At 75.1% G+C, this 54,753-nt stretch carries 55 protein-coding genes and 1 pseudogene (2 of these 56 cut by a window edge); 26 read left to right on the forward strand and 30 right to left on the reverse strand.

Translation table 11 applies throughout. The features are described from left to right. Window positions 1-2,784 carry the 5' portion of a sigma-70 family RNA polymerase sigma factor gene (locus ABZ493_RS03960; RefSeq protein ID WP_430580876.1) on the reverse strand. It extends 1,188 nt beyond the left edge of the window, so the window shows 2,784 of its 3,972 coding nt (coding positions 1-2,784); the start codon lies at window positions 2,782-2,784; the stop codon falls past the left edge of the window. 214 nt (window positions 2,785-2,998) lie between these two features. Here ABZ493_RS03960 and ABZ493_RS03965 point away from each other — a divergent pair, with 214 nt between their 5' ends. After that, window positions 2,999-3,775 carry a hypothetical protein gene (locus ABZ493_RS03965; protein ID WP_430580877.1) on the forward strand — a complete coding sequence of 259 codons (777 nt, stop codon included), beginning with the start codon at window positions 2,999-3,001 and terminating at the stop codon, window positions 3,773-3,775. Window positions 3,776-3,793: 18 nt separating this feature from the next. Here the strand turns inward: ABZ493_RS03965 and ABZ493_RS03970 are convergent, their stop codons facing one another. From ABZ493_RS03970 to ABZ493_RS03995, 6 genes are all read right to left on the reverse strand, one after another. After that, on the reverse strand, window positions 3,794-4,102 hold the full coding sequence (locus ABZ493_RS03970) for a DUF1540 domain-containing protein (protein ID WP_430580878.1): 309 nt from the start codon (window positions 4,100-4,102) through the stop codon (window positions 3,794-3,796). A 158-nt stretch (window positions 4,103-4,260) separates the two neighbouring features. Then, window positions 4,261-4,686, reverse strand: a complete 426-nt coding sequence (locus tag ABZ493_RS03975) for a helix-turn-helix transcriptional regulator (protein WP_430580879.1) — start codon at window positions 4,684-4,686, stop codon at window positions 4,261-4,263. A gap of 34 nt (window positions 4,687-4,720) precedes the next feature. Continuing rightward, window positions 4,721-5,725, reverse strand: a complete 1,005-nt coding sequence (locus ABZ493_RS03980) for a DnaJ C-terminal domain-containing protein (protein ID WP_430580880.1) — start codon at window positions 5,723-5,725, stop codon at window positions 4,721-4,723. 104 nt (window positions 5,726-5,829) lie between these two features. After that, window positions 5,830-6,465 (reverse strand): nucleotide exchange factor GrpE, encoded by a 636-nt coding sequence (gene grpE, locus ABZ493_RS03985; protein WP_430580881.1) that lies wholly within the window; start codon window positions 6,463-6,465, stop codon window positions 5,830-5,832. Then, complete coding sequence (gene dnaK, locus ABZ493_RS03990) at window positions 6,462-8,345, reverse strand: molecular chaperone DnaK (protein ID WP_430580882.1); 1,884 nt, start codon at window positions 8,343-8,345, stop codon at window positions 6,462-6,464. The genes grpE and dnaK overlap by 4 nt, the downstream gene beginning before the upstream one ends. A 217-nt stretch (window positions 8,346-8,562) precedes the next feature. After that, complete coding sequence (locus ABZ493_RS03995) at window positions 8,563-9,510, reverse strand: cold shock domain-containing protein (RefSeq protein WP_430580883.1); 948 nt, start codon at window positions 9,508-9,510, stop codon at window positions 8,563-8,565. A gap of 75 nt (window positions 9,511-9,585) precedes the next feature. On the opposite strand from ABZ493_RS03995, the gene ABZ493_RS04000 reads away from it, so the two are divergent. Continuing rightward, window positions 9,586-9,765 (forward strand): hypothetical protein, encoded by a 180-nt coding sequence (locus tag ABZ493_RS04000; RefSeq protein WP_430580884.1) that lies wholly within the window; start codon window positions 9,586-9,588, stop codon window positions 9,763-9,765. Window positions 9,766-9,796: 31 nt separating this feature from the next. On the opposite strand, the gene ABZ493_RS04005 is transcribed toward ABZ493_RS04000, so the two are convergent. Then, window positions 9,797-10,282: a GNAT family N-acetyltransferase gene (locus ABZ493_RS04005; protein ID WP_430580885.1), complete on the reverse strand. Its 486-nt coding sequence runs from the start codon at window positions 10,280-10,282 to the stop codon at window positions 9,797-9,799. A 51-nt stretch (window positions 10,283-10,333) separates the two neighbouring features. On the opposite strand from ABZ493_RS04005, the gene ABZ493_RS04010 reads away from it, so the two are divergent. The 3 genes from ABZ493_RS04010 to ABZ493_RS04020 all read left to right on the forward strand — a co-directional run bounded on the left by ABZ493_RS04010 (window position 10,334) and on the right by ABZ493_RS04020 (window position 12,895). Further along, on the forward strand, window positions 10,334-11,272 hold the full coding sequence (locus ABZ493_RS04010; RefSeq protein ID WP_430580886.1) for an alpha/beta fold hydrolase: 939 nt from the start codon (window positions 10,334-10,336) through the stop codon (window positions 11,270-11,272). Between the two features lie 102 nt (window positions 11,273-11,374). Then, window positions 11,375-12,175, forward strand: coding sequence for an AraC family transcriptional regulator (locus tag ABZ493_RS04015; protein ID WP_430580887.1), 801 nt, complete (start codon window positions 11,375-11,377; stop codon window positions 12,173-12,175). 102 nt (window positions 12,176-12,277) lie between these two features. Further along, window positions 12,278-12,895 carry a LysE family transporter gene (locus ABZ493_RS04020; protein WP_430580888.1) on the forward strand — a complete coding sequence of 206 codons (618 nt, stop codon included), beginning with the start codon at window positions 12,278-12,280 and terminating at the stop codon, window positions 12,893-12,895. Between the two features lie 9 nt (window positions 12,896-12,904). On the opposite strand, the gene ABZ493_RS04025 is transcribed toward ABZ493_RS04020, so the two are convergent. After that, window positions 12,905-13,567 (reverse strand): histidine phosphatase family protein, encoded by a 663-nt coding sequence (locus ABZ493_RS04025; RefSeq protein WP_430580889.1) that lies wholly within the window; start codon window positions 13,565-13,567, stop codon window positions 12,905-12,907. A gap of 34 nt (window positions 13,568-13,601) precedes the next feature. Continuing rightward, window positions 13,602-14,012: a Rid family hydrolase gene (locus ABZ493_RS04030; RefSeq protein WP_430580890.1), complete on the reverse strand. Its 411-nt coding sequence runs from the start codon at window positions 14,010-14,012 to the stop codon at window positions 13,602-13,604. A gap of 79 nt (window positions 14,013-14,091) precedes the next feature. Here ABZ493_RS04030 and ABZ493_RS04035 point away from each other — a divergent pair, with 79 nt between their 5' ends. Continuing rightward, window positions 14,092-14,475, forward strand: a complete 384-nt coding sequence (locus ABZ493_RS04035; protein ID WP_430580891.1) for a helix-turn-helix domain-containing protein — start codon at window positions 14,092-14,094, stop codon at window positions 14,473-14,475. Here the strand turns inward: ABZ493_RS04035 and ABZ493_RS04040 are convergent. Next, entirely contained in the window at window positions 14,465-15,721 is a 1,257-nt protein-coding gene (locus ABZ493_RS04040; protein ID WP_430580892.1) for an MFS transporter, read from the reverse strand. The two genes, ABZ493_RS04035 and ABZ493_RS04040, sit on opposite strands and share 11 nt — an antisense overlap. A gap of 72 nt (window positions 15,722-15,793) precedes the next feature. Here ABZ493_RS04040 and ABZ493_RS04045 point away from each other — a divergent pair, with 72 nt between their 5' ends. From ABZ493_RS04045 to ABZ493_RS04055, 3 genes are read left to right on the forward strand one after another with little or no spacing between them, the layout of a single operon-like run. Next, window positions 15,794-16,684: a LysR family transcriptional regulator gene (locus tag ABZ493_RS04045; protein ID WP_430580893.1), complete on the forward strand. Its 891-nt coding sequence runs from the start codon at window positions 15,794-15,796 to the stop codon at window positions 16,682-16,684. 52 nt (window positions 16,685-16,736) lie between these two features. Beyond that, window positions 16,737-17,357, forward strand: a complete 621-nt coding sequence (locus ABZ493_RS04050; RefSeq protein ID WP_430580894.1) for an RNA polymerase sigma factor — start codon at window positions 16,737-16,739, stop codon at window positions 17,355-17,357. Then, window positions 17,357-18,364 carry a hypothetical protein gene (locus ABZ493_RS04055; RefSeq protein ID WP_430580895.1) on the forward strand — a complete coding sequence of 336 codons (1,008 nt, stop codon included), beginning with the start codon at window positions 17,357-17,359 and terminating at the stop codon, window positions 18,362-18,364. Before ABZ493_RS04050 ends, ABZ493_RS04055 begins: the two co-directional genes overlap by 1 nt. Window positions 18,365-18,397: 33 nt before the next feature. On the opposite strand, the gene ABZ493_RS04060 is transcribed toward ABZ493_RS04055, so the two are convergent. Both ABZ493_RS04060 and ABZ493_RS04065 read right to left on the reverse strand, forming a co-directional pair. After that, window positions 18,398-19,093 (reverse strand): response regulator, encoded by a 696-nt coding sequence (locus tag ABZ493_RS04060; protein WP_430580896.1) that lies wholly within the window; start codon window positions 19,091-19,093, stop codon window positions 18,398-18,400. Further along, entirely contained in the window at window positions 19,090-20,793 is a 1,704-nt protein-coding gene (locus ABZ493_RS04065; protein WP_430580897.1) for an ATP-binding protein, read from the reverse strand. Before ABZ493_RS04065 ends, ABZ493_RS04060 begins: the two co-directional genes overlap by 4 nt. Before the next feature lie 51 nt (window positions 20,794-20,844). Here ABZ493_RS04065 and ABZ493_RS04070 point away from each other — a divergent pair, with 51 nt between their 5' ends. The 8 genes from ABZ493_RS04070 (at window position 20,845) to ABZ493_RS04105 (ending at window position 33,692) form a co-directional block, all read left to right on the forward strand. Then, window positions 20,845-21,912, forward strand: a complete 1,068-nt coding sequence (locus tag ABZ493_RS04070) for a tripartite tricarboxylate transporter substrate-binding protein (RefSeq protein ID WP_430580898.1) — start codon at window positions 20,845-20,847, stop codon at window positions 21,910-21,912. Continuing rightward, entirely contained in the window at window positions 21,909-22,454 is a 546-nt protein-coding gene (locus ABZ493_RS04075; protein WP_430580899.1) for a tripartite tricarboxylate transporter TctB family protein, read from the forward strand. Before ABZ493_RS04070 ends, ABZ493_RS04075 begins: the two co-directional genes overlap by 4 nt. A 7-nt stretch (window positions 22,455-22,461) precedes the next feature. Continuing rightward, window positions 22,462-24,024: a tripartite tricarboxylate transporter permease gene (locus ABZ493_RS04080; RefSeq protein ID WP_430580900.1), complete on the forward strand. Its 1,563-nt coding sequence runs from the start codon at window positions 22,462-22,464 to the stop codon at window positions 24,022-24,024. Then, complete coding sequence (locus ABZ493_RS04085) at window positions 24,021-24,470, forward strand: universal stress protein (protein ID WP_430580901.1); 450 nt, start codon at window positions 24,021-24,023, stop codon at window positions 24,468-24,470. Before ABZ493_RS04080 ends, ABZ493_RS04085 begins: the two co-directional genes overlap by 4 nt. Before the next feature lie 99 nt (window positions 24,471-24,569). Continuing rightward, window positions 24,570-27,104, forward strand: coding sequence for a S8 family serine peptidase (locus tag ABZ493_RS04090; RefSeq protein ID WP_430580902.1), 2,535 nt, complete (start codon window positions 24,570-24,572; stop codon window positions 27,102-27,104). A gap of 2 nt (window positions 27,105-27,106) precedes the next feature. Beyond that, the gene (locus ABZ493_RS04095) at window positions 27,107-30,004 is read left to right on the forward strand and encodes a VCBS repeat-containing protein (RefSeq protein WP_430580903.1); all 2,898 of its coding nucleotides are present in this window, start codon (window positions 27,107-27,109) and stop codon (window positions 30,002-30,004) included. An 85-nt stretch (window positions 30,005-30,089) separates the two neighbouring features. Then, a complete protein-coding gene (locus ABZ493_RS04100) occupies window positions 30,090-33,425 on the forward strand; it encodes an AAA family ATPase (RefSeq protein WP_430580904.1) in 3,336 nt (1,111 codons plus the stop codon). A 9-nt stretch (window positions 33,426-33,434) separates the two neighbouring features. Further along, window positions 33,435-33,692: a hypothetical protein gene (locus ABZ493_RS04105; RefSeq protein WP_430580905.1), complete on the forward strand. Its 258-nt coding sequence runs from the start codon at window positions 33,435-33,437 to the stop codon at window positions 33,690-33,692. A gap of 143 nt (window positions 33,693-33,835) precedes the next feature. Here the strand turns inward: ABZ493_RS04105 and ABZ493_RS04110 are convergent, their stop codons facing one another. Further along, complete coding sequence (locus ABZ493_RS04110; protein ID WP_430580906.1) at window positions 33,836-34,420, reverse strand: hypothetical protein; 585 nt, start codon at window positions 34,418-34,420, stop codon at window positions 33,836-33,838. 68 nt (window positions 34,421-34,488) lie between these two features. Here ABZ493_RS04110 and ABZ493_RS04115 point away from each other — a divergent pair, with 68 nt between their 5' ends. Beyond that, the gene (locus ABZ493_RS04115; RefSeq protein ID WP_430580907.1) at window positions 34,489-35,667 is read left to right on the forward strand and encodes an SLC13 family permease; all 1,179 of its coding nucleotides are present in this window, start codon (window positions 34,489-34,491) and stop codon (window positions 35,665-35,667) included. A gap of 37 nt (window positions 35,668-35,704) precedes the next feature. Here the strand turns inward: ABZ493_RS04115 and ABZ493_RS04120 are convergent, their stop codons facing one another. Genes ABZ493_RS04120 through ABZ493_RS04135 form a run of 4 tightly spaced genes read right to left on the reverse strand, consistent with a single transcriptional unit; the run spans window position 35,705 to window position 37,693 of the window. Continuing rightward, window positions 35,705-36,160: a formyltransferase family protein gene (locus tag ABZ493_RS04120; protein WP_430580908.1), complete on the reverse strand. Its 456-nt coding sequence runs from the start codon at window positions 36,158-36,160 to the stop codon at window positions 35,705-35,707. Next, on the reverse strand, window positions 36,145-36,525 hold the full coding sequence (locus tag ABZ493_RS04125; RefSeq protein ID WP_430580909.1) for a VOC family protein: 381 nt from the start codon (window positions 36,523-36,525) through the stop codon (window positions 36,145-36,147). Before ABZ493_RS04125 ends, ABZ493_RS04120 begins: the two co-directional genes overlap by 16 nt. Continuing rightward, on the reverse strand, window positions 36,522-37,046 hold the full coding sequence (locus tag ABZ493_RS04130; RefSeq protein ID WP_430580910.1) for a hypothetical protein: 525 nt from the start codon (window positions 37,044-37,046) through the stop codon (window positions 36,522-36,524). Before ABZ493_RS04130 ends, ABZ493_RS04125 begins: the two co-directional genes overlap by 4 nt. Beyond that, on the reverse strand, window positions 37,043-37,693 hold the full coding sequence (locus tag ABZ493_RS04135; RefSeq protein WP_430580911.1) for a TetR family transcriptional regulator: 651 nt from the start codon (window positions 37,691-37,693) through the stop codon (window positions 37,043-37,045). Before ABZ493_RS04135 ends, ABZ493_RS04130 begins: the two co-directional genes overlap by 4 nt. Window positions 37,694-37,776: 83 nt before the next feature. Between ABZ493_RS04135 and ABZ493_RS04140 the strand changes: the two genes are divergently transcribed. Beyond that, window positions 37,777-38,358 (forward strand): 1-acyl-sn-glycerol-3-phosphate acyltransferase, encoded by a 582-nt coding sequence (locus ABZ493_RS04140; protein ID WP_430580912.1) that lies wholly within the window; start codon window positions 37,777-37,779, stop codon window positions 38,356-38,358. Between the two features lie 10 nt (window positions 38,359-38,368). On the opposite strand, the gene ABZ493_RS04145 is transcribed toward ABZ493_RS04140, so the two are convergent. Then, entirely contained in the window at window positions 38,369-39,271 is a 903-nt protein-coding gene (locus tag ABZ493_RS04145; RefSeq protein ID WP_430580913.1) for an SDR family oxidoreductase, read from the reverse strand. Between the two features lie 103 nt (window positions 39,272-39,374). On the opposite strand from ABZ493_RS04145, the gene ABZ493_RS04150 reads away from it, so the two are divergent. Both ABZ493_RS04150 and ABZ493_RS04155 read left to right on the forward strand, forming a co-directional pair. Then, a complete protein-coding gene (locus ABZ493_RS04150) occupies window positions 39,375-39,938 on the forward strand; it encodes a helix-turn-helix domain-containing protein (protein ID WP_430580914.1) in 564 nt (187 codons plus the stop codon). Window positions 39,939-39,948: 10 nt separating this feature from the next. Further along, window positions 39,949-40,506: a GNAT family N-acetyltransferase gene (locus tag ABZ493_RS04155; RefSeq protein WP_430580915.1), complete on the forward strand. Its 558-nt coding sequence runs from the start codon at window positions 39,949-39,951 to the stop codon at window positions 40,504-40,506. Here ABZ493_RS04155 and ABZ493_RS04160 read toward each other — a convergent pair. After that, window positions 40,387-42,450: a hypothetical protein gene (locus ABZ493_RS04160; RefSeq protein ID WP_430580916.1), complete on the reverse strand. Its 2,064-nt coding sequence runs from the start codon at window positions 42,448-42,450 to the stop codon at window positions 40,387-40,389. The genes ABZ493_RS04155 and ABZ493_RS04160 overlap by 120 nt on opposite strands. Window positions 42,451-42,557: 107 nt before the next feature. On the opposite strand from ABZ493_RS04160, the gene ABZ493_RS04165 reads away from it, so the two are divergent. Continuing rightward, a complete protein-coding gene (locus tag ABZ493_RS04165; RefSeq protein WP_430580917.1) occupies window positions 42,558-42,845 on the forward strand; it encodes a hypothetical protein in 288 nt (95 codons plus the stop codon). Window positions 42,846-42,897: 52 nt separating this feature from the next. Here the strand turns inward: ABZ493_RS04165 and ABZ493_RS04170 are convergent, their stop codons facing one another. Further along, complete coding sequence (locus ABZ493_RS04170) at window positions 42,898-43,794, reverse strand: universal stress protein (RefSeq protein ID WP_430580918.1); 897 nt, start codon at window positions 43,792-43,794, stop codon at window positions 42,898-42,900. Between the two features lie 144 nt (window positions 43,795-43,938). On the opposite strand from ABZ493_RS04170, the gene ABZ493_RS04175 reads away from it, so the two are divergent. Continuing rightward, on the forward strand, window positions 43,939-45,684 hold the full coding sequence (locus ABZ493_RS04175) for a GAF domain-containing protein (protein WP_430580919.1): 1,746 nt from the start codon (window positions 43,939-43,941) through the stop codon (window positions 45,682-45,684). Here ABZ493_RS04175 and ABZ493_RS04180 read toward each other — a convergent pair. From ABZ493_RS04180 to ABZ493_RS04210, 7 genes are all read right to left on the reverse strand, one after another. Continuing rightward, entirely contained in the window at window positions 45,639-46,316 is a 678-nt protein-coding gene (locus tag ABZ493_RS04180; RefSeq protein WP_430580920.1) for a response regulator transcription factor, read from the reverse strand. The genes ABZ493_RS04175 and ABZ493_RS04180 overlap by 46 nt on opposite strands. Window positions 46,317-46,372: 56 nt before the next feature. Then, window positions 46,373-47,599 (reverse strand): dipeptidase, encoded by a 1,227-nt coding sequence (locus ABZ493_RS04185; protein ID WP_430580921.1) that lies wholly within the window; start codon window positions 47,597-47,599, stop codon window positions 46,373-46,375. 146 nt (window positions 47,600-47,745) lie between these two features. Beyond that, window positions 47,746-48,105 carry an RNA-binding S4 domain-containing protein gene (locus ABZ493_RS04190; RefSeq protein WP_430570832.1) on the reverse strand — a complete coding sequence of 120 codons (360 nt, stop codon included), beginning with the start codon at window positions 48,103-48,105 and terminating at the stop codon, window positions 47,746-47,748. 68 nt (window positions 48,106-48,173) lie between these two features. Further along, the gene (locus ABZ493_RS04195; RefSeq protein WP_430580922.1) at window positions 48,174-48,467 is read right to left on the reverse strand and encodes a hypothetical protein; all 294 of its coding nucleotides are present in this window, start codon (window positions 48,465-48,467) and stop codon (window positions 48,174-48,176) included. A 12-nt stretch (window positions 48,468-48,479) separates the two neighbouring features. Further along, the gene (locus ABZ493_RS04200) at window positions 48,480-48,743 is read right to left on the reverse strand and encodes a hypothetical protein (RefSeq protein ID WP_430580923.1); all 264 of its coding nucleotides are present in this window, start codon (window positions 48,741-48,743) and stop codon (window positions 48,480-48,482) included. Next, entirely contained in the window at window positions 48,740-48,928 is a 189-nt protein-coding gene (locus ABZ493_RS04205) for a hypothetical protein (protein ID WP_430580924.1), read from the reverse strand. Before ABZ493_RS04205 ends, ABZ493_RS04200 begins: the two co-directional genes overlap by 4 nt. 16 nt (window positions 48,929-48,944) lie before the next feature. Beyond that, window positions 48,945-49,871 carry a Rho termination factor N-terminal domain-containing protein gene (locus ABZ493_RS04210; protein WP_430580925.1) on the reverse strand — a complete coding sequence of 309 codons (927 nt, stop codon included), beginning with the start codon at window positions 49,869-49,871 and terminating at the stop codon, window positions 48,945-48,947. A 147-nt stretch (window positions 49,872-50,018) separates the two neighbouring features. Between ABZ493_RS04210 and aspA the strand changes: the two are divergent. The 3 genes and pseudogenes from aspA to ABZ493_RS04225 all read left to right on the forward strand — a co-directional run. Then, window positions 50,019-51,428, forward strand: a pseudogene (gene aspA / locus ABZ493_RS04215) (aspartate ammonia-lyase); the annotation flags it as partial. A gap of 158 nt (window positions 51,429-51,586) precedes the next feature. Continuing rightward, window positions 51,587-52,894, forward strand: a complete 1,308-nt coding sequence (locus ABZ493_RS04220) for an anaerobic C4-dicarboxylate transporter (protein ID WP_430580926.1) — start codon at window positions 51,587-51,589, stop codon at window positions 52,892-52,894. Between the two features lie 74 nt (window positions 52,895-52,968). Beyond that, complete coding sequence (locus ABZ493_RS04225; protein WP_430580927.1) at window positions 52,969-53,889, forward strand: aminoglycoside phosphotransferase family protein; 921 nt, start codon at window positions 52,969-52,971, stop codon at window positions 53,887-53,889. A 19-nt stretch (window positions 53,890-53,908) separates the two neighbouring features. Here ABZ493_RS04225 and ABZ493_RS04230 read toward each other — a convergent pair whose 3' ends face one another. Continuing rightward, on the reverse strand, window positions 53,909-54,325 hold the full coding sequence (locus tag ABZ493_RS04230) for a cupin domain-containing protein (protein ID WP_430580928.1): 417 nt from the start codon (window positions 54,323-54,325) through the stop codon (window positions 53,909-53,911). An 18-nt stretch (window positions 54,326-54,343) separates the two neighbouring features. Further along, window positions 54,344-54,753, reverse strand: the 3' portion of a protein-coding gene (locus tag ABZ493_RS04235; RefSeq protein WP_430580929.1) for an SDR family oxidoreductase. 316 nt of this gene lie beyond the right edge of the window; 410 of the gene's 726 nt are visible here — the last part of the coding sequence; the start codon falls outside the window, past its right edge; it ends in the stop codon at window positions 54,344-54,346.

Below are 54,753 nucleotides of genomic sequence, written 5' to 3' on the forward strand. Positions count from 1 at the left end.
GGCACCCGCGGTGAGCGACCTGCGGTCCGTGGCGGCGACGAAGGTCGCGCTCTCGCCCGGCGCGAGCCGCTTCGGGTCGGTGCTGACGCCGGCGGCGGTCATCCCGACCCGCATCGCCTCGTCGCTGGTGTTGGTCAGCGTGCCGCGCACCTGCAGGCGGCCGTCGACGTTCACGGTCTCGGCGGACCTCGTCACGGACCAGCTCGGGTCGTAGCAGTCCGTGGAGGCGTGCGCCCCGGCGGGCACGCTGGTGCGGTACGTCTCGCCGCCGAGCGTCGTCGCGACCGTCCACGTCGCACCGCCCGCGGGGACCCGGAGCCCGTCGGGCACCTGCACGGTGACCGCCTCCCCGGGCGCGACCTCCTGCGCCGCCGCGGCGGAGTCGCCGGCGGCCTCGAGGCGCACCGCCAGCGTCTGGTCGGTGAGGTTGACGTAGGTGCCCTCGACCACCGCGGAGGCGGTGCCCACCCCACCGACGGCGACGCACCGCGCCTGGACGGCGTGCGCACCCGACGCGGCCCCCGCCCACGACCTCGCGACCGTCACGGCCGCGCTGCCGCCCACCGTGTGCGGGGAACCGGGCAGCTGCGGGACGGCGGCGACCGCCACCGCGCCCGGCGCGGCCGAGCCGTCCGCCACGACGCGCAGCCGGACCGACCGCTGCTCCCCCGGGGCCAGCGGGGCCGCCTCGGGGCGGGCCACGCAGGTCCAGACCGCTCCGGCGTCGCCCGCGCCGCCCGACACGCACACGAGGTCGCCGTCGGACGCCACCGGCCGCAGCCCCGCGGGCACCTCGAGCTGCACCGACCAGGCGGCGGCGGGCTGGTCGCCCGTGTTCCGCACGGCGACGGGCACCCAGGCGGCGCCCGGGTTGGAGACCGGGACGGTGTCGCCCGCGGAGGCCGTGAGCTCGGCCCCGAAGGGCCGCACCGTCGTGGGCGGCAGCGCGACGTCCTCCCGGCCGACGCCGTCCGCCCAGACCGCCGCCCCGATCGCATAGCTGCCGCCGGCGTGCGCGCGCACCGGCACCGAGACGTCACGGGACTCGCCCGGCTCGAGCGTTCCCACCGTGCAGCGGGCCGTGCGACCGGTGGCGTCGCCAGGGGCGCACGACAGTGCGGCGGGGACGGCGAGGGCGTCGGCCGCCGGCGGGTCACCGGCGACCAGGGGGTCGCCTGCCGCCAGGGGGTCGCCTGCCGCCAGGGGATCGCCGGCGGCGGCGCCTGCCGGCGCCTGCGGGAACGCGAGGTCGACGCCGTCCGGCAGCGCGACCTCGACGACGGTCGAGCTCGCCGCCGCCTGCCCCGTGTTGCCGACCGTGAGCACCAGGGGCTGCGCCGTGCGGGGCTCCAGCGGTGCCGCGGCGGCCGTGACCGTGAGATCCGCGACGGGCGCGAACGGCGTGGTGCCGAGCAGGTTGGCCGGGCTCGTCGGGTCGGCGGAGGGCTCGACGGGATCGTCGTCGGCCGGCCGGACCACACCGTCGCCGGGCTGCTCCCCGGGCGGCACCCACGGGGCGCCCTGGACGGTCACCGGCGCCGGCGTGAGCACCGGCGGCTCCTCGCCGCCGCCGAGCGCGTTGAGCACCGTGACGACCCCGACGGTGGCGACGGCGACGGCGCTCGCCGCCGCGGCGACGCCCGCCGTGCCGACCGCCGCACCCGCGGCAGCCGCGGTGCCCGCCGTCGCCACCGCGGTGGTCCCGGCCGTCGCCGCGGTGGCCGCGGTGGCCGTGGCGGCTCCCGCCGCCGTCGTGCCCGCCGTCGCGGCCGCCGTCGTCCCGGCCGCGGCGCCCGTGACGCCCGCGCCGCCGGTGATGCTCGCTCCGCCGACCGTGGCGGCCCCGACGCTGCTGCCCGCGGCGGTGCTCGTGCCCGCGACCGTGCCGACGCTCCCGGCGCCCGCGGCGCTGCCGACCCCCACGGCGCCGCCGGTCGCCGCCGCGCCGCCGAGAGCACCGCCGAGCGCGCCACCGATGGGCAGCGCTCCCAGGACCGCCAGCCCCGCGAGCCCGACGACCAGCGGCGCCACGACCGCCCGCATCCCGTGGGCGATGTCGCCCAGCTCGAGCACGAGCGACCGGCACTCCGCGCACGCCTCGAGGTGCGCGTCGACCTTGGCGACCTCGCGCCGGGCGAGGCCCCCGCGCACGTACGCGCCGAGCAGCGGGTTCACCACGCGGCAGCCGCCGGTGGGCGCGTGCGTGAGGTGCTCCTGCAGGTAGCCCACCCGCAGCCCCTCGCGGGCCCGGTAGGCGAGGGCGGACACCCCGTTGGGCGTGAGCCCGAGGATCGGCGCCACCTCCGCCGGCGCGCGCCCCTCGATCTCCGTGTACCAGAGCACGGCCTGCCAGCGCTCCGGCAGCGCCTGGTAGGCGTTCTTCACCACGGAGTGCTCGAAGCCCTCGAACGTGGCGACGTCGGTGGGGTCCACCAGGCCGAGCGCGGCCTCGAACGTGCCGTCGTCGGACGTCGGGCGGGTCCGCTTCACGCCCCGCGCGAGGTCGGCGGCGAGGCGCCGCACCACGGTGAGCAGGTAGGCCCGGAAGGTCGCGTCGGGGCCGCCGCCGTGCTGCAGCACGTCGAGCACGCGGTGGAACGCCTCGGACACCAGGTCGTCCGCGTCGGCCGACGACCGGACGTACTGCCGGGCCACGGCCCGCGCCGCCGGGACGTGCCGGGTGTACAGGGCCCCGAACGCCTCGAGGTCTCCGCCACGCACGTCGAGGATCAGCTCGGCGTCACTACGCGCCGAGTCGTCCGACCCCACGTAGACGTCCGTCATGGCCGACCTCGCTCCGCACCTGATGCTGCGCGACAAGGGGCACACGCAGACCCCCGTACTTTACGCGCCCGGAGCACCCCCCTGGGGGTGAATTTCGGCGCGAGATCCGCGAGATTCCGTGCCTCAGGCAGCGGAGAGGGCTATCCCGGGGCATCTGCCGGTGAAAGTGCCCCACAACTGCGTCATGATGGCTGCCCATGGCGGTCCCATCATCATGAACCGGTCCACGAGCGGCCCCCCGGACGCGCCCGAGGACGTCTCGGGCGTGATCGACCGCTGGCGCGCGACGAGCCTCGCCGAGGTGTGGCTACGCCCTGACGACTGGTACCACCCTGCCGTGGACGCGCTCGTCGAGGCCTTCGACGACGGCCGCTCCCCCCACGCGGCCGCCCACCGCCTCGGCGCGGCGCGCGGACGGGCCGGCGTCGGCCTCGGCGAGACGCTGGACGACGTCGAGTGCCTGTACCGCTCCGCCCACCTCCCGCCGGACCCGGACGCGATCCGCGCCGTGGCCGTCGGGTGGGTGCGCGGCCGGGACTCCGAGCCGGCGCTCGGCACGCTGCGCGACCCCAGCTCCGGCCTGCCCACCCGCGAGTACCTGGCTGAGCGGCTGCGCGAGACCTACGGCGCTGCCGTCGGCGCGGAGCTGGGCGTGCCGGACACCCACTGCCTCGTCGTCGTCGACGTCGCCGTCGACGGGCTCGCCCCCTGGGACCGTGCGGCGCGCTCCGCGACCGTGGGCCGCGCCCTCGAGCAGGTCTTCGGGGAGGGCCACCCGATGGCCGCGCTCACCGACGGCGTGTTCACCGTGCTGGCCCGCCGTGACACGGGGGTGCCCGACCTGGCCAAGGCCACCCGCGGCGTGGTCGAGCGCAACGCCTCGCTCATGGGCCTCGGGGACGCGCTGAGGCGCCCCACCCGGGTGTGGGTGGAGCGCCTCCCGACGTCGCACGCCGCGGCCGTCGAGCTGCTCACGCAGCTGGCCCGCTGACTCCCGTCGAACGCGAGGTCAGTGCGTCGCGTACGTGAGGCAGTCGGCGTGGCCCTCGTCGTCCGGGCCGGGCCCGACGCGGATGGCCGACGCCGCGCACTCGAGGTCGGAGTTGTGGACGCAGTCCCCGCGCTGGCAGGCGCCCACGTGGGCGACGACCTTCTCGAGCCCGCCCTTGGAGCTCAGCGGGATGAACGTGGCGCACGACGCGTCACCGGTGTGCCCGGCGATCGTGACCGCGCCGGCGTGACAGCCGTGGTCGTGGTTGTAGCCGCAGCCATCGACGGTGCACTCGGTGACCTCGGGCATCTCCATCAGCGTGCTCATCGCGTGCTCCTCCGTCGCTCGACGCCGGCTCTCGCCGCCTACGAACCACGATATTCCTTTCGTAGGAATATGCACAGCGAATTCGCCGTCGAATTCAGTGAGGAAAGCCTTGCCAATTGATTCTCGAATAAGAGAAGAATTGCGTTGCGAAAATCCGCTCAGCCGCGGCGGTGCGGGCGCCACAGCACCAGCGCGCCCTCCTCGGGCTCGAGGTCGGCCCGCTCCACCCGGCGCACGCGCTGACCGCGGCGCACCACCACGACGTCACCCGTCGTCCCGGCCGTGAACACCCGGCCGCCGGGCTGCATCGCGAGCGCGGCGAGCCGCCCCTCGAGCTGGGCGACGTGCTCCTGCAGGTCGAGGATGCGCCGGATCCCGGCGAGGTTGATGCCCTCGACCTGCGCGAGGCGCTGCACCTCGAGCAGGCGTGCGACGTCGCGCTGGGAGTAGCGGCGGCCGCGCCCGGCGGTGCGGCGCGGCGTGACCAGCCCGAGGCGGTCGTACTGGCGGAGCGTCTGCGGGTGCATGCCCGCGAGCCGGGCCGCCTGCGACACGGTCAGCACCGGCGCGTCCTCGGTGACCATCGCTACCTCCCTCGCCGCCGCACCACAGGCCGCGTCATTCGGCCGCGCGCTGCGCGAGCCCCGCCCGGACGTCCTCGTGGTCGCTCTCGGCGGCGAACGCCTCGAGCGCCTCCTTCGCCTTCTTGCTGAGCTTCTGCGGCACGGCCACCTGGACCGTGACCAGCAGGTCGCCCTGCGACTTCGCGGTCCTGACGCCGCGGCCCTTGACCCGCAGCACGCGCCCGGTGGGCGTGCCCGCCGGCACCTTGAGCCTCACGGTGTGCCCGTCGAGCGTCGGCACCTCGACCGTCGTGCCCAGCGCGGCCTCCGCGAACGTCACGGGGACCGTCATGCGCAGGTTCGCGCCGTCGAGCGTGAACACCGGGTGCGGCGCGACGTGCACGGTGACCACGAGGTCGCCGGCGTCGCCGCCGCCCGAGCCCGGGCGCCCCTTGCCGCGGATGCGCAGCTTGCGGCCGTCGTTCACCCCGGCGGGGATCTTCGTCTTGACCTTGCGACCGTCCACCGTGAACTCCACGGTGGCGCCCTCCACCGCCGTGCGGAACGGCAGCGTGGTCTCGGCCGCGACGTCCGGGCCCTTCTGCGGCGTCGTGAAGCCGGCGCGCTGCCGGCCGCCGCGGAAGCCGCCCTGGCCGCCGAGCATGGAGCTGAGGATGTCCTCGAAGCCCCCGCCACCCGCGCCGCCCTGCGGGTACTGCTGGTACCGCACGTTCGGGCCGGCGCCGCCGCCGAACATCGAGCCGAAGACGTCCTCGAAGCCGTTGCCGCCGCCGCCCGGGCCCGCCGCGAAGCGGGCGCCGCCGCCGGCCATGGCGCGCACGGCGTCGTACTGCTGGCGCTGCTCGGAGTCGGACAGCACGGCGTACGCCTCGCCGATCTCCTTGAACTTCGCCTCCGCCGACGCGTCGCCCGGGTTCTGGTCCGGGTGGTACTGGCGCGCGAGCTTGCGGTACGCCTTCTTGATGGCCGCGTCGTCCGCGTCCTTGGGGACGCCGAGAGCGGAGTAGAAGTCCTTCTCGATCCAGTCCTGACCTGTCACGACGCCCTCCTTCCTGTCATTGTCCGCGAGATCGACCCACCCGTCGTGAGATCGACCCTCGGTGGGTCGGTCTCACGACGGGCAGGTCGATCTCGCGGGTGGTGTCACTCGGGGCCGACGACGCCCACGCGGGCGGCGCGGACGACCCGCTCGCCGATCCGGTAGCCGGGCTCGACCACCATCGCGACGGTGGTCGCCGTCGCCTCGGGGTCCACGTTGTGCATGAGCGCCTCGTGGACGTTCGGGTCGAACTCCTCCCCGACGGTGCCGAACCGCTCGACGCCGAACCTCGCCAGCGACGCGTCGAGCTTCTCCGCGATGGCCGCCATGGGCCCGGACAGCTCGGCGTGCTGCTTGGCGCGCTCGATGTCGTCGAGCACCGGCAGCAGCGCCGCGAGCACGTCCTGCGTGCCCTGGGTGCGCGCCGCCTCCTGGTCGCGCAGCGACCGGTTGCGGTAGTTCGTGAACGACGCCCGCTCGCGCTGCAGCGCGTCCAGGTGCTGCGCCGCCTCCGCCTTGGCCTGGAGGACCTCGGCGCTCTCGGCGGCCTCGCCCTCGGGCTCGAAGTCGAGCGCCGCGAGCGGGTCGGAGCTGTCGGGCGTGCCCTGGTCGCCGGCGGCGCCGGACGCATCCCGGGCCTCCCCGGACGTCGGGTCGACCTTCCGCTTGTCCGTGAACTGGAACGGGGTCTCCCCCGAGCCCTCGGGCTCGGGGGTCCCCTGCGTGTTCTCGTCCGTCACTTCTTGTCGTCCTCGTCGTCGACGATCTCGGCGTCGACCACGTCCTCGTCCGGGGCGGACGTCGCGCCCGCCGCGGAGGCGGCGTCGTCGTCGGCGGCCTCGGTGCTGCCCGCGGCCTGCTCCTGCTCGGCCGTGGCGTAGAGCGCCTGGCCGATCTTCTGCGAGGACGCGCCGAGCTTCTCGTACGCGGTCTTCACGGCGTCGGCGTCCTCGCCCTCCAGGGCGGTCTTGACGCCGGCGATGTCGGCCTCCACCTCGGTCACGACCTCGGCGGGGAGCTTGTCGCGGTTGTCCGCGATCTGCTTCTCCATCGAGTACGCGAACGCCTCGGCCTGGTTGCGGGTCTCCGCCTCCTCGCGACGCTTCTTGTCCTCGGCCGCGTGCTCCTCGGCGTCCTTCACCATGCGGTCGATGTCCTCCTTGGGGAGGGCCGACCCGCCGGTGATCTTCATCGACTGCTCGGTGCCCGTGCCGCGGTCCTTGGCGGACACGTGCACGATGCCGTTCGCATCGATGTCGAAGGTGACCTCGATCTGCGGGACGCCGCGCGGCGCCGGGGCGATGCCGGTGAGCTCGAACGTGCCCAGCGGCTTGTTGTCGCGGGTGAACTCGCGCTCGCCCTGGAAGACCTGGATCGCCACGGACGGCTGGTTGTCCTCCGCCGTGGAGAAGATCTCGCTGCGCTTGGTCGGGATGGCCGTGTTGCGCTCGATGAGCTTGGTCATCACGCCGCCCTTGGTCTCGATGCCGAGGGAGAGCGGGGTGACGTCGATGAGCAGCACGTCCTTGCGCTCGCCGCCGATGACGCCGGCCTGCAGGGCCGCGCCCACGGCGACGACCTCGTCCGGGTTGACGCCCTTGTTGGGCTCGCGGCCGCCGGTGAGCTCCTTGACGACCTCGGTCACGGCCGGCATGCGGGTGGAACCACCCACGAGCACGACGTGGTCGATGTCGGAGACCGAGATGCCGGCGTCGCGGATGACCGCGTGGAACGGCGCCTTGGTGCGGTCGATCAGGTCCTGCGTCATCTGCTGGAACTGCGCCCGCGTGAGCTTCTCGTCCAGGTGGACGGGGCCGTTCTCGCTCATCGACAGGTACTGCATCGACACGTTGGTGCTCGTCGCGGACGAGAGCTCCTTCTTGGCCTGCTCGGCCGCCTCACGCAGACGCTGCAGGGCGATCTTGTCCTTGGACAGGTCGACGCCCGCGCTGTTCTTCACCTGCTTGATGAGGTGGTCCACGATGCGCTGGTCCCAGTCGTCGCCGCCGAGGCGGTTGTCGCCGGACGTGGCGCGCACCTGGATGGTGGAGAAGTCGTCCTCGTCCTTGCCGACCTCGAGGAGCGAGACGTCGAACGTGCCGCCGCCCAGGTCGAAGACCAGGATGAGCTCGTCCTCCTTGCCCTTCTCCAGGCCGTAGGCGAGGGCCGCCGCGGTGGGCTCGTTGACGATGCGCGTCACGTTGAGGCCCGCGATCTGGCCGGCGTCCTTGGTCGCCTGGCGCTCGGCGTCGTTGAAGTACGCCGGGACGGTGATGACCGCGTCGGTGACGGGCTCGCCCAGGTACTCCTCGGCGTCACGCTTGAGCTTGCCGAGCACGCGCGCCGAGATCTCCTGCGCGGTGTACTTCTTGTCGTCGATCTCGACCGACCAGTCGGTGCCCATGTGGCGCTTGACCGACGAGATGGTGCGGTCGACGTTGGTGACCGCCTGGCGCTTGGCCACCTCACCGACGAGGACCTCGCCGGTCTTGGAGAACGCGACGACGGACGGCGTCGTGCGCGACCCCTCCGCGTTCGCGATGACGGTGGGCTCGCCGCCCTCCAGGACGGCGACCACCGAGTTGGTGGTACCCAGGTCGATACCGACTGCTCGAGCCATGTGTGCTGCCTCCATGCGTACGTCCGGGCGCCTGTGCGCCCGAGGTTGAGTCAACTGCACTCAACGTAAATCTCGGCGTCGCCGCCTCGCAAACCGCGGGCGCCAAAGTTGAGTCTGCATGGCTCAACCTTGCTCGGGGCGTCGATATTCCCCCAGGTGGCCCCGGCTGTTCGCCGTGAGCGAACAGCCGGGGCGGAGGCGCTGGGCGGACGGCCGCTCAGATCAGCTCGACGCGGTCGGCCTGCGGCCCGCGGTCGCTCTGGCGCACCTTGAAGCGGACCCGGTCGCCCTCCTCCAGGAACTCGCCGCCCTGCACGACCGACACGTGCACGAACAGGTCCGCGCCCCCGGCGTCGGGGGTGATGAAGCCGAAGCCGCGGTCCGCGTCGTAGCGCGCGACGGTGCCCTCGCCCCCGCGCACCGGACCGCCGGACGCCGCGGGGCGACCCGACCGGCCGCGGTCCCCCCGGTCACGGTCACGGTCACGGTCGCGGTCACGTCCCGAGCCGCGCACGAGGCGCACGTCGCGGGCGTTCGGGCCCTTGTCCCCGTCGACGACGTCGAACGTCACGCGGGCGCCCTCGGACAGGCCGGTGAGGCCCGGGCCCAGCGCGTTCACGTGGACGAAGACGTCCCCGCCGCCCGCGTCGGGCGCGATGAACCCGAAGCCCTTGACGTCGTCGAACCAGGACACGGTGCCGTCCCCGCCGTCGGACGACGGCGCCGCCGCCTCCGACGCGAGCGGCAGCAGGTGGTCCGCCTGCGGCCCCTTCTCGCCGTCGACGACGAGGAACGCCACGCGCTGTCCCTCGGAGATCACGCCGCCGGTGACGATGGCCGAGCTGTGCACGAAGACCTCGCCGCGGCCGCTGTCGGGCGTGACGAAGCCGTATCCCTTGGCCGGCTCGTACCAGTTCACGGTGCCGAGCACGCCCACGGGCGCGTCGGCGGCCCGCTCACCCGTGACGCGGACGCGGCGCGCCTGCGGGCCGCGGTCGCCCTCGCCCACCTCGAACTCGACGGCCTGTCCCTCGCGCAGCTGCTTCGGCCCGTCCTCGCCGAGGATCTCGGACGCATGCACGAACAGGTCCTCCGCATCGTTCCCGAGGTCGATGAAGCCGAACCCTCGGTCGGCGTCGAACCATCGGACTGTTCCCTGGGGCACCTGGTACTCCTCGTCTTGGCAGATAGTGCTCCCCCCAGTGTCGCGCGGAGTCGGGTCACGACGAGAATCAGGGGGTTGACCCGCGACGAGGCGGCGGCGTGGATCGCCTGGAACGAGCAGAGCTACGTCCACCCCGACAACGCCGCGTCGCTGCAGGTCGCGGAGAAGCTCGGCATGCGGCACGTCGCCGACGACACCACCGGAGCCGTCCCCGTCCGCACCGTCATGGGCATGGACCTGGGCCCGCTCGCCTGAGCACCTCCGCGCCCTCCCCGGCGGCCACCGCTCAGAGCGCCTTGCGCATCTGCTGCGTGACGACGGCGTACCCCGCCGAGTCGTAGAGCGCGACGGCCGCGGCGTTGCGCCCGAAGACGTTCAGCTCCAGAGCCGTGGCGCCCGCCTGCCGGGCGGCGTCCTCCGTCGCCTCCAGCAGGGCACGACCCAGGCCCTGGCCTCGCCGCGACTCGACGACCTCGATGTCGTAGAGGAACGCGATGCCCGGCAGGCCCTGCGGCGGGTCCAGCGCCACCCAGGAGCGGCCGACCGGTGCGCCGCCGGCGTCCACGGCCAGCCGGACGAGCATCCGCTCCGTGGCCGGCCCCTGCGGCAGGAGCCGCGCCGACTCGTCGCGGGCGCGCCGTACCGCTCCCTCGTACGGCCACCGGCCCGCGGCGACCTGCTCCGCCGCGTAGTCCGCGGCCAACCCGTCCTGCCACTCGTCGAACTCGGCCGGGGTCATCGGGCGCAGCGTCACCGTCGTCATGCGGAGCATGCTGGCACCGTTCGCCCGTCGACGTAGGTCGTCGACCGCTACGGTCAGGGCATGCCCTCCCCTGTCCCGGCCCGGAGCGGGCGTCTGCGCGTCGACGACGGCAACGAGCTGTACTACGAGGCAGTGGGGAACCCCGCCGGGCCGGCCGTGCTCTGGCTGCACGGCGGCCCGGGGAGCGGGGCGGGCGACGCGCACGGGCGACGGATCGACCCCCTCGTGCAGCAGTCGATCGCGTTCGACCAGCGGGGGTGCGGGCGCAGCCGACCGCTCGCCACGGAGCGCCTCGACCTGCTCGACCGCAACACCACCGCGGCCCAGATCGAGGACATCGAGGCGCTGCGCCGCCATCTCGGCGTCGAGCGGTGGACGGTGACGGGCGCCTCCTGGGGCGCCACCCTGGCGCTCGCCTACGCCCAGGCGCACCCGGACCACGTCACCGGGGTCGCGCTGTTCGCCGTGACGAACACCTCCACGGCCGAGGTCGAGTGGATCACCGAGGCCATGGGCCGCGTCTTCCCCGAGGAGTGGGAACGGTTCGCCGGTGCCGTCGACCGCGCTCCCGGGGAGCGCGTCGTGGACGCGTACGCCCGCGCGACGCGCGACCCGTCACCCGACGTCCGCGCCCGAGCGGCCGAGGCCTGGGGCCGGTGGGAGGACGTGCACGTCTCGCTCGGCCCGGGGTGGCGGCCCGACCCGCGCTGGCAGGACCCGCCCGTCCGCGACGTGCTGGCCACGCTCGTCACCCACTACTGGTCGCACTCCGGCTTCGGCGGGGACGAGATCCTGGGCCGCATGGACCGCATCGCCCACCTGCCGGGCGTGCTGATCCACGGCCGGCACGACGTCTCCAGCCCGCTCGTGACGGCGTGGCGCGTCCATCGCGCCTGGCCCGGCAGCGAGCTCGTCGTGCTCGGCGACGGGCACGGCGGCAGCGACTCGGTCCGGGAGCTCGAGCGCACGATCGCCCGGCTCGCCGTCGACCGGCCGTAGCCCGCTCGTCCGTCCGGTCGGTCGGTCGTCCACCGGTTCGCCGGTGGGGTCGCGGGCAGCGACGGCGCTGAGCCGCTCGACGATGCCGTACGGTCGGCGTCGATGACCGAGTTCTGGCGTGACGCGGCGCTGCCGCAGCTGGAGGCGCGGCGGTCCTGCCAGGACGCCGCGTGCTACCGCCCGCACTCGCACGACCGGTTCTCGGTCGGGCTGATCGACGCCGGCACGACGACGTTCACCGGCGCGGACGGCGGCCCTGTGCCGCTCGCGGCCGGCGACGTGATCCTCGTCCCCGCCGGGCACGTGCACTCCTGCAACCCGGACCGGGGCCGCTGGGAGTACGGGATGATCCACGCCGACCAGGACTGGGTCGCGGGACTGCTGCCCGCCGGGTCGGCCGCCCTCCTGACGGGAATCACCGTCCTGCGCGCCCCCGACGCCTACCACCGGGTGCGCGCCGTGGAGGACCTGCTGTTCGCGTCCGGCGACGGGAGCCCGGTCGACGGCGGGCGGGTCGCGGAGGCCTTCCGCCACGCCCTGCGGGCGTGCGCGACGACGTCGGCGCACCTCCGGATCGATCCCGTCACGGACGACGCGCTGCTGGAGCGCCTGGGCCCGGTTCTCGCCCGGCTGCACGAGGACGCGTCGAACCCGGCCCTCGACGAGCTGGCCGCCGTCGCGGGGATGGACCGGTACGCGCTGGTGCGGACGATGAAGCGGGCGACCGGGCTCACCCCGGTGGCATGGCGCCACAACGACCGGGTCACCGCCGCGCGGGCGATGCTGCGCGCAGGCAGACCGCTCGCCGAGACCGCCCACGCGCTCGGGTTCGCCGACCAGAGCCACTTCCACCGGGTGTTCCGGGCCCACGTGGCTGCCACGCCCGGCGCCTACCGGCGCTGACGCCGCGGCTGCCCCGCAGCCGCTCGGCCCCACCGCCGGCGATCCACACGTGCGCAATCTCGTTCAAGACCATCACGGTGCGCCTCGCCCAGCCTGGGGCGCATGGAGCAGTTCCTCGCCGTCGCCGTCGCGCACTTTCTCGCCCTGCTGATCCCCGGGGTCGACTTCTTCCTGATCGCCCGCACCACGATGACCAGCGGCTGGCGCAGCGCGAGCGGCGCGTGCGTCGGGATCGCCTGCGCGAACGGCGTCTTCGTCGCCGGGGCGTTCGCCGGGCTGTCGGTGGTCACGAGCCCCGCGGTGCTGCTGGCGGTCCAGGGGGCGGGCGGCGCGTTCCTCGTCGTCATGGGGGTCGCGTTCCTGCGCGCCCCGGTCGACGTCGACCTGGCCGCCGGGGCCTGGGGCGGTCCCGCCTCGTGGACGCGCAACCTCGGTCTCGGCCTCGCGTCCGGGCTCCTCAACCCGAAGAACGCGCTGTTCTACGTCAGCCTCGCGGCCACCCTCACCGCCGCGTCCGCCGGCGCCCGCGTGTTCTACGGCGCCTGGATGGTGGCCGTCGTGCTGGCGTGGGACCTGTTCGTCGCCGTCGCGCTGGGCTCCGAGCGGGCGCTCGCGCGCCTGGCCCGCCTCCTGCCGTGGCTGACCCGGGCGGCCGGCGGTGTCCTCGGGCTGCTGGGGCTCGGGATGATCGTCACCCTCGCCGCGAGCCTGGTGGGGTGAGCCGCCCCGTCAGTCGTCGACCGGTTCGCCGGTGGGGTCGTTGCCGACGACGGCGTCGAGCCGCTCGCCTCCGACGGGCTCCCGCCGCCAGTCCACCAGCCGCCAGCCGGACGCCGGGTCGCCCTCGACCTCGATGAGGCCGGTGTTGGCGAGCGGGGTGTGCGCCAGCTCCTCGACGTCGAGGCCGCGGACGCGCGCGCCGGACCACGAGCGGATGGCGGCGCCGTGCGAGACGGCGAGGACGACGTCGTGGTGGTCCGCCGCGAGCGCCGCGACGGCGTCGTCGAACCGGGCGAGGAACGCGTCGCCGTCGGGCCCGCCGGGCATGCGCCGCGACCGGTCGCCGCGCGACCAGGCGAACACGGTCTCGAGGTAGGTGTGGTGGTCGTCGAGGTCCGCCGACATCTCGAGGGAGCCGGCCTCGACCTCGCGCAGCCCGTCGAGCACGGTGGGGCGCAAGCCGCGGGCACCGGCCAGGGGGCCGGCGGTGAGCGACGTCCGCAGCAGCGACGACACGGCGAGCGCGTCGATCCGCCGCTCCTGCAGCGCGGCCGGCACGGCGGCCGCCTGCTGCTCGCCCAGCGGGGTCAGCCCGGGGCCGGGCGCCCCGGTGTCGAGCAGGCCCGCCACGTTGGAGGGGGTCTGGCCGTGTCGCAGCAGGAGGAGACGCATGACCCCAGGGTTTCATCCCGGGCGACCTCGGCCGTCAGTCGAGCACCGCGGTGGCCTCGACCTCGACGAGCACGTCGGGCTCGAAGAGACTCTCCACGCCGACGAGCGTCGCGGGCGGCCACGGCTGCGGGATGCCGAGCTCCTCGACGACCTCCTCGATCCCTGCCGCGAGATCGCCGTACTTCTCCGGCTGCCAGCCCACCACGAGGAAGCGCAGGCGGACGACGTCGTCGAACCCTGCGCCCGCACCGGCGAGACCGCGGGCGGTGTTGCGCAGGGCCTGCGCGACCTGCCCGGCCAGGTCGTCGGCGGCCACCGGCCGCCCCTCGGCGTCCCGGGCGACCTGCCCGGCCACGTGCACGTGGCGCGCGCCGGTACCGACGGCGACGTGGTGGTACGGGACGGGCTGGAACATGCCGGGCGGGGTGCGGAGGTCGACGGTCATGGCGGGTCCTTCCGGTGGTGCGGGCAGGTATCCGATGTCTACCTGGTCGCCTCAGGCCACTTCAACGAGACTAGGTGTCGTGCACGAGACCGCCCCCGCCGCCCTGACGCCCGCCCACCGTGAGCTCCTCGACCAGGTGCTCGACAAGTGGTCGCTGCAGGTGCTCGAGTCGCTCTGCGAGCGTCCGCAACGGTTCAACGAGCTGCGCCGCAGCGTCCCCGCCGTGACCCAGAAGTCGCTCACCGCGACGCTCCGGCGGCTCGAGCGCAACGGCATGGTCGAGCGGACGCTCCTCAGCTCGCGCCCGGTCGCCGTCGAGTACCGCGTCTCGGCGCTGGGCAGCACGCTCCAGGACCTCGTCGACGCCCTGCTGGCCTGGTCCACGTCCGTCCTGCCCGACGTCGAGACGGCTCGCGCCGCCTTCGACGAGCCCGAGCCGGACGCGGCGCCCCTCAGCCGCTGACGGCGGCGACCGGCATCTCGGCCGTCGCCCGCGCGCGGACACCGAGGGTCCGGGCAGCCAGCAGCCCGACGACGGCGGCCGCGACCTGCACGACGCCGGTCGCGACCAGCGCGGGCCCCGCCCCGACCCATCCGATGACCGCACCGCCGACGAGCAGCCCCAGCGACGCGCCGCCCGAGTGCAGCACGGTCTCCGCCGTGAACGCGGCCCGCCGCTCGGGCCCGGAGGTCCGCTCGCTGATCAACGCGTTGAGCGCGGCGATCCCGAACGGCGTCGCCAGGCCGCCGACGGCGGACACGAGCGCGACGCCCGCCAGGCTCGGCACCACCGCCGGGAGCGCCGCGAACGCCAGGCCGAGCACCGCCCACGTCCCGACCGCCGTCGCGAGGCGCGGCAGCCGGTCGACGACCAGCGGCGCCACCAGCGACGCCAGGACCGACGTCGCGCCGTAGCCGCTCATCCCGGCCGCGACGAGCGCGCCCGGCATCCCGTGCTCCACGCCGAGCACGGCCAGCCCGAGGGTGAAGCCGAACCAGCACAGGCCGCCGACGCCGGCCGCGACGACGCCCACCGCGACCTGCGGGTGGGCGCGCAGGACGGCGAGCACCGGCGTCGGCCCCGCCTCGCTCCGGCCGGTCGTGCGCGCGCCCGCCCGCGGGACACCCAGCATCGCCGCGGCCCCGACGAGGACGACGGCGGCCTGGCACCACAGCAGGGGTTCCGCGCCCCACGCCACGACCAGCCAGGCGCCAAGCGGGGGCGCGAAGATCATCGACACCCGGTGGGCGAGGTCCTGCCACGCGAGCCAGCGGGCGGCCGTGCCGCCCGTCCCGTCGGCGTCGTCGTGCCCGGCGTCGTCGTGCCCGGCGTCGGCGAGGTCGGCGACGAGGGCGCGCTCCGCGGGCCCGAGCAGCGCGCCGGCGACGCCGGTCACCAGGCCCGATGCGCACAGGCTCACCGCGCCCACGTGGCCGACGAGGGCCGCGACCGGCACGATCGCGAGGCCGGCGGCCTGCACCAGCATGACGACGGCGAGGGCGCGCCCGGACACCAGCCGCTCGCGCAGGCCGCGTCCCCACCAGCCGACCGTCAGCAGCGGCAGCCCGGACATGCCGCCCACGAGGCCGGTGGCCCACGCCTCCCCCGTCTCGGCGAGGGCGACGAGCGGCAGCGCGACGGCGGTGACCCGCGCACCCACCCAGGTGAGGAAGGTGATCGCGGTGAGGATGAGGAGGGGACGACGCATGCCTCGATCTTCGGCGGCCAGCAGCGGCGTCGGTAGACGGCGACCCGGGCGTCTCGCTCATACGCTGGAGGCATGACCTCTCGTCTGACCGTGGAAGACCTGCAGCTCGCCGAGGCGGTCGCACGGCACGGCTCCGTGGGCGCCGCTGCGCGCGAGCTGCTCGTCGCGCAGCCGTCCGCGAGCCGCCGTCTGGCCACGCTGGAGCGGCGCCTCGGCACGCCCCTGTTCGACCGCGACACCACCGGGGCCCGACCCACCCCGGCGGGCCGGGAGCTCGCGCGCCTGGCCGCGCGGTTCCTCGCGGAGCTGGACGCCCTGCCCGACCAGGTGCTCGCCGCCGTCGCCGCGCCCACCCTGTCGGTCGGCACCATCCAGGCGCTCAGCCCGATGGTGCTGACCGCCGTCGAGCTCGAGCTGCCCGAGGTCACGATCCTGCCGGAGGTGGACCACGGACCGAACCTCGTGCGGCAGGTGCACGAGGGCACCCTGGACGCCGCGATCGTCACCGTCGCGGAGCAGATCGTGGTGCCGCGCGGCCTGCAGCGCACACCGCTGGGCGAGTCGCCGCGCGTCGTCGTGCTGCCCGACGGCGCGGCCCCGCTCGCCGAGGGCAGCCGGCCGTTCGCGGGCCGCACGGTCGTGTACAGCCTCATCGACCTGGCGGGCGAGGCCACGCACCGGCGGCTGTCCGCGCTGGGCGCCGTCCCGCGCCGCGGCCCCACCACCGAGGCCACCCTCCGCATCGCGCGCGAGCTGGGCTGCCCCGCGCTCATGCCCGAGCTCACCGCCCGCTGGTACGCCGCGCCGGGCGACCGGGTCGTGCCGTCGCCGGTCCCCGGGACGGTGCGGGTCACGCTCGTCACCCGCACCCCGCGGCCCGCGGCCCTGACCGACGCGCTGCCCCGCATCACGGCGCGCGTGCTGGGCGACGACCGGTCACCGAAAGAGCCCGCAACGCTCTGACCCGAGCCGGACATGACCCCGTCGTCACCGTCTCCCTGCCGAAGGGCCACCGATGCCAGCCCCCGAACCGCCCGACCACGAGGCGCGCTTCACCGCGCTCTTCGAGGCCACCCACCGCGCGCTGCTCGCCTATGCGGTGCGGCGCGTCGCCGATCCCGCGGACGCCGCCGACGTCGTCGCCGAGGCCTTCCTCGTCGCCTGGCGGCGCATCGAGGACGTTCCCTCCGGGACCGACGCGCGCCCATGGATGTTCGGCGTGGCGCGCCGCGTCCTGGCGAACCACCACCGGGGCACGAGGCGCCGCCTCGCCCTCGCGGACCGCCTGCGGGCCGAGGTCGTCGAGGCGGTGGCGCCGCCCGGTGACGGCGACGTCACCGACGTCGAGCGGGCGCTCGCGCGCCTCGGCGACGAGGACCAGGAGCTGCTGCGGCTGGTCGCCTGGGAGGAGCTGGCACGGGACGAGATCGCCCTCGTGCTCGGCGTCTCCCGCGCCACGGTGCGCGTCCGGCTGCACCGCGCCCGGCGGCGGCTGGCCGACCAGCTCGCCGCCCTCGCCGCGTCGGACGACGTCCCCCGCGTGCGGCGCACCGAGCCGGCAGAGCAACGCACCGACGCGGCCGGACAGGTGATCAGCAGGTGGGCACCAGCCCGCCCCGGAACCGAGGAGGCCTGATGAGCGACCTGATGAAGCGGCTGGGCGCCGCGGACCCCGCCCGCCGGGCGGACCTCGAGGCCGTCGACGAGGCGGCGTTCGCCGCCCTGCGCGAGGAGATCACCATGACGAGCACCGACGGCGCGACGGCGCCGACCCTCCCCACCGCCGACGGACCGCTCCCCCGGCGCCGGCGGCTCGGGCGCCGCGGCGCGGTGGCGATCGGTCTGGCCGCCGTCCTCACCGGCGGCGGCGTCGCGTACGCGGCGATCCAGGCGTTCCAGGGCTCCAGCGGCGAGGGCGTCACCTGCGTGCACGTCTGGGACGAGGACACGGCCGAGGGGCTGAACCTCGACGCCGCCGGCTCGTGGATCACCGGCGACCCGTACGCCGACTGCACCACGCTTCTCGCCGCGGAGGGGCTGCCACCGATCGACGACCCCGTCGCCTTCGCGTGGGACGGCCAGACGATCGTCGCGCCCGCCGACCAGGTGCCCGAGGGCGTACAGCGCCTGGAGGGCACGCGGGCGGTCGAGGGCGGCGTCGTCGAGCTGCAGCGGAGCGTGGCCGACACGGTCGACGGCGGCCGGAGCGGGTGCCGCACGGTCCCCGAGGCCGTCGCCTGGGCGGAGGGCGAGATCGACCGGCTGGGCCTGCAGGACTGGACGGTGGTCACGCCGGAGTCCGACCCGGCGCCCGACGCCGAGCCCGGCGCCGTGCCGTCGTGCTCCGACGGCGAGGTGCACGCCGGGGACCGGCAGATCGTCCTCTTCGCGTCCGACGACCCGTTCGAGCAGCTCCACGGCCCCGGTGACGACCCGACGATCGACGCCCTGCGCGAACGGATCGTGGACGAGTGCGTCCCGCTCGACGAGGCCCGTGCCGTCGTCGACGAGGTGTACGCGGACGAGGAGTACGAGGTGCCGACGACCGAGGTGGTCGACGACGGCGCCGCGTGCGCCCGCGTGGACCTCGTCGAGGGCGGCATGACCGAGGCGTTCGTGTATGGGCCGGGCTCGGTCTCCTGAGCGACCCGATCGCCCGGTGGCGCCGCTGCCGGCTCAGCGCAGCCGGTAGCGGCGCTCGGGGCGCCCCGCGGTGCCGTAGTTGAGGCGCACCGCGGCGCGCCCCGCCGTCGCGAAGTGCTCCAGGTAGCGGCGGGCGCTGACCCGGCTGACGCCGACGGCGTCGGCGCACTCGGTGGCGCTGAGCTCCGCGCCGTCCGCGAGCGCGGCGAGCACGGCGTCCGCCGTCTCCTGGCTGAGGCCCTTGGGCAGGGGCTCGCGCGGCGTCGCCTGCGGCGGGCGGGCGAAGACCGCGTCGATGTCGGCCTGGATGTCGGCCGGGCTGCCCGCGACGCCGTCGTCGTCCAGCCCCTCCAGCGCGGCGCGGGCGCGGCGGAACTCCTGGAGGCGCGCCGTGAGGTCCTCGGACGCGAACGGCTTGACGAGGTAGTGCGCCGCCCCGCCGGCCGCGGCGGCGCGCACCGTGTCGGCCTCGCGGGCGGCGGTGATGACGATGACGCCGAGGTCGTGGCCCGCGGCGCGCAGGCGGCGCAGCACCTCGATGCCGCTCATGTCGGGCAGGTGCACGTCGAGCAGCACGAGGTCGGGGCGCAGGGCCTCGACGGCGGCGAGGGCGTCGGCGCCCGAGTGCGCCTCCCCCACCACCCGGAACCCCGGGACCCGTTCCACGAAGCGGCGGTGGATGGACGCGACCATGAAGTCGTCCTCCACCACCAGCACGTCGAGGCTCACGCCTGCTGCACCCCCTGCTCGGTCCGTCCGGTGCCCGTGACGGCCTGCGGCAGGCGTGCGATGAACACGGCCCCCTGGCGGTCGCCGCCGCCCTCACGAGCGCCGCCATTGTGCACCGTCACCTGCCCGCCGCGGCGCTGGGCCAGCACGTGCACCAGCGCGAGGCCCACGCCCCGGCCGGTCGCGCCGTGCGGCTTCGTGCTCCAGCCGCGCCGGAAGATCGCGTCCGCCTCCTCGGGCGGCACGCCGCGACCGGTGTCCGCGACCTCGACGAGGACGTCGTGCGCGGGCCCGTCCAGCGCCAGGCGCACCCGCACCATGGCCGGCCCCGTGACTCCGTGCGCGTCCGGGCCCGCGGCCCACGCCGCGGCGTCGACGGCGTTGTCCACGAGGTTGCCGAGCACGGTGCCCACGTCCGCGGACAGGTCCGGGTCGAGGCGCGGCAGCGCGCTGCCCGGGTCGACGACGAGCTCCACGTGCCGCTCGTCCGCGAGCGCCGCCTTGGCGATGAGCAGCGCCGCCACCGCCGGGTCGGCGACCCGCGTCGTCACGACGTCGCTGAGGTCGGCCCGGCGCCGCGTGATCCGCTCGACGAACCGCCCCACCTCGTCGTACTCCCCCAGCTCGATCAGCCCGGAGACGGTGTGCAGCTGGTTGCTGAACTCGTGCGTCTGCGCGCGCAGCGTCTCCGTGACGCTCTCGCGCGCGTGCAGCTCGCTCTGCAGCGCGAGCAGCTCGGTGCGGTCGCGCAGCGTGGTCACCGTGCCGGCCGGGCGGCCGTCGTGCAGCACGCGGCGGCGGTTGAGCACCAGCACGGTGTCGCCCGCGACGAGGACGGCGTCGTGCACCTCGTCGGTGCCGCGCAGCAGGTCCAGGACGGCGGCGTCGAGGCCCAGGTCCTCCAGGCGGCGCCCGGTCGGGTCGGGCGCGCCGGCGGGGATCCCCAGCAGCTCGCGCGCACTGTCGCTCATGAGGCTCACGGCGCCGTCGTCGCCCACGACGACGACCCCCTCGCGGATCGAGCGCAGCACGCCCTCGCGGTGGTCCGCCAGCGCCGCGATCTGCGCGGGCTCCAGGCCGCGCGTGCGCCGCTTGACCAGGCGCGCCAGCAGCCACGACCCGGCCGCCGCGAGCGCGGTGCCGATGCCGAGCACGACGAGCACGTCACCGCCGGCGTCCGAGAGCCGCTCCGTCAGCGGCGGGTACGGGTCGGCCAGCACGACGACGGCCACGGGGTGCGGCGTCTCGCCCCCGTAGACCGGCACCCACGCGGCGATCGACCGGCCGTCGACGTCGTCCACGTCGCCACTCCCCGCGACCTGGCCGGCGTCGGCCGGCAGCGGGAGGTGCTCCCCGGCGCGCGTGGGGTCCGTCGCCACGACGATGCGGCCGTCCAGGTCGGTGACGTAGGCGTTGCGGGCGTCGACGAAGGCCGCGCGGGTCTGCAGGTAGAACGCCAGCGCCTGCATGTCGGGCGCGTCGGCGGCGAGCGTCGCCTGCACCGCCGGGATGCCGGCCAGTCCCTCCGCGGCCACCTCGAGGCGGTCCGCGCGGTCGTCCCGGTACGCGGCGTCCGCCTGCCCGAGGAAGACGACGGCGGCCGCGGCGACCACCACGAGCAGCACGGCGAGCTGCAGCGCCAGCACCTGACCGCCGAGCGTCAGGTGCCGCCGGGTGCCCCGCGAACCTCGTGACCGCAAGTTCCACAACCTCCTTTGGTTGCCCAATGATGACGCGCCCCACGGTCGCCTGTGACGATCTCACCCGGGGCACAGCCGCCCCGCAGCACCGACAGTCTGGAGTACCCGGTGTCGACGACGACATCCCGCCGACGACGCGGCCTGCGCACCGCCGTCGCCGCCGCCCTCGCCACGACCCTCGTGGCGGCCTCCGCCGCCTGCGGCGTCACGCGCGGCGACGACTCGACCGACCTCGACATGTGGATCCCCAACAGCCCCGGTGGCGGCTACGACCAGACCGGCCGAGCCGCCGTCGGCGTGCTGGACCGCGACGACATCACCGGCGGCGACATCCAGGTCACGAACATCCTGGGCGCGGGCGGCTCGGTCGCCATGTCGCGGCTCATGGGCGAGGCCGGCAACGAGCGGCTCATGATGACGCTCGGGCTCGGCGTGGTCGGCTCGACGTACTCGTTCGGCGTGGACGCCCGCCCGCACGACGCGACCCCCATCGCCCAGCTCATCGAGGAGCAGGAGGGGGTGCTGGTCCCCGCGGACTCGCCGTTCGAGACCGTCGACGACCTGGTCGCCGCGTGGGAGGAGGACCCCGGGTCGGTCGTGGTGGGCGGCGGGTCGTCACCCGGCGGCCCCGACCACCTGTTCCCCATGCAGCTCGCCAAGGCGACCGGCGTCGACCCGAAGGACGTGCGGTACGTGTCCTACGACGGCGGCGGCCCGCTGACCAGCGCCCTGCTGGGGCACAAGATCCAGGTCGGGTTCTCCGGCCTCGCCGAGTTCGAGGGGCAGATCGAGGCGGGCGAGCTGCGCGTGCTCGCCGTCTCCGGCGAGGAGCGCGTCGCCGGCGACGCCTTCGCCGACGTCCCGACCCTCACCGAGTCCGGCATCGACCTCGTCTTCACCAACTGGCGCGGCGTCGTCGCCCCGCCCGGCATCAGCGACGAGGCGCGCGACCGGCTCATCGACTACCTCACCCGCATGCACGACTCGCCCGAGTGGGAGCAGGCCCTGGCCGACAACGGCTGGACCGACGCCTTCGCCACCGGCGACGACTTCGAGCAGTTCCTGCGCGAGCAGGACGAGCGGGTGTCGACCACCCTGAAGGAGCTGAACCTGCTGTGAGCACCGAGGTGGAGACCCCCGGCACGGGGCCGGCCGGCGAGGAGCCACGAGGCCCGGGCGCCCCGCGCGTCGACGCCGCCCAGTACGGGCTGGCGGCCGTGCTGCTCGCGGTCGGCGCGTACACCGTCTACGACGCCGCGACCCTCGAGGTCGGGTTCGCCGACCCCGTGGGCCCGCGCATCTTCCCGTTCGTCATCGGCGCCGGGCTGGCGGTGACCAGCGTGCTGCTGGCGGTCGCGACGGCACGCGGCTCGCGCCCCGAGCCGGAGGCGGGCGAGGACGTCGACGTCACCACCCCCGCCGACTGGCCCACGGTGCTGAAGCTGGTCGGCGTCATCCTGCTGACCGTCGCCACCGTGAGCTGGCTGGGCTGGGCCCTCGCCGGCGCGATCCTGTTCGCCGGCTCCGCGTGGGCGCTCGGTAGCCGCACGGTGATCCGCGACGTGCTGGTGGGCCTCGTGCTCGCCGTCGCCAGCTGGTACGGCTTCGTCGTCGGGCTGGGCATCCCGCTCACCCCCGGCGTCCTCGACGGGATCCTGTGAGGCTCTGATGGACAACCTCGGACTGCTGGCGGACGGCCTCGCCGCCGCCCTCACCCCCATGAACCTGCTGTACGCCGCGGTGGGCGTGCTGCTCGGCACGTTCGTCGGCGTGCTGCCCGGCATCGGGCCGGCGATGGCGATCGCGCTGCTGCTGCCCGTGACGTTCGGGCTGGAGCCCACGCAGGCGTTCATCATGTTCGCCGGGCTGTACTACGGCGGCATGTACGGCGGGTCGACGACGTCGATCCTGCTCAACACGCCCGGCGAGTCCGCGTCGGTGATGACCGCGCTGGAGGGCAACCTCATGGCGCGGGCCGGGCGGGGCGCGCAGGCGCTGGCGACGGCCGCCGTCGGGTCGTTCGTCGCCGGCACGATCGGCACGCTGCTGGTCGCGATGTTCGCGCCCGCGCTGGCCGACGTCGCCGTCGAGATCGGCGCGCCGTCGTACTTCGCCCTCATGGTGCTGGCGCTGGTCATGACCGCGACCGTGCTGGGGGCCAGCCCGCTGCGCGGCCTCATGTCGCTGTTCGTCGGCCTGACGATCGGCCTGGTGGGGCTGGACCTCAACACCGGGCAGCCGCGCCTCACGTTCGGCGTCCCCCAGCTCGTGGACCGCCTCGACATCGTGGTCGTGGCCGTCGGCATCTTCGCCCTCGGCGAGGCCCTGTGGGTCGCGGCGCACCTACGCCGCAAGCCCGCGCGGGTCGTGCCGGTCGGGCAGCCGTGGCTGGGCCGCGCGGACCTGAAGCGCTCCTGGAAGCCGTGGCTGCGCGGCACGGCGTACGGGTTCCCGTTCGGCGCGCTGCCCGCCGGCGGCGCCGAGCTGCCGACGTTCCTGTCGTTCGTCACCGAGCGCAGCCTGGCGAAGCGCGGCGTGGCCAAGCGGCGGGCGGACGCGAAGGACGAGTTCGGCCGGGGCGCCATCGAGGGCGTCGCCGGCCCGGAGGCCGCGAACAACGCATCGGCCGCGGGCATGCTCGTGCCGATGCTGGCGCTCGGCCTGCCCGTGACGGCGACCGCGTCCGTGATGCTGTCCGCGCTGCAGGGGTACGGCATCCAGCCCGGCCCGCAGCTCATGACCGAGCACGCGGACATGGTGTGGACGCTGCTCGCCAGCCTGCTCATCGGCAACCTGCTGCTGCTGGTGCTCAACCTGCCGCTCGCGCCGCTGTGGGCGCGGCTGCTGCGCATCCCGCGGCCCCAGCTGTACGCGGGCATCCTGTTCTTCGCCTGCCTCGGCGCCTACGCCACCAACCTCGACCCGTTCGACATCGCCCTGCTGCTGGTGTTCGGCCTGCTCGGGATGGCGATGCGGCGGTTCGGGCTGCCCGTGCTGCCGCTGATCCTCGGCGTCATCCTCGGGCCGCTCATGGAGACCAAGCTGCGCGAGGCGCTCACCATCTCCGGCGGCGACCCCGCCATCTTGTGGAGCGAACCCCTGGCCATCGCCATCTACGCGGTGCTGGCGCTGGTGCTGCTGACGCGGCCGCTGCTGTCGCGGTGGCGGAACAGGACCGAGTCGCGGATCGTCGCGGAGGCCGAGACCGAGCTGGAAGGGAGCACGCGATGAGCGAGCAGGAGCAGACCCCGCCCCCGGCCGGCGGCTGGGTCGTGGTGGCGTGGACGCCCGACGAGTTCGGCGACGCCGCGCTGGAGCACGCGATCGCCTGGGCCGCCGAGGGTGCCGCCGCGGGCGGGCGCGGAGTCGCCGTGGTCAACGGCACCCGCGGCGACGCCCTCGTGGACGAGCGGTTCGCCGCCCCCGCCGGGCTCGCCGACCTCGCCGAGCGCCTGCGGGGCACCGGGCTGCCGCACGTCGTGCGGCAGGAGATGGGGCGCGACGTCGCGGAGCAGGTGCTCGACGTCGCCGCGGAGCTGTCCGCGCGCCTCGTCGTCGTGGGCCTGCGGCACCGCAGCCCCGTCGGCAAGCTGCTCATGGGCTCCGTCGCGCAGCGCATCCTGCTCACCGCCGCGTGCCCCGTGCTCGCCGTGAAGCCCGGGGAGCAGCCCGCCTGATCCCCGTCGCGCGCGAGCCGCGGCACCGGTAATGGCTCAGTAACGGCGCCTCCTTAGCGTGCAGGACACCCTGCACCTGCCCTCGAGGAGCGCACACCGATGCCCCTGCCCCGACCGCCCCGGCGCCGACGCGCCACCTGGGTGGCGGCCACGCTCGCCGCGGCCGCCCTGCTGACCAGCCCCCTGACCGCCGTGGCCACCACGACCACGGACACCGACGGCCCGAAGGTCGACGCCGCGCTCTCGAGCGCCCTGAAGGGTGGCAAGGACGCCACCTTCTTCGTCGTCCTCAAGGACCAGGCCACCCTGTCCGCCCCGCGCGCGAAGCGGTCGCACGCCGCCCGTGCGAAGGCCACCTACACGGAGCTGCGCGCGCACGCCGCGGCGAGCCAGAAGTCCCTCACGGCCTACCTGGACTCCCAGAAGGTCGGGCACGAGGACTTCTGGATCGCGAACACCGTCCAGGTCACCGGCGACGCGGACCTCGTCGCCGCGCTGGCGAAGCGCTCCGACGTCGCGACGGTCGTCAAGGAGCAGACGTACCACCTCGACGAGACCGAGGCGACGCCCGCGGGCGAGGTCACGACGGCGCTCGCCGAGGACGGCACCCCCGAGTGGGGCGTCGCCGACATCAACGCCGACGACGTGTGGGCGGACTACGACGACCGCGGCGAGGGCATCGTCATCGCCAACGTCGACTCCGGCGTCCAGTACGACCACCCGGACCTCGTGGCGAACTACCGCGGCAACAACGGCGACGGCACGTTCACGCACGACTACAACTTCTACGACCCGACGGGCACCTGCACCGACGCCGCCCCCTGCGACAACAACGGGCACGGCACCCACACGATGGGCACGATGGTCGCGAAGAACGGCATCGGCGTGGCCCCGGACGCGACGTGGATCGCCGCCAAGGGCTGCGAGGCGAAGTCGTGCTCGGACACCTCGCTGCTCAAGGCGGGGCAGTGGATCCTCGCCCCGACGGACGCGGAGGGCAAGAACCCGCGCCCCGACCTGGCGCCGAACATCGTCAACAACTCGTGGGGCGGCGGCCAGACCGCCTTCTACCAGGAGATCATCGAGGCCTGGAACTCCGCCGGGATCTTCGAGGCGTTCGCCGCCGGCAACTCCGGCGACGGCGCGACCTGCTCCACGACGGAGGCCCCGGGGGCGCTCGCCCCGGCCTACGGCGTCGGCGCGTACGACGCGACCGGCACGATCGCGGACTTCTCCGGCTTCGGGCCGTCGCTCGTCGACGGCTCGGCCAAGCCGAACATCTCCGCCCCGGGCGTGAACGTCCGCTCCACGTGGCCCGGCTCGTCGTACCTCGCCGAGAACGGCACGTCGATGGCGACGCCGCACGTCGCAGGCGCCGTCGCGCTGCTGTGGGCCGCGGCCCCGTCGCTCATCGGCGACATCGACGCCACCCGCGCCCTGCTGGACGAGGGCGCGCGCGACGTCGACGACACCCACTGCGGCGGCACCGCCGGCATGAACAACGTGTGGGGCGAGGGCAAGCTCGACATCCTCGCGTCGGTCGACCTGGCGCCGCACACGGCCGCGACGCTCACCGGCACCGTCAAGGACGAGGCCTCGGGCGCCCCGCTGCGTGGCGTCACCGTCACGGCGACCAACGGCACCACCGGCGCGCGCACCGTCCTCACCGGGGTCGACGGCTCCTACCGCCTCACCCTGGCGGCGGGCACCTACGACCTCGCCCTCAGCGGCTACGGGTACGCACCGAAGACGATCACGGGCGTCGAGCTCGCCGTGAGCGCCACGGCGACGAAGAACGTCGACCTCGTCGCGACGGCCAGCCACCCGGTCACCGGCACCGTGCTCGACGTCACCGGGGCGCCCCTCGCCGGCGCCACCGTGGAGCTCGCCGGCACGCCGCTGGACGCGGTCACCACCGGGGCCGACGGCACGTTCTCCGTCCCGGCCGTGGCCGAGGGCGACTACGCGCTGACCGTCGAGCCGGCCGACCCCGTGCTCTGCAACGGCGACTCCCGCACCGACCTCACCGTCGACGGGCTCGAGACCCGCACCGTCCAGCTCCCGGCGCGCTCCGACGTGTACGGCAACAGCTGCACCCCCGCGGACTACTCCTGGGTCAAGGGCACGGACACGGTCGCGCTGAGCGGCGACGAGGACGCGGCGACGATCTCGCTGCCGTTCTGGGTCAGCCTGTACGGCGTCGACTACTCCAGCGCGTCCGTCACGACGAACGGCCTGGTCAACTTCCTCGCGCCGCGCCTCGGCGACTACGAGAACACGGCCCTGCCGGAGGCCGCCGCACCCAACGGCATCGTCGCCCCGTTCTGGGACGACCTGACCCTGGACAAGAGGTCCAGCGTGCAGACGGCCGTCAAGGGCAAGGCGGGCAAGCGCACCTTCGCCGTCGTGTGGAACAAGGCGAAGCTCGTCTCGGACGACAGCCGGGTCACCTTCGAGGTCCTGTTCGACGAGGCGTCCGGCGACGTGACGTTCCAGTACCAGACCGTGCCCGGCGCGGGCGCCTCGGCCACCGTCGGCATCGAGGACCAGGCCGGCTCGGACGCCCTCCAGTACTCGTTCGGCCAGCCCGTCCTCACGGACGGCTCGGCGATCCGCATCGCACAGGGAGACTGACCATGCGCACCCATCACACCCCGACGGCGGCGAGGCTCGCCTCCGCCCTGGTCGCGACCGGGCTCGTCCTCGCGGTCGCGCCGCAGGCCCTCGCGACCGACGACGACGGCGTCCTGACGCTCACCGACGCCCAGGCCGACCGGTTGGCCGAGGACATGGGCGTCGACGTGTCCGCCGGAGCCGACGACGCCGCGGCCCCGGACGACGGGACGGCAGGAGCCGCCGTCCAGGACGGCACCGACCCGACCACCCGGGTCACGTTCACGAAGAAGTCCGCCGTCGAGGGCGTGCGCGGCCTCGGGGCCACCGTGCCCGCGGCCGGGCAGAAGTACTTCAGCGTCCACGCCCTCGGCAACGTGCAGCTCCACGCGCCGGACGGGACCACGCTCTGGGAGCGGGACAACGCCTCCCTGTACGCGGGCTGGGGCATCACGCCGCTGCGTCCGTGGGACAAGGAGACGTACCCGACACGGGTCGTCATGGGGTACGACGCCGTCAGCCCGTTCTCGCCCACCTCGGACTCGGGCTACGACGAGGGAGACCTCACCGGCGACGGTGTGCCGGACCTCGTCTTCTCGGCCTCGGTCGGCATGAACCCCGGCGTCGGCGTGAAGATCCCCGGCACGACCATGACCGCCGGGACGGTCGTCACGGTGCTGGACGGGACGACCGGCGCGACGGCGTGGTCGAAGGTGTACTCGTACGCCGCGATGGTCAAGGTCACGGGCGGCACGCTGCTCGTGGCGAACGCGCCCCGCAGCAACCAGTACGCCCCTGCGAGCGAGACGGCCACCCTCACCGGGATCCGGTTCGCCGCCGGCGGCGACGGCACGATCACGCCGTCCTCGACCTGGACCTACGACACCGGACAGACCGGCGACGTCAGCTGGGGCGCGGTCGAGGACCTCGGCGACGGCCGGGTCGCGGCATCCTGGAACCAGCGCAAGACGGACACGGTGACCCCGCACGGCACCACCGTGGCGCTCGACGTCGCCGACGGCTCGGTCGCCTGGCAGCAGGGTTCCGGGCTCTACGGCCGCCAGCTCCACGTCGACGCCGCCCGGGGGCGCGTGGTGGCCCTGGAGCAGGCCGACGTCTCGGACGCGGTGACGTACGAGGTCGTGTCCTACGACCTCGCCGACGGCGAGCAGTCCGTGCTGAGCACGCGCGTCAACGCGCTGCCCACGGCCATGACGATCGGCGACGCCGCGACCGGCGGCGGCGCGGAGTACGTGATCAGCGAGTCGACCCTCGACGCGAACCTCTTCGTCAACGCCAGCACGATCCGCGTGCTCAGCGGCAAGGACGGCGCCGAGGTGCAGTGGACGGCATCGATCAAGCGGGACCCGGCCAACGACCACCACGGGCCGAGCGTCTGGGGCCTGGACGTCGCCGGCGGCCTGGTGCTCGCCACCTCGCAGGACGACCGTGACATCACCACCGCCGACAACGTCAGCGGGCTGCGCTACGGCATGCTCAGCGCGTACACCGGCACGGGCAAGCTCAAGTGGCGCCAGCAGGGCACCGATGCGTCGCCGATGCTCCAGGAGGCCTACAGCAAGGGCGGCACGGACTACGTCCGCGTGATCGACCAGGCGCAGAACGTCCGCACGTACCGGGTCGGCAACGGCAAGGCCGCCGACCTGACGCCGCTCCAGGGCGACCTGTACGACGGCGCCACCGTGGACCTCGACGCGGACGGCAAGGACGACGTCGTCGCCGCCGGGTCGTCGCACGGGGTGTGGGCCTGGAAGGGCACCTCGCTCGTCGAGGGCGCGCCGAAGGAGCTGTGGCACGCCACCGTCGCCGGTGAGGTCCACGACGTCACCACGGGTGACGTCAACGGGGACGGCCGGCCCGAGGTCGTCGTCGCCGCCGACACCGCGACCGTCGTCCTCGACGGCGCCACGGGCACCGTCCTGACGACGATCGACGGCGCCGGCGCCTACGTCCGCTCCGTGACCGTGGACGACCTGGACGGCGACGGCAAGGACGAGGTCGTCGTGCCCACCGACGCCGTGCGCGCCTACGACGCCCGCGGCCGGGTCCGGTGGACCTACGCCGCGCCGACGGACCGCACCGACGTCGTCTTCGGCGACGTCCAGGTGGACCGCGGAGCCGTGTACGCCCAGTACACGACCGAGGGCGCGTTCACCGACGACGCCCCCGTCGTCGGCGCGGTGGCGCTCGACGGCGCGACCGGCGAGGCGCGCTGGCACGTCGCGCCCGAGGCACCGGCCCGCGCGGTGGACGGCACGCTGCACGGCGCGCTGCTCGACCACGGGGTGTTCGCCTCGCCGCTGGTCCCGTACGCGGACGGGCACGGCGTCGCCTTCACGTGGATCGCCCTGACCGACCCCACCACCGCCGGCGACGCCACCACCGCCAGCCCGTCCGTCACGGTCGAGATCCGCGACGGACGCACCGGCGAGCTCGTCCTCCAGGACTCCACCAAGAGCAGCCCGTGGTCGTTCGGGCACTTCTTCGTCGACGACGAGGGCGGCCCGCTGTACTCGATCTCCAACGGCGTGTTCCGCGGCTACCCGGGGGACGACGGGCAGATCACCCAGAGCTCCACGCTGGCGCCGCTGCGCAGCGCCCAGTTCATCACCGGGCCGGCCGGCCGCAAGTTGGTCGTGGGCGGCACCGAGGCGGGGGTCTCCGCCTACGACCCGTCCCAGCTCACCAACGGCGGGCTGTGGCAGTCCAGCATCGGCAGCGCCGTGGCGATGGGCGGCCGCGCGTACCTCGCGGCCGACCTCGACGCCGACGGCGTCGACGACGTGCTCTCGCTCAACTTCGACCGCCTCGGGGTCAACCGGACCGCGGAGCTCCTGGGCGGGGGGATCCTGTCCCTGGACGACGCCATCCACCAGCTGACGGCGTACACGCTGTCCTGACCGGCGGCCGAGCCCGCCACGCACCAGGACCCCTCGGCCGCTCCGGCCGGGGGGTCCTCGTCGTGCTGGATTACAGTTCCGGGACATGATCGCCCGGACGCCCACGCCGCCGCTGCTGCGGTTGCACCTGCTGGGCGGCTTCCGTGTCACGCGCGACGGCGGCCCGGACCTCCCTGAGCGGTGGCCGCGTCCCAGCGCCCGCACGCTCGTGAAGCTGCTCGCCGTGTCGCCGGACCGTCGGCTGCACCGCGAGGAGGCGATGGACGTCTGCTGGCCCGACGCCGACGGGCCGGCCCAGGTGGGCAGCCTGCGGGTGGCGCTGCACGCGGCGCGCCACGCCCTCGAGCCGGAGCTCGCGCCCCGCGCCGCGTCGTCGTACCTGGTGGCGGACGGGGTCCTGCTGCGGCTCGACCCGGCCACGGTGTGGATCGACGCCGACCACGCCGAGGCCGCGGCCGTCGCGGCGCTCGCCGCCGGCACCCCGGACGACCTCTCCGCCGCGCTGGACCTGTTCACCGGCGAGCTGCTGCCGGAGGACAGGTACGCGACCTGGGCGCAGCCCCGCCGCGACCGGCTCGCCGCGCTGCACGAGCAGGTGCGGCTCGCGCTCGCGGCCGCCCACCTCGCGGCGAGCGACGTCGCGCGGGCGGTCGCGGTGGCCGAGGCCGTGCTGGCCGACAGCCCTGCCGAGGAGCTGGCCCACCGGGTCCTCATCGAGGCGTTCCTGCGCCAGGGCCTGCGACGACGGGCGGTGTACCAGTACCACGCGTGCCGCGAGGCCCTCGACGCCGAGCTCGGCATCCGGCCCGGCCCGGAGACGGAGCGCCTGCACCGGCTCGCGCTCGACGCCTCCCCCGGTGGCGCCGACGCCGGCTCGACCCTGCCCGCACCGTTGCGCGCGCCGGCCGCGGCGCCGCTGCGGGGCCGGGAGGCCGAGCTCGCGCGGCTGCTCGCGGAGGACGGCCCGCCGGTACGCCTCCTCTCGGGCGAGGCGGGAGTGGGCAAGACGCGGCTCGTCGCCGAGGTCGCCCGCCGGGCGGCCGCGGACGGCGCCGCCGTGCTGTGGGGCGGCGGGCACGACGCCGAGGGGCACACGCCCTACGGGGCGTTCGCGGAGGCGCTCGACGGCTGGCTGGCCGAGCAGAGCGCCGGCTCCCGCGCCCGGGTCGGGGCGGAGCACCCCGAGCTGGCGGCGTTCCTCCCGTCGCTGGGCCGCGCGGACGCCGGCGGCCGCAGCCCGGAGGAGGAGCGCGACCGGCTGTTCCGCGGCACCGCGGCGCTGCTCGGCGACCTCGCCGCCGCGCGGCCCGTCGTCGTCGTGCTGGACGACCTGCACGCCGCCGACGCGGGGTCGTTCCAGCTGCTCGGCCACCTCGCACGGCGGGCCGCCCGCGCCGGCATCCCGCTGCGCTTCTTCGTGACGCTGCGGTGGGAGGAGCTGGCCGAGGGCGACCCGCGGCGGGTGGGGCTGACGGCCCTGGGACGTGCCGGCCTCACCGCGGCCGAGGAGGTCGGGCGCCTCGGCCGCGACGCGTGCCTCGCAGTGGGGGCGGACGCCGCCGGCGGGATCGGCGCCGCGCCCGCGGACCGTCTGGGGCGGGTGTGGGAGCTGTCCCTGGGCAACCCGCTGTTCGCCGCCGAGCTCGCCCGGGGCATCGCGGACCCGGCGGGCCGGGAGACGGAGGACGACGTCGCGCCCCTCGGGGTCCGCCAGCTCGTCGACGAGCGTCTGGGGCGGCTCGACGCCGACGCCCGCCGGGTCGTCGAGGCCCTGTCCGCGGCGGGCGGCGACGCCGCGCTCACCGAGCTGCTCGACGTCGCCGCCGCCGGCCTGCACCCGCCGCTCACGGGCCCCGCGGCGGCGGACGCGGTGGAGCGCGCCCTGGCGGCGTCCCTCGTCGAGGAGCGCGTGGTCGTCGTCGACGGGCGCGCCGAGACGGGGCTGGCCTTCCGCCACCCGCTGGTGCGGCTCACCTGCTACGACCGGCTCAGCGCCGTCCGGCGCCGACGGCTGCACGCGGCGTTCGCGCAGACCGTGCTGCGCCGCCGGCCCGAGGCCGTGGACGTCCTGGCGTCGCACTTCGCTCGCACGGACGACCCGCGGGCCGCCGAGTACCTGCGCCGTGCCGCCGAGCGCGCCGCCGCCCTGTACGCGAACGACTCCGCCGACCGCTACTACCGCGACCTCGTGGCCCGGCTCGACGTCGACGCCGCCCGGGCGCGTCTCGACCACGGCCAGGTGCTGCGCCGCATGGGGCAGTTCGAGGAGGCGGTGGCCGTGCTGCGGCCGGCTCTCGCCGAGCTCGACCGGCGCGGCGACCACGACGCGACGGTGTTCGCCGCGGCCCGGCTCGCCGAGATGCTCGCGCGGACCGGCGACCAGGGCGGCGCGGTCGAGGTGCTGCGACGCCACCCCGTGGAACCCCGCACGTCCCCGGAGCAGGCCGCCGCCCACCACCTCGCGTGGGCCACCCTGCTGAGCCGCCTCGGGCGCCACGAGGACGGCGTCGCCGCGGTGGACCGTGCGCTGCTGGTCGTCGACCGCGTGCCGGAGTCGGCCCGCGCCGGCCTTCTCGCCCGCGCCTACGCCCTGCGCGCGACGAACCTCGGGAAGTCGGGGCGCATCCGCGAGGCGGGCGAGGCCGCGGACACGGCCCTCCCCCACGCCGAGGCGTACGGCGACCCGACCCTCCTCGGCAACATCCTCTCGTCGCAGCGCGAGAACGCCCGGCGCGCCGGCCGCCTCGACGAGTCGGTCGCGATCGGTCACCGCGCGCTCGACCTGGTCGCACAGTCCGGCGACCCCGTCTCCGCGGCGTTCGAGCGCGCCAACCTCGCCGAGCTCCACCTGCTCCTCGACGAGGTCGACACCGCCCGCGGCCTGGCCGAGGAGGCGGTGGCCGGCGCCGAGGGCGAGGCGGAGTGGATCCTCCCGTACGCGCTCGCCGTCCTCGGTCGGGTCCTGTCCGTGTCCCGCCGACCGGCCGAGGCCAGGAGCCTGCTCGAGCGGGCGGCGGCGTCCGCCCGGGCGCTCGCCGACCGGCAGGCCCTGCACGAGGCGAGCACCGCCCTCGCGGAGCTCGCCCTGCGCGAGGGGCGCCCCGCGGACGCGCTGCGGGCCCTCGAGGACGACGACGAGCCGGCGCCCGTGCTCGCCGCCTGGTGCGCGCTCGGCGCCGGCGACCCCCACCGCGCACTCGGCCTCGCAGCGACCGAGACCGACCGCGCGCGGGGCGCCGGGGAGCGGCTCGCGGAGGTCGACGCCCAGGTGGCACAGGCCGTCGCGCTCCACCGGCTCGGCGACGCCGCCCGCGCGGAGGCGGTGCTCGGCCGGGCCGAGGCCCTGGCTCGGGCGCTGCCGTACCCGGCGGGCGCGGCTGCGGCCGCGGAGGCCCGCCGGACGGTCGACGCCGGTCGGTAGCCTGGCGCGATGCCCGCCACCCCTCCGGCGCTCACCTCGCTCGCCGCCCGCCAGCGCGACGTGCTGACCTCGTGGCTGCCGGACCTGGCCGTGGAGGCGGACATGAGCTGGGGGCTGGTGGAGACGACGGTGCTCCGCGTGACCTCCGGCGGGCGGACGCTCGTGGTCAAGGCCGGGGGCGAGCAGGACAGCTCGCGGTCGAGGAAGTGGTGGCTACGGGGCGAGGGCGAACCCCCGGTCCGAGCGTTGCTGGCCGGCCGGCGATGAGCGACCTCGACCGGCTCGCGTCGCGGGAGTTCCGGCGGTACCCGACCGCCTCGTCGCGGAGGCGCTGACCGGCGCCGGCGGCGCCCGCCCGGCGAGCCCCTGATCAGGCCGGACGGACGCCGCGGGCAGCTCGTGCGGTCTCCTCACTGCGGCGCGGCGAGGTGCTCCTCCCACGGCAGCAGCGTGACCGGGTGCGGCGGGTGGTCAGACGCCCGCAGGGTCAGGTCCACGACCGCCGCGCGCACCCGCGCCCAGTCGGCGTCGCCGCCGGGACCGCCGGGCCCGTCCGGACCCTGCGCGACCTCGAGGATCTGCCGCAGCACCAGGACGGCGCGCGTCTTGTCGACGCGGCCGGCGGTGTCGGGGTGAGTGGCGGCGCGCACGACCTGGGCGGCGAGGGCCGCTCCCCGCGAGCCCGGCTCGAGCGGGTCCGACGTGGCCAGGCGCACCGGCAGCGGCGCCCCGCGCAACGACCAGCGCGTGCCGGACGGGTCGTGCGCGACGATGCGCGTCGGGCCGCGCAGCAGCGACGCCACCAGCAGCCCGTCGGCGACCAGGACCGCCACCCCGCCGACCACCAGCACCCAGCCGGCCGCCTGCGATCCCGAGGCGTCGGTGAGCATCAGTACGCCGAGCCACACCACCCAGACGGTGGCGCAGCCGAGCGCCACCAGGGCAAAGACCACGGCCGCGGAGGCGTCCCCCGGGCGTCGACGACGGGTGCTCATACCCCTCAGTTGCCGGCAGAGGCCCGATCACTACCTCCGATATTCGATCCGACGTCTACGCTCGGCCCGTGACACGCCCCGCGCGACGGCTCCTGCCGCCCCTGTGGGTCCCGGCGCTCCTGCTCGTCGTCGTCCTGCCGCTGTCGGGGGCGCTGCCCGCCGACGAGGCCCGCTCGCTCGCCGCGCTCACCGGGCCCGTGCTGGGTTTCGTCGTGCTGCTCACGATCGTCGCAGAGCTCTGCGCGGGCGCCGGCCTGTTCGACGCCGTCGCGGACGGCGCCGCCCGGCTCGCCCGCGGACGGGCCGTGACGCTCTGGCTCCTCGTGGCCGCCGTCGCGACCCTCTGCACCGTCGTCCTGTCCCTCGACACCACCGCCGTGCTGCTGACGCCGGCCGTCGTCGCCGTCGCGCGGCGTGCCGGCCGCGACCCGCTCCCCCTCGCGCTCACCGTCCTGGCGCTCGCGAACACGGCGTCGCTGCTGCTGCCCGTGTCCAACCTCACCAACCTCATGGCCGCGTCGTCGTTCGACGCCGGGTACCTCGGGGTCATGGCGGCGCCCGCCGCCGCGGTGCTCGTCGTCGCGCTCGCCGCGCTCGCGGTGCTGCACGCACCGGCGCTGCGCGGCACGTTCGCCGTGCCGGACCGCCGCCGGCCCGCCGACCCGGTGCTCCTCGGGGTGGCCGGGGGCGTCGTCGTCCTCATGGGCGTCGGCTTCGCGGCCGGGCTGCCCGTGCTGCCCGTGGCGCTCGGCGCCGTCGTCGCGCTCGGGGCGGCGACGGCGTGGCGCCGGGTGCCGCTGCTCGTCCCGGTGCGCGAGCTGGTGCCGTGGCGCACGGTCGTGGTCACCGCCGGCCTGTTCGCCGTCGTCGGCACCTGGCACGCGCACGGGCTCACGGACCTGCTCGGCCCGCTCGTGGGCACGGGCGGGGACGCCGGCGGGCTCGCCCAGGTCGCCGCCGTCGGCGCGGCGTCGGCGAACGTGGTGAACAACCTGCCCGCCTACCTGGCGCTCGCCCCCACCGTCACGGGCGACGACGCCCGGCTGGCGGCGCTGCTCGTCGGCGTCAACGCCGGCCCCCTGATCACGCCGTGGGCGTCGCTCGCCACCCTGCTGTGGCTGCAGCAGTACCGCCGGCACACGTTCTCCGCGCCCGCGGGCCTGCTGCGCCGTGTCGTGCTGCAGGGCGCCGTCGTCGCGCCGCTCGCCGTCGCCGCCGGCGTCCTCGCCCTGGCGGCGGCGGGCTGAGCCGCCGCCGGGACCCGTCGGCGGCGGATGGGCGTGCTCAGGAACGCCAGGCCCTCAGCACCTCGACCAGGAGGGCCTTCTCCGCGGCCTGCACCCGCGCGCGCAGGGCGGGCACGTCGTCGCCGGGAAGGACCGGGACCTCGGCCTGGGCGACGACGGGCCCCTCGTCGTAGTCCGCCGTCACCACGTGGACCGTCGCGCCGGAGACCGGGCGCCCGGAGGCGAGGACGGCCTCGTGCACGTGGTCGCCGAACATGCCGGCGCCACCGAACTCCGGCAGCAGCGCGGGGTGCGTGTTGAGGATCCGCCCGTCGTAGCGGGCGAGCGCCCGCGGCCCGAGCTTCTTCATGTACCCGGCGAGCACCCGACCCGAGGACGTGCCGGCTGCGCTCCCCGCACCCGACCCGACCAGGGCGACACGGAGCGGGACGAGAGGGCTCGCGGCGGCGGTCACGGCCCGAGCCTGCCAGAGCTCGGTCAGGACGTCGCCCACACGCCCAGCTCGTTGCCGCTCGGGTCGAGGAAGTGGAAGCGGCGGCCGCCGGGGAACTCGTAGGGCCCGGCGACCACCCGCCCGCCCGCGGCCGTCACGCCGGTCAGCGTCGCGTCGAGGTCGTCGGAGTACAGCAGGACGAACGGGCCGCCCCGGGAGACCTCGGAAGCCTCGGCGAGCCGCAGGCCGCCCGCCTCCGCAGGCGCCTGCTCCGCCGCCGTGCGGATGCCCGCGTATCCCGGCCCATAGGGGACGAACTCCCAGCCGAACGCCGCGGCGTAGAACTCCTGGGCCGCCGCGAGGTCGGTCACCGGCAGCTCGAGGTAGTCGATGGTGTGGTGGACGCCGTGCGCGTGCTCGCTCATCCCGGCAGCATCGCGCGCCCCTCCGACACGCGCCGTGCACGTCGTGCGACGGCGGCGCGCCCCCCGCCCGCGGCCGCAGCGCCCACCACCATCAGGAAGACGACCATGCTCGGCCACCACGTCCAGAGCCCGATCGCGACGGCCGCGACGAAGGCCAGGCCTCCACCGAGGGCGGCGAACACCCCGGCCCGCCGCGCGGGCGAAACGCCGCGACGGTCGAGCGCCCGCTCGACGAGGATGCCCGTCGGTAGGCCGACGGCCCACACGACCACGGCCGCCACCATCCACATGATCAGGCCGAAGAGACCCGTCGAGGCGCCCCAGTCCAGGCCACCGGTATGAGCGCCCCCCACCATGCCTGCGACCACGCCGGCGACCAAGCCCACGACCGCCGCCACCAGGACCAGGGCGAGAAGGATGCCGGAGGCCCAGGCGCACGTGCCCGCGACGACGCCCGTCGCCCGCGACCACGGCCCGTCGCCGCCGAACCGCCAGACCCTGGCCTCCCGCTCGCCGCTCACGCCCGCACCTGCCGCGCGAGGCGGACGACGTCGTCCACGACCGACCGGACCCCGGGCACCCCCGCGACCCGGACGAGCCGCGCGATCAGCGGCGCCGCGCCGTCGACGAGGGCCCGCGTCCGGCGCTGCCCCGGCGAGGCGTCGTGCACCCAGAACAGGGTCACCCCGAGCCAGGCCAGCCACAGCAGGTACGGCAGCTCGTCGCGCAGCGCGGCCGGGACCCGCGCCCCCTGCACCGCCTGGGCGTGCAGGTCCCGGCTGAGCCGCGCCGTCGCGTCGGACGCCCGGGAGAACGGGCTCTCGGCGGCACCGGGCCGGATCGCGACGGCGACGAGCTCGGCGCCCAGGCCGTGCGACGGCTCGAACGCGTCGAGGCCCACGTGCCACAGCGCGCGCAGCCGTGGGCCGAGGCCGGAGACGCCCTCCAGCGCGCCGGCTGCGCGGCGGGCGTGGTCCTCGTTGACGTCGAGGTACAGCTCCTGGACCAGGTCGGCCTTGGACCCGAACCAGTAGTACGCGACGCCGGTCGCGACGCCCGCCTCCGTGGCGACCGTCCGCATCGTGGTCGACGCGAAGCCTCGCTCGCGGAACAGCCTGAGGGCGGTACGCCGGACGAGCTCGCGGGTCGACTCCTCGGGCCCGCTCATGGCGTGGCCGGACGTCTGAACACGTTCAGTCTGAACATGTTCAGATTCCATCACATCCGCGCCAGGGCCGGTAGAGTCGCCCGATGCTCAGCACCCTGCGCCGCGCGCTCGCCGCCACCTACTGGCGGCTCAGCCGCTGGACCCTGCGCAGCGAGCCCGCCCCCGCGCAGGCGGGCGTGCTGGTGGGCGCGCCGCACACGTCCAACTGGGACTTCGTGCTCATGCTCGCCATCGCCTGGCGACTGGGGCTCGACGTGCGCTGGCTGGGCAAGCACACCCTCTTCGCCGGCTGGCGCGGGCCGCTCATGCGCGCACTCGGCGGCATCCCCGTGGACCGGCGCGACCCCAGCCGCGTGGTCGACGACGTGCTCGCCCACGTCCGCGCCGGCGAGGTGTTCCACCTCGTCGTGACGCCCGAGGGCACGCGCTCCGGCGACGGGTGGAAGTCGGGCTTCTACCGCATCGCCCGGGCCGCGGACCTGCCCGTCACGCTCGGGTACGTCGACCGCACCACGATGACGACGGGCCTCGGCCCCACCCTCCGCCTCACCGGCGACGTGCGCGCCGACATGGACGACATCCGCGCGTTCTACGCCGACAAGGCGGGCCTGCGCCCGGCGCTGCGCACCGAGCCGCGGCTGGCGGACGAGGACCGGCAGGGCTGACGCCGCCGCGTCAGCCGCGCGCCGCGTGGTCGTACGCGCCGGCGGCGATGTCCTCGACCAGGGTGGGACCGACGGGCTCCCAGCCCAGTCGCTCGCGGGTGATCGCGCTCGACGCGACGGCGTCCATGCCCCAGAACCGGCTGAGCCAGCCGAAGTGGTCGGCGGCGTCGGCCGGGTCGACGGAGACGGCGGGCACCCCGACGGCGCGGCCGATCGCCTCGGCGATCTCGCGGGAAGGCACCCCCTCCTCGGCGACGGCGTGCACCGCGGACCCCGCGGGCGCCTTGTCGACCGCGAGGGCGACGAGGCGCCCGGCGTCGTCGACGTGGACGGCGGGCCACCGGCCCGACCCGTCGCCGACGTAGCCGGAGACGCCCCGCTCGCGCGCGATCTGCGTCAGAACCGCCGTGAACCCGTGGTCGCCCACCCCGTGCACGGTGGCCGAGAACCGCAGCGCCACCGACCGCACGCCCCGGTCCGCGGCCTCGAGGGCGAGGCCCTCGGAGCCGCCGCGCGGGGCGTCCGGGCCGGAGAACAGGGAGCGGTCGTTCTCGGTCATCGTCACGCCCGGGGTGCCGACCAGGCCGGACGCCAGCAGGAGGGCGCGACCGCTGCCCGCCAGCTCGTCGACGAAGGTCTCGACGGCGGCGCGCTCGACGCGGCCGGCCCCCACGTAGTCGTCGAAGTCGTGCTTGAAGGCCAGGTGCACGACGGCGTCGGCGCCCTTGGCGCCGGCGCGCAGGCTCTCCAGGTCGTCGAGCCCGCCGCGGTGCACGGTCGCGCCCAGGGCCTCGACCCGGCGGGCGGAGTCGTCCGAGTAGCCGAGGCCGACGACGTCGTGCCCGGCGGCGATCAGGTGCGGAACCGTGTGGGAGCCGATCCAGCCGGAGGCTCCGGTGACGAAGACGCGCATGGGTTCTCCTCTCGTGGGCCGCGCCGCGGCCCAGTGATGTCAGTTGCTGACATCACTCACGTTACACCTGATGTCAGAGGCTGTCATCACTAGACTGTCCCGCATGGCCCGATGGGAACCCGACGCGCGCGGGCGCATGACGCGCGCCGCGCTCGACCTCTACGCCGAGCAGGGGTTCGAGCAGACGACGACGGCGCAGATCGCGGAGCGCGCCGGCGTCACCGAGCGCACGTACTTCCGGCACTTCGCCGACAAGCGCGAGGTGCTGTTCGACGGCGGGCACGAGCTCGAGGCGGCCGTCGCGGCCACGATCGCCGCCGCGCCCGACGCGACCGACCCGCTCGACGTCGTCGGCGAGGCCGTGGCCTCCGCCGTCGCGGTCCTCGAGGAGCGCCGCGAGTTCGCCGCCCGACGCGCCGCCGTCGTCGCCGCGACGCCCCGGCTGCAGGAGCGGGAGCTCCTCAAGCTCGCCGGGCTGCGCGACGCCGCCGCCGCAGCCCTGCGCGGACGCGGGGTCCCGGAACCCGACGCCTCGATGGTGGCCGAGGCGGGCGTGGGCGCCTTCCGCGTCGGGTTCGAGGCCTGGATCGCCTCCGGGCAGGCACGCCCGGTCGCCGACGAGGTGCGGTCCGCCCTCGCGGCCCTGCGCGCCCGGGCCCGCGGCTAGGCTCGCCGTCGTGCACGCCACCACGTTCCGCCCCACCGCGCTGCCCGCCGGCGTCACCCTGCGCCTGCTGCACCCGGACGACGGGCCGGCCCTCGCCGCGGCCTACACCCGCAACCGGGAGCACCTCGCGCCCTGGGAGCCGGTGCGCCCGCCGGAGTTCTTCGACGCCGGCCGACAGGCCGAGCTCGTCGCCACGGAGCTGCGGTCGCACGAGGACGGCCGGTCGACGTCTCTCGTGCTCGAACGTGCCGGGGAGCTCGTCGGGCGCGTGAACCTGTCCGACATCGTGCACGGCGCGTTCTGCAGCACGCACCTGGGCTACTGGGTCGACGCCTCGCTCGCCGGGCGCGGCGTCATGACCGCGGCCGTCGAGGCCGTGTGCGCGCACGCCCGCGACGTCCTGGGCCTGCACCGCGTCCAGGCGGCGACCCTGCTGCACAACGCGGCGTCACAGACTGTGCTCGCGCGCACCGGGTTCGAGCGCATCGGCACCGCGCCCTCCTACCTCCGGATCGCCGGCCGCTGGCAGGACCACGTGCTCTTCCAGCGCATCCTCCACGACGGCTGACGCCGCGGCGGCCGACCGGGAGCGACGACGCCGCCGCACCACGAGCGCGGCCACCCCTCCCGCCGCGCCGAGCACCAGCACCACGACCCCGGCTCCCGCCCACGGTGCCGCGTCCGCGCGCTCGAGCGCGGCGTCGGCCCGCTCGGCCGCGTCGTCGAGGTCCCCCGCGGAGAGGTCGTCCCGCGCGCGCTCGGCCGCCCGGTCGACGCCGAGCACCGCAGCGCCGAGCCCGGACACCGGGTCGCGGTCCGCCTCGGCCGCGCGGACGGCACCGCCGACACCGGTCGTCACCTCGGCGGCCCGCGGCAGCAGGGTGGCGAGGTCGGCGTACCCGTCGGCGTCGGACGCCCCCTCGTACGCCGCGCGCACCGGCTCCGGCACCTCCACGCCCGCTGCTGCCGCCGCGGCCTGCACCTGCCCGGCGCCCTGCGCGGCGCCGTCGAGCGCCGCGCGCACGTCCTTCGCGTCGTCGAACTCCCAGTCGGTCATCGCCGTCCGCAGCCCGAGCGGCGGCGACCAGGCGCCGTCGGCCTCGTCGAGGTCCGCGTAGGCGTCGCGGGCCGCGGCCCGGGGCTCCAGCGCCGCCTTCTGCTCGGCGTCGAGCACCCAGGTGCGCAGCACCTTCGGCGCCCCGGCGACGTCGCCGCGCTCCTCCACGAGGTCGAGGAAGCGCCGCCAGTCCGTGCGCCCCCAGTTCTCGTCCCGCGACCCCGGGCGCTCGTAGGCGCTCTCCCCCGCCTGCGCCGCCGACACCACCGCGGTGAACGCGTCGTCGTCGAGCCCGCCCAGCAGCTTCTGCAGCACCGCGTACGACGCCGCGTACCCGTACTGCTCCGCGTCCTCGTCCAGCTCGCCGGGGTGCGCGTCCCACGCCGTCAGGGGCACGGCGACGTCGGCGTCCCGGTCCGGGGTCGACCACGGGTCGCTCGTCACCCCCGTGCGGTCGGCCGCGCGCTGCGCCACCACCTCCGTCATCCCCTCGGACAGCCACCTCCCGGTGAGGCGGTCGGGGTTCAGCCAGGCGTGCGTGAGCTCGTGGTACAGCGTCGCGGTGTCGAGGTCCTCGGGGATGACGATCTCGTCCCGGTCCGCGTCGAACCAGGCGTACCCGAGCACCTTCGGCGACACGTCCTCGCGGATCGTGTCCAGCCCGCCCGGCCACGGCTGCCCGACGAGGTCCTCCAGCACGGGCAGCCCGTCCTGCAGACCCTTCGCGACGAACCCGGTCCACTTCCGGTCGCCGGGGAAGCTCTGCAGGGTGAGCGTCGTGCCGCCCGCCTCGACGACCTTCTCGTCCGCCTTCTTCGGGTCGCGCGCCGAGACGACCGCCCAGATGCCGTCCTTGTCGGAGTTCTCCGTGGCCGTGTACGTGACGGTCTTGCCGGACCGCTCCTGCGTGAACGCGTCGGACGTCGCGTCGAACGTCATCGATGCCGGCAGCACCACCTCGACCGTCGTCCGGCCGACGTCGCCCACGCCCGACACGGCGAACGTCGCGAAGCCGTCCCCCACCCGCGTGTAGTCCTTCGAGCGCACCGGCTCGCCCGGCACGTCGAAGCTCCACTCGATGGTGCGCGTGTGCCCGTACCGCAACGGCGCGAACGTGGCCACGGCGTACCGGGTGCTCGGGTCCTCGGTCTTCTCGAGCCGCACCGGCAGGGCGGCGCCGCCGCTCGTCGCGCGCACGTCCTCGGCGCCCGCGGGCACGGCGATCGAGTACGACGTGAAGTAGTAGTACGTCAGCCCCCGGTCGGGCGTGACGTTGCCGATGGTGGTGGTCGACGTGACCCGCACCTCGGTGTCCTTCGCCCGCAGCACGTACCGGCTGTGCGACTCCTCCGTGAGCCCCTCGTCCGCGACGGCGGCCGGCCCGGAGAGCAGCAGGGCGCCCGCGCCGAGGAGGGCACCGAGCAGGAGGCGCCGAGGCGCGGGCGAGGGGGTCATCGCGCGCATCCTTGCGCCTGCCGTCGCCGCTTCGCAAGCCTGTCCCGGGTGCGCGACGTCGTCCCGTGCGGTAGACCGGAACCCGTCGGGCCGCGGAGGGGGACGCCATGGGTACTGACAGGGGTACGGAAGGCACGGGCGCCGACGCCGGCTCGCTGACCATCGCCCTGCTCACGGCGTGCTCGGAGCCCGACCTCGGCATCCGCTCCCGCATCGTGCAGGAGCTGCTCGACGAGGCGAGCGTGGACCCCCGGCTCGCCCGCGAGGTGATCACCACCATGCTGACGGCGTCGGTGATGTCGCTGCGCGCGTACACCGACGCGACGCGGCGTGATCCGCACGACGTCCTGCGCGCCCTCGGCACCAGCTGGTCCCAGCGCTCGCTCAGCGCCTGACCCTGCCGCCGCGCGCCCGTCGGGGGAGTCGAGGGGCGCGCGGCCGCAAGCTCTAGTCGTGCACCACCGACACCGCGCACGGCGCGTGGCGCACGATCCGGTCGGGCCCGCCGCGCGCGCGGCCGACCTGGAGGGATGCGGCGCGGCCGCTCGTCACCACCAGGTCGTCCGACCGCAGCGCGGAGAGCAGCGCGCCCGGCGCGGTGCCGCGGCGTGTCTCGACCGTCCAGCCGACGGCGGGGTACTTCTCCCCCCACCGCGCGACGCGGGCCTCGAGGTCCGCCCGCGCCTCGGCGCGCAGCCGCTCGAGCCACGCCAGGTCACCGTCGGTGACGCCCGCGAACATCCCGGCGTCGGCCGAGTGCGCCGCCGTGAGGGGCACACCGGCCCGGTCGGCCTCGTCGAACCCCGCCTCGAGCACGCGGTCGGATTCGTCGCGGGGGTCGACGGCGACGACGACGCGGCGCGGTTCCTGGGCGCGGGCGGCACGCGGCACGACGACGACCGTCCCGGGGGCCAGCGCCGCCACGGCGGACGAGATGGATCCCATGGGGACGCGGTCGAACGTGCCGACGCCGCGTCGTCCCACCACCACGACGGCGCCGCGGCGGGCGTGGCGCACGAGCACGGCGCACGCGTCGCCGCGCACGACCGCGAACTCGACCCCGGCGGGCGCGGACGCCGGCGCCGTCGCCCGCGCCGTGCGCTCGAACCGGGCTCGGGCCCGGGACAGCAGGTCCTCCGCCTCCGCCCGCGGGTCCCCTGCGCGAGGCCCGGCCGTGACGGTCCCACCGGCGACCGGGTGCGCGTAGGCGTGCACGACGACGAGCCGGGCGCGCAGCCGCGCGGCCTCGCCCGCGGCCCACGCCATGGCGTGGTAGCCGCCCTCCGAGCCGTCGACACCCACGACGACGTCCCGGACCACGTCCTGCGCACCGTTGGTCTCCATGGCGTCCCCTCCCGACCGCACCAGTGGGCCACACGACCCCGGGCGCGCGGCAGTGCCGAACGCCCCGGCGCCCGGGCCGAAGGTCCCGATCGGGACGACCGGGACAACGCGCGGGTGTCCGGAAGTGCTTCTACCCTGTGTGCCGTGAGTCCGCGGCAGGGTCGCCGGGAACGGGACATGGACGTCCTGCTGGACGCCGTCGTGTCCGTCGGCCGCGGCCTCGAGCTGGAGACGACGCTGCACCGGGTGGTGCAGGCCGCCGCCACGGTGGTCGATGCGCGCTACGCCGCGCTCGGCGTGCTCGGGGAGGACCGGCGCATCGCCCGGTTCCTCACCGTCGGCATGTCCGAGGAGGAGATCCGTGCCGTCGGCCCGTACCCCACGGGGCACGGGATCCTCGGCGAGCTCATCCGCGACCCCCGCCCGCTCCGCCTCCCGGACATCGCCGCGGACCCTCGCTCGGTCGGCTTCCCGCCGCACCACCCGCCCATGCGCAGCTTCCTCGGCGCGCCGCTGCAGGTGCACGGGGAACCGTTCGGCAACCTCTACCTCACCGAGAAGCGGGGCGGCGGGGAGTTCACGGCGGACGACCAGCGCCTGCTCACGGGATTCGCGTCCGCCGCGAGCTTCGCCGTCGAGAACGCGCGCCTGTACGAGGAGACGCGGCTGCGGGAGCGGTGGCTGCGGGCCGACGACGAGATCGCCCGCCGCCTGCTGTCGGGCGAGGACCCGGACAGCGTGCTCGACCTGGTCGCGGCGGAGGCGATCAGCGTGTCGGCCGCCGACACGGCCGGGATCGCCGTGCCGGTGGACGACGACCCGGCCCAGGATCCACCGGCCCTCGTCGTCCGCTCGGCGGTCGGGATCCGGGCGGAGAGCCTGCGCGGGCAGGTGCTGGACCCGCCGCGCTCGTTCAGCGCGATGGCGTTCGTGGACGGGCGGCCGGTCGTCACCGCCGACGCCACGACCGACGGCCGGGCGGAGGTCGCCCTGCACCCCGACGGCTCGCTCGGGCCGGTCGCCGCCTTCCCGCTCGTGGGCCGCGGGCGGCGGGCGCGCGGCGTGCTCGTCGTCGGGCGCGTCCGGGGCGCCGCGCCCTTCCCGACCGTGGTCGTCGAGGCGCTGGGGGCGTTCGCGAACCAGGCCGCCGTCGCGCTCGAGCTGGCCGAGCGGCGGGCGGACGTCGCCCGGCTGGCCGTGGTGCGCGACCGGGACCGCATCGCGCGCGACCTGCACGACCTGGCGGTGCAGCGCCTGTACGCGACCGGGCTCTCGCTGCAGACCGTGGACCGCCGCCTCGCGGACCCCAGACCCCTGGGGCCGGAGGAGACGCGCGAGATGGCGGGCCGCGTCGGGGAGGCCATCGACCAGATCGACGAGACGATCGACCTGATCCGCACCACGATCCGCGGGCTGCGCGACCCGGGCGGCGACCTCCCGCACCGGGTCGGCACGCGGTCGCTGCTGCTGGCGGAGGCCGACGCCGCGACCCACGCGCTCGGCTTCGCCCCGACCGTCCGGTTCGCGGGGCCGATCGACGCCCAGGTGCCGTCCACCGTGGCGGCGCACCTCGTGGCCGTGCTGCGGGAGAGCCTGTCGAACGCGGCGCGGCACGCCCGCGCCACCCGGGTTCGGGTGGCGCTGCGCGCGGGTGACGACCTCGTGCTGACCGTCGTCGACGACGGCGTCGGCACTCCCCTGGACGCGCCGCGCAGCGGCCTCGCGAACCTCGCGCGCCGGGCCGACGAGCTGGGCGGCTCGTTCGAGGTCCGGCCGGGCCGGGCGGGTGGCACCGCGCTGCGCTGGCGGGTGCCGCTCACGCGACCCCCGGGCGTCCCGGCGGCTCAGGAGTCCGTGGGCCTCTCGGGGTCGTCGGGCCGGCCGAGCTGATCGAGTCGGGCCGCGAGGACCGCGGCCTGCACCCGGCGCTCGAGCCCGAGCTTCGCCAGCAGGCTGGACACGTAGTTCTTCACGGTCTTCTCGGCGACGAACAGCTCCGCGCCGATCTGCCGGTTCGTCATGCCCTCGCCGATGAGGACCAGGATGCGCCGCTCCTGGTGGGTGAGCTCGCCGAGCGGGTCCTCGGCCTCGGTCTTCTCGCGCAGCCGCGCCATCACCCGCCCCGTGGCCCGCGGGTCCAGCATGGAGCCGCCCGCCGCCACGGTCCGGATGCCCGCGACCAGGTCGGTGCCGCGCACCTGCTTGAGCACGTAGCCGGACGCCCCGGCGAGGATCGCGTCGAAGAGCGACTGGTCGTCGTCGAACGACGTGAGCATGAGGACCGCCGCGTCCGTGCGCGACCGCAGCTCCCGGCAGACGGTGACGCCGTCGCCGTCGGGCAGGCGGACGTCGAGGACGACGACGTCGGGCCGCACGGCCGGGACCCGCGCGAGCGCCTCCGCGGCCGTCCCGGCGGTGCCGACGACCTCGAGGTCGGCCTCCATGCCGAGCAGGTCGGCGACGCCGCGGCGCACCACCTCGTGGTCGTCGACGAGGAACACCCGCACGGGCGCGCCGGTCATGGCCACACGCTAGCCCTCCGGCGCGCCCTCGGCCGGGCAGCCGTCGCGGGCAACCGTCAGCGGGCGCCGTCGAGGTCCTCGAGGCGCGCGACGCTCGGCTCCCGCTCGGTCTGCAGCCGGGCCGCGACGTCCTCCGCGCCGCGCAGCACCCGCAGCACGTTGCCGCTGGTCAGGGCGGCCAGGTCGGCGTCCGACCAGCCACGGTCCGCGAGCGCCGCCAGGAGGGCCGGGTAGCCCGAGACGTCGCGCAGCTCGTCCGCGAAGCCGCCCGCGCCGTCGTAGTCGCCGCCGAGGCCGACGTGCGCCGCCCCCGCGACCTCGCGCACGTGCTCGACGTGCGCGACGACGTCGTCGAGCGACGTCGGCGGCTTGGGGTGCGTCTCGGCCCAGGCGGTGGAGAAGCGGTCGAACTCGGCGTAGTCGTTCGGCGCGATCCCGGCGGCCCTCGCGGCCTCCCCGGCCCGGGCCCGCCACTCGCCGATCGCCGGGGTGACGAAGCTCGGCACGAACGTCACCATGCACACGCCGCCGTTGTCCGCGAGGCGCGCGAGCACGTCGTCGGGCACGTTGCGAGGCACGTCGCAGACGGCGCGCGCGGAGCTGTGCGAGAAGATCACCGGCGCCTCGGTGACGTCGAGGGCCGCGCGCATCGTGCCCGCCGAGACGTGCGACAGGTCGACGAGCATGCCCAGCCGGTTCATCTCGCGCACCACCTCGCGACCGAACGCGGTCAGGCCGCCCTCGTCGAAGCGCCCGTCCGCGGGCCGGTCGTCGGTGGCGGACTCGGCCCACGGGTTGTGGTGGTTGTGCGTCAGCGTCATGTAGCGCACGCCCAGCTCGTACAGCATGCGCAGCGCGCCCATCGACGAGTCGATCGACTGCCCGCCCTCGGCGCCCATGAGCGACGCGATGCGGCCCTCCGCCCACGCGGCCACGACGTCGTCGGCGCTCGTCGCGAGGCGGAAGTGCTCCGGCCAGCGCGCGACCATGCGGTGCACGGCGTCGACCTGCTCGAGCGTCGCCGTGACGGCGGCGCTGCCGGGCAGGTTGGACGGCACGTACACCGACCAGAACTGCGCGCCCACTCCCCCGGCGCGCAGCCGTGGCACGTCGGTGTGCGTGCGGCCCTCGGTGCCGGCCTCCAGGTCCAGGCGCGACCAGTCGTACGCGACCTGGTCGCGCGCCTCCCACGGCAGGTCGTTGTGCCCGTCCCAGACGGGGTGCTCGCGCAGGAGCGCGGCGATGCGATCGGTGTGGCCGTCGGGGTCCGGAGAGCTGGTCATGTCCCGCACGCTACGCGCCCCCGCCCTCCCGAGTTGTCAGAGCCAGGTGGGGGTAGAGCCCGGTGTGGATCTGACAACTCTCGAGCGACGGAACCTGTCAGAGCGAGGTCGGGGTAGAGCACGACGTGGCTCTGACAGGTCGGGAGTCAGCGGCGGCCGCCGCGCAGCCGGTCGATCTCGCGGCGCTCGCGCTTGGTGGGGCGGCCGGCGCCGCGGTCGCGGACGCCGACGGCCTCCCGCTCCTGGCGGGTGGGCATCGGCGGGCTCTCGTCGCGGTACGCCTTGACCGCCAGCGGCGCGCCCACGCGCTTGGGCAGCAGCTCGACGACGACGACCTTGCGGTCGCGGAGCGGGTCGCGCCAGGTGACGGTGTCGCCCACCGTGACGGACGTCGACGGCTTGGCGACCGTGCCGTTCACCCGCACCCGCCCCGACCGGAGCAGGGCGGCCGACGACGACCGGCTCTTGAAGAGCCGCACCGCCCACAGCCACACGTCCACGCGCACGACGTCAGCCTCTCACGACGTCCGACCGACCAGGCCGCTCTCGTCCGCCGCAGCAGCCCCGACACGCACTAGCGCCACCGGGTGTCACCCCTCCCGCGGGCGGCGGGCATCCGCGCGAGGATCGCCTCCGCCTCGGCGAGGTCGCGACCGACGACGGGCCCCGCACGACGGCGACCCGACCCGAGCGCCGGCACGTCACGATCCACGTCACGATCCACGTCACGATCCAGCTGGACGCGGACGACGGGCGTGCCCGGCGGGTCCACCGGCGGCAGGTCGCCGTCGCTGATCGCGACGACGCCCTCCACCCGCAGCAGCCGGATCCGCAGCAGCCGCGCGAGGAGCTGGATCCTGACGATCATGTCCGGCGCCGCCTACCCGCCGAGCCGGATGTCGCCGTACGGGTCCGCCCCCGCGCGCGACGACCCGGACCGGCGTCGCGACTCGCCGTCGCGACCGCCGTCGTCGCTCCCGCCGTCGTCGCTCCCGCCGTCGTCCTCGAGGCGATCACGCAGGCCCGCGACGAGCGCCCGGGCGCCGGCCTCGATCTGCGCGTACCGCTCCCGCCCGGCTCGCGTCCCGACCACATACCCGAGCCCGAAGAACAGGGCCCGACCGAGCGTCTTCCGACCGATCATCCCGACCCCTCCTGGTCCTGCCGCGTGCGGATCGCCGACGCGACCGCGCTCGCGGCCGTCACCCCGGCGACCGACCCGAGCGCGATGAGCCCGGACCGCACCGCCGTGCCGCCGGACCGCTTCGGCCTGCGCCCCAGCGCCTCGGCGACCCGGTCGACGAACGTCTTCTTGCGCCACCACGCCATCGTCGTGCTCCCGTCCCTATCGGTCGTGCTCGTCCTTGTGCCTGCGGATCCGCGTGAGGATCTGCTCCTTGCGGAGGGAGGTCGGCAGCTCGAGGCCCATCTCCACCCCGAGCGCGCGGAGCTCGTCCTTCGTCATCTCCTTGAGGTCCAGCGGGCCGGTGTCGGCGTCCGCCCCGAGCTGCCGGCCCTCGGACGCCACCTCTCGACGTCGCTCGTCGGCCTCCTCGACCCGCCGGCGGGCCTGCTCCGCCTCCTCCTCGGCCTCCCCCGCGAGCCGGTCGGCCCGGGCCCTGGCCTCGTCGGCCGCGCGCCGGGCGTCCTCCGCCGCGGCCTCCGCCATCTCCCGGGCTCGCGTCATCTGCTGGCGGGCGCGCTCGACCGCCTCCTCGGCCCGGGCGCGGGCACGGTCGGCCTCCGCCCTGACCTGCTCCACGTGCTTGCCGACGTCGGCCTCCGTCTCCTCCACCTGCCGTGCGGCGAGCTCGGTGGCCCGACCGCGCTTCGCCGCGACGTACTCGTCCGCCTCGCGCTGCGCCTCCGCGGTGACCCGCTTCACCTCGCGGTCGCCCTCCTTGCGGGCCTCGGCGACCCGGCGGTCGCCCTCCGCCTCGGCGGCGGCCACGGCGTCCGCCTGTTCCTTCGCGTTGCGGGCCTCCTCGTGGGCCCGCACCTCGAGCTCGTGCGCCCGCTCCATCGCGGCGTCCACCCGGTTCAGACGGCGGTCGTCGCCGTCGCCCGGGAACGGGTTGGCGTCGGCCAGGGTGGCGACCGCGTGCTGCCCGGCGGACTGCACGGTGCGCCCGGCGGACTGCACCGAGCGGCCTGCCGACCGGGCCGGCTCCTTCACGCCCGCGTCCAGCATCCACAGGACGTTGCGCGGCAGGTCGGTCACGCCGCGCCGGGCCTGCCGGCCCAACCACGTCATCGGGTTGGTCCTCGTCATGGGCTCCTCCTCGGGTCGGGCAGCCGAACGACCACCGATGGCGCCCCCTGACGACCTCCTGCCCCCTCAGCACACGACGGACCGCGGATGCACGCACGCCCACCTCTCGTCGGGTGTCCGACCGGCGCCGTTGCTAGCGTCTGCCCCATGGCTGACCCCAGTGTTGACGTGCGTGTCGAGGAAGATCTCCTCGGCACCAAGGACGTCCCCGCGCAGGCGTACTACGGGATCCACACCGTCCGGGCGATCGAGAACTTCCCCATCTCCGGGACGACCATCAACGACGTGCCGGAGATGATCCGCGGCATGGTGATGGTGAAGAAGGCGGCGGCGCTCGCGAACCGGGAGCTGCGCGCCATCCAGCGGGACGTCGCGGACGCCATCATCGGCGCGTGCGACGAGGTGCTCGTCCAGGGCAGGTGCATGGACCAGTTCCCGATCGACGTGTTCCAGGGCGGCGCGGGCACCAGCGTCAACATGAACACCAACGAGGTGATCGCGAACCTCGCGCTGGAGCTGTCCGGCTTCCCCAAGGGCCGCTACGACGTCATCAACCCGAACGACCACGTCAACAAGTCCCAGTCGACCAACGACGCCTACCCCACCGGCTTCCGGCTGGCCGTGCACGCCCTCACCGAGTCGCTGGTGGTGGCCGTGCGGCGGCTGTCGCGGGCGTTCGACGAGAAGGCGTCCGAGTTCGCCGACCTGCCGAAGATGGGCCGCACCCAGCTGCAGGACGCGGTGCCGATGAGCCTGGGGCAGGAGTTCGCCGGGTTCTCGGTGAACGTCGCCGAGGAGGTCAAGCGCCTCCGCAACGCGGCCGACCTGCTGCTCGAGGTGAACCTGGGCGCGACGGCGATCGGCACCGGCCTCAACACCCCGCCCGGCTACCCGAAGGTCGCGGCGCGGCGGCTCGCGGAGGTGTCCGGGCTCGGCACCGTACCGGCGGAGAACCTCGTCGAGGCCACGTACGACAACGGCGCCTACCTGGCCGTGCACTCCGCGGTGAAGCGGCTCGCGGCCAAGCTGTCGAAGATCTGCAACGACCTGCGCCTGCTGTCCTCCGGGCCGCGCGCGGGGCTCAACGAGATCAACCTGCCGGAGCTGCAGGCCGGCTCGTCGATCATGCCCGCCAAGGTGAACCCGGTGATCCCCGAGGTCGTCAACCAGGTGTGCTTCAAGGTGATGGGCAACGACGTCACGATCACGCACGCCGCGGAGGCCGGGCAGCTCCAGCTCAACGTCATGGAGCCGGTGCTGGCCGAGTCGATCTTCGAGTCGATCCGGCTGCTGACCAACGCGTGCGACGCGCTGCGCACCAAGTGCGTCGTGGGGATCACGGCGAACGCCGACGTCATGCGGCAGCACGTGCTCGGGTCCATCGGCATCGTCACCTACCTCAACGAGGTGATCGGGCACCACAACGGCGACCTCGTGGGCAAGGAGGCGGCCCGGACCGGCGCCTCGGTACGCGACGTCGTCGTCGCGCGCGGACTGCTCACCGCCGAGGACGTCGACCGGATCCTCACCACCGAGAACTTCCTGCACCCGCGCTACAGCGGCCGCTTCTACGCGCCGGACGAGCGCGGCATCCCGCCGCTGGGCGAGGAGGGCGAGTCCTCGCGCGTCGTGGAGTCCGACGACGCGACGGGCGCGCCGTCGGACCCGGGGCACGAGCACGACGACGCCGCCTCCGAGGAGGGTGAGGCCGCCCGGTGATCCTCGTCCAGTTCGCCGTCGTCCTGGTCTTCGTCTTCATCGGGGCGCGCCTCGGCGGGATCGGGATCGGGCTGGCGGGCGGAGCCGGCGTCATCGTCCTCGGGCTGCTGGGCCTCGAGGTCGACCCGGCGACGGGCGTCCCGTGGGACGTGCTGGGCATCATCATGTGCGTCATCGCGGCCATCGCCGCGATGCAGGCCGCCGGCGGGCTGGACTACCTCGTGGCGAAGACGGAGGTGCTGCTGCGCGCCCGCCCCCGCAGCATCACCTTCCTCGCGCCGCTCGTCACCTACGTGATGACGGTGTTCTCCGGCACCGGGCAGGTCGCCTTCTCCACGCTCCCCGTGATCGCGGAGGTGGCGAAGGAGTCGAACGTGCGGCCGTCGCGGCCGCTGTCCATCGCGGTCGTGGCGTCGCAGATGGCGATCGCGGCGTCCCCCATCTCCGCGGCGGTGGTGGCGATGGCCGCTGTCGTGGAGCCGCTGGGCGTCGACTACCTCACGCTGCTCACGGTGGCCGGGGTGTCCACGCTGGTGGGCTGCATGGTCGGGGCCGTCGTCGCGTCCCGGCAGGGCGTCGAGCTGCAGGACGACCCGGTGTACCAGGAGCGGCTCGCCAAGGGGCTGGTGAAGCGGCGCGAGCGCGCCGAGTTCGTCGCCAAGCCGCGGGCGCTGCTCTCGCTGATCATCTTCGCGGCGGCGCTGCTCGTCGTCGTGCTCTACTCCACGGCCGTGTCCGACTCGGTGGGCCTCATCGAGGACCCGACCATCACGCGCAGCGGCGCCATCATGACGTTCATGCTGCTGGCGGGGCTGCTCATCGCCCTGCTCTGCCAGATCGACGTCGGCACCGTCATCACGCAGCAGACGTTCCGTAGCGGCATGAGCGCCGCCGTCTGCATCATCGGCGTCGCGTGGCTGGGCAACACGTTCGTGCAGGGCCACACCGCCGAGATCGAGGAGCTGGGCGGCGACATCATCCAGCGCTACCCGTGGATGCTCGCCGTCGTGCTGCTGCTCGCCTCCGCGCTGCTGTACTCGCAGGCGGCGACGACGATCGCCCTCATGCCGGTGGCCGCCGGCATGGGCGTGGCGGCGACGACGATGGTCGCGTCGTTCCCCGCCGTCACCGGGCTGTTCCTACTGCCGACGTACACCACCGTGGTCGCCGCCATCGAGCTCGACGACACCGGCACCACCCGCATCGGGAAGTACCTGTTCAACCACTCCTTCATGGTGCCGGGGCTGGTGGCCGTCGCGTCCGCCGTCGCCATCGGCTTCGGCCTGGCGCCGCTGCTGATATGAGCGGGGGTCCGAACGGGGGTCTGAGCAGGCGGAAAGCCGTCGACGGCGGCCACGCACCTGGCTACGGTGCCCGGGTGACCCCTGCCACGGCAGCACGACTCCTTCGCCCCCTCGTCCCCGACGCGTCGGTCTCCGACGTCGTCGCGCGCACCGGCGGCCGCCTCAGCGAGGTCCACGAGGTGCGGCTCGCGGGACACCCGCCGCTGATCGTCAAGGTCTACGCCGACGAGTGGCGCTGGAAGCAGGAGAAGGAGCGGCACGTGTACGGCCTGCTCGCCGAGCACAGCGGCGGCGCCGTCCCAGAGATCCTGCACTGCGCGCCCGACGGCGGCCCCGACGGGCGGGCGTTCACCGTCATGACGTGCCTCGACGGGGTGCCGCTGTCGGAGGTGAGCGGCCGCCTGGACGCCGCGACCCACCGCCGCCTCTACGGCGCGACCGGCGCGCACCTCGCGACCGTGCACCGCGTGGCGCAGGAGACGTTCGGCTACGTCGTCACCGGCGTCGTCGACCCGGAGCCGACCAACGCCGCGTACATGACGCGGCAGTTCGACAAGAAGCTCGCGGAGCACGCCCGGCTCGGCGGCGACCCCGCCCTGCACGACGCCGTGCGCCGCGCCGTCGACCGCGGCGCCGCCGCCTTCGGTCGCTGCGCGGCCCCCGTGCTCTGCCACGACGACCTCCACGAGGGCAACGTGCTCGTGGACCGCGTGGGTGGGCGCTGGGAGGTCACGGGCTTCGTCGACGTCGAGAACGCCGTCGCCGCCGACCCGCTGCTCGACCTCGCCAAGACGCTTCGTTACTCCGTGCGCGGCGACGCGGACAAGCGCGCCGGGCTCCTGGAGGGGTACGGCCGCCTGCCCGACGACGCCGAGGAGCGCCTCGCCCTCTACGAGCTGTACCACGCGCTGGAGCTGTGGGACTGGTTCGCGTCCGTCGGCGACACCGCGCCCCTGCCCGGCATCGCCGACGACCTGCGGCGGCTCGCCGGCTGACCGCTGCGACCGGGAAGTCTCAGACGTCGAGCCAGGGAGCGCGGGCGTACTCCTCGTCCGTGACGTGCTCCAGCCAGGTGGTGGTGGCCGCCGGGTCGTCGGCGTTCTCGAGCATCGCCAGGTGCTCCATGAAGTCGTCCGGCGACGCGCCGTGCCAGTGCTCCTCCCCCGGCGGGCAGTACACCGTCTCGCCGGGCCGGACCTCGGCGACGACGCCGTCGCGCGTGCCGACCAGCGCCACGCCGGACACGACGTGCAGCGTCTGCCCGCGGGCGTGCGAGTGCCAGGCCGTGCGCGCCGCCGGCGCGAACCGGACGAGGGACACGATCATCCGCTGGCCGTCCTCCTGCGGCGCGGCGATCGGGTCGAGCCACACGTCGCCGTGGAACTGCTCGGGCGGGTTCTTGGTGGTCGCCGGGCGGGGGATCTTCTTCATCGGTGGTCCTTCCTCGGTTCAACCGAGCTGGTCGGCGGGGCGCAGCAGGATCTCGTTGATCGCCAGGTGGCGGGGGCGAGAGAGGGCGAAGGCGATGATCTCGGCGACCTCCTCGGGCTGCACGGTGGCCCGGTCGTAGCCCTGCTGCACCGCCTCGCGGGTCGCCTCGTGCGTGATGTGGGTGGGGAGCTCGGTGTCGACGACGCCGGGCTCGATCAGGGTGACGCGGACGTCGGGGAGCAGCTCCTGGCGCAGCGACTCCGACCATCCGTTCATGCCCCACTTGGTGGCGGCGTAGACGCCGTTGCCCGCCCGCGCGGTGCGGCCCGCGACGGACGAGAGGTTGATCAGGTCGCCGCCGCCGTCCTTGAGCTGTTCCAGGAACACCTCCGTGACCGTGATCGCGCCGAGCAGGTTCACCTCGATCA

This window comes from Isoptericola sp. NPDC019482, from assembly GCF_040632295.1.
Classification (GTDB): Bacteria; Actinomycetota; Actinomycetes; order Actinomycetales; family Cellulomonadaceae; genus Isoptericola.

Bases quoted from the DNA above. Each gene is read 5' to 3' on its own strand.
- ABZ493_RS04025 (WP_430580889.1), bottom strand. From the start codon at position 13,567: ATGCGTCTCCTCCTGCTGCGACACGGCCAGACCCCCTCCAACGTGGCG.
- ABZ493_RS03965 (WP_430580877.1), top strand. From the start codon at position 2,999: ATGAACCGGTCCACGAGCGGCCCCCCGGACGCGCCCGAGGACGTCTCG.
- ABZ493_RS04230 (WP_430580928.1), bottom strand. From the start codon at position 54,325: ATGAAGAAGATCCCCCGCCCGGCGACCACCAAGAACCCGCCCGAGCAG.
- ABZ493_RS04095 (WP_430580903.1), top strand. From the start codon at position 27,107: ATGCGCACCCATCACACCCCGACGGCGGCGAGGCTCGCCTCCGCCCTG.
- ABZ493_RS04090 (WP_430580902.1), top strand. From the start codon at position 24,570: ATGCCCCTGCCCCGACCGCCCCGGCGCCGACGCGCCACCTGGGTGGCG.
- ABZ493_RS04005 (WP_430580885.1), bottom strand. From the start codon at position 10,282: ATGCTCCGCATGACGACGGTGACGCTGCGCCCGATGACCCCGGCCGAG.
- ABZ493_RS04125 (WP_430580909.1), bottom strand. From the start codon at position 36,525: ATGAGCGAGCACGCGCACGGCGTCCACCACACCATCGACTACCTCGAG.
- ABZ493_RS04030 (WP_430580890.1), bottom strand. From the start codon at position 14,012: ATGACCGTCGACCTCCGCACCCCGCCCGGCATGTTCCAGCCCGTCCCG.
- ABZ493_RS04105 (WP_430580905.1), top strand. From the start codon at position 33,435: ATGCCCGCCACCCCTCCGGCGCTCACCTCGCTCGCCGCCCGCCAGCGC.
- ABZ493_RS04080 (WP_430580900.1), top strand. From the start codon at position 22,462: ATGGACAACCTCGGACTGCTGGCGGACGGCCTCGCCGCCGCCCTCACC.
- ABZ493_RS04205 (WP_430580924.1), bottom strand. From the start codon at position 48,928: ATGGCGTGGTGGCGCAAGAAGACGTTCGTCGACCGGGTCGCCGAGGCG.
- ABZ493_RS04040 (WP_430580892.1), bottom strand. From the start codon at position 15,721: ATGCGTCGTCCCCTCCTCATCCTCACCGCGATCACCTTCCTCACCTGG.
- ABZ493_RS04170 (WP_430580918.1), bottom strand. From the start codon at position 43,794: ATGGAGACCAACGGTGCGCAGGACGTGGTCCGGGACGTCGTCGTGGGT.
- ABZ493_RS04135 (WP_430580911.1), bottom strand. From the start codon at position 37,693: ATGAGCGGGCCCGAGGAGTCGACCCGCGAGCTCGTCCGGCGTACCGCC.
- ABZ493_RS04085 (WP_430580901.1), top strand. From the start codon at position 24,021: ATGAGCGAGCAGGAGCAGACCCCGCCCCCGGCCGGCGGCTGGGTCGTG.
- ABZ493_RS03970 (WP_430580878.1), bottom strand. From the start codon at position 4,102: ATGAGCACGCTGATGGAGATGCCCGAGGTCACCGAGTGCACCGTCGAT.
- ABZ493_RS04110 (WP_430580906.1), bottom strand. From the start codon at position 34,420: ATGAGCACCCGTCGTCGACGCCCGGGGGACGCCTCCGCGGCCGTGGTC.
- ABZ493_RS04200 (WP_430580923.1), bottom strand. From the start codon at position 48,743: ATGATCGGTCGGAAGACGCTCGGTCGGGCCCTGTTCTTCGGGCTCGGG.
- ABZ493_RS04180 (WP_430580920.1), bottom strand. From the start codon at position 46,316: ATGACCGGCGCGCCCGTGCGGGTGTTCCTCGTCGACGACCACGAGGTG.
- ABZ493_RS04050 (WP_430580894.1), top strand. From the start codon at position 16,737: ATGCCAGCCCCCGAACCGCCCGACCACGAGGCGCGCTTCACCGCGCTC.
- ABZ493_RS04160 (WP_430580916.1), bottom strand. From the start codon at position 42,450: ATGACCCCCTCGCCCGCGCCTCGGCGCCTCCTGCTCGGTGCCCTCCTC.
- ABZ493_RS04210 (WP_430580925.1), bottom strand. From the start codon at position 49,871: ATGACGAGGACCAACCCGATGACGTGGTTGGGCCGGCAGGCCCGGCGC.
- ABZ493_RS04045 (WP_430580893.1), top strand. From the start codon at position 15,794: ATGACCTCTCGTCTGACCGTGGAAGACCTGCAGCTCGCCGAGGCGGTC.
- dnaK (WP_430580882.1), bottom strand. From the start codon at position 8,345: ATGGCTCGAGCAGTCGGTATCGACCTGGGTACCACCAACTCGGTGGTC.
- ABZ493_RS04140 (WP_430580912.1), top strand. From the start codon at position 37,777: ATGCTCAGCACCCTGCGCCGCGCGCTCGCCGCCACCTACTGGCGGCTC.
- ABZ493_RS04145 (WP_430580913.1), bottom strand. From the start codon at position 39,271: ATGCGCGTCTTCGTCACCGGAGCCTCCGGCTGGATCGGCTCCCACACG.
- ABZ493_RS04100 (WP_430580904.1), top strand. From the start codon at position 30,090: ATGATCGCCCGGACGCCCACGCCGCCGCTGCTGCGGTTGCACCTGCTG.
- ABZ493_RS04055 (WP_430580895.1), top strand. From the start codon at position 17,357: ATGAGCGACCTGATGAAGCGGCTGGGCGCCGCGGACCCCGCCCGCCGG.
- ABZ493_RS04165 (WP_430580917.1), top strand. From the start codon at position 42,558: ATGGGTACTGACAGGGGTACGGAAGGCACGGGCGCCGACGCCGGCTCG.
- ABZ493_RS04185 (WP_430580921.1), bottom strand. From the start codon at position 47,599: ATGACCAGCTCTCCGGACCCCGACGGCCACACCGATCGCATCGCCGCG.
- ABZ493_RS04195 (WP_430580922.1), bottom strand. From the start codon at position 48,467: ATGATCGTCAGGATCCAGCTCCTCGCGCGGCTGCTGCGGATCCGGCTG.
- ABZ493_RS04015 (WP_430580887.1), top strand. From the start codon at position 11,375: ATGACCGAGTTCTGGCGTGACGCGGCGCTGCCGCAGCTGGAGGCGCGG.
- ABZ493_RS03975 (WP_430580879.1), bottom strand. From the start codon at position 4,686: ATGGTCACCGAGGACGCGCCGGTGCTGACCGTGTCGCAGGCGGCCCGG.
- ABZ493_RS04010 (WP_430580886.1), top strand. From the start codon at position 10,334: ATGCCCTCCCCTGTCCCGGCCCGGAGCGGGCGTCTGCGCGTCGACGAC.
- ABZ493_RS04150 (WP_430580914.1), top strand. From the start codon at position 39,375: ATGGCCCGATGGGAACCCGACGCGCGCGGGCGCATGACGCGCGCCGCG.
- ABZ493_RS04020 (WP_430580888.1), top strand. From the start codon at position 12,278: ATGGAGCAGTTCCTCGCCGTCGCCGTCGCGCACTTTCTCGCCCTGCTG.